The 57,671-nt window shown below is 58.7% G+C and carries 51 protein-coding genes and 1 pseudogene (1 of these 52 running past the window's edge); 13 read left to right on the forward strand and 39 right to left on the reverse strand.

The window, feature by feature from the left end:
* The 12 genes and pseudogenes from BUA36_RS27715 to BUA36_RS27770 all read right to left on the reverse strand — a co-directional run.
* Positions 1–166, reverse strand: a pseudogene (locus BUA36_RS27715) (IS21 family transposase); the annotation flags it as partial.
* A gap of 654 nt (positions 167–820) precedes the next feature.
* Positions 821–2,224: an ATP-grasp domain-containing protein gene (locus BUA36_RS27725; protein ID WP_229255835.1), complete on the reverse strand. Its 1,404-nt coding sequence runs from the start codon at positions 2,222–2,224 to the stop codon at positions 821–823.
* A gap of 46 nt (positions 2,225–2,270) precedes the next feature.
* A complete protein-coding gene (locus tag BUA36_RS27730; protein WP_139260716.1) occupies positions 2,271–4,640 on the reverse strand; it encodes a heavy metal translocating P-type ATPase in 2,370 nt (789 codons plus the stop codon).
* Positions 4,641–4,791: 151 nt separating this feature from the next.
* A complete protein-coding gene (locus tag BUA36_RS30520; protein ID WP_139260717.1) occupies positions 4,792–5,001 on the reverse strand; it encodes a hypothetical protein in 210 nt (69 codons plus the stop codon).
* Positions 5,002–5,102: 101 nt separating this feature from the next.
* The gene (locus BUA36_RS27735) at positions 5,103–5,693 is read right to left on the reverse strand and encodes a flagellar basal body rod protein FlgB (protein ID WP_229255836.1); all 591 of its coding nucleotides are present in this window, start codon (positions 5,691–5,693) and stop codon (positions 5,103–5,105) included.
* 66 nt (positions 5,694–5,759) lie between these two features.
* Positions 5,760–6,272, reverse strand: coding sequence for a cupredoxin domain-containing protein (locus tag BUA36_RS27740; protein WP_072790208.1), 513 nt, complete (start codon positions 6,270–6,272; stop codon positions 5,760–5,762).
* 32 nt (positions 6,273–6,304) lie between these two features.
* Positions 6,305–7,204, reverse strand: coding sequence for a CopD family protein (locus tag BUA36_RS27745; RefSeq protein WP_072789990.1), 900 nt, complete (start codon positions 7,202–7,204; stop codon positions 6,305–6,307).
* Positions 7,205–7,573, reverse strand: coding sequence for a copper resistance CopC family protein (locus BUA36_RS27750; protein ID WP_072789992.1), 369 nt, complete (start codon positions 7,571–7,573; stop codon positions 7,205–7,207). It abuts the gene before it with no gap.
* A gap of 21 nt (positions 7,574–7,594) precedes the next feature.
* Positions 7,595–7,924, reverse strand: coding sequence for a copper-binding protein (locus tag BUA36_RS27755; RefSeq protein WP_072789995.1), 330 nt, complete (start codon positions 7,922–7,924; stop codon positions 7,595–7,597).
* 28 nt (positions 7,925–7,952) lie between these two features.
* On the reverse strand, positions 7,953–9,344 hold the full coding sequence (locus BUA36_RS27760; protein ID WP_072789999.1) for a multicopper oxidase family protein: 1,392 nt from the start codon (positions 9,342–9,344) through the stop codon (positions 7,953–7,955).
* Positions 9,341–10,714, reverse strand: coding sequence for a TolC family protein (locus tag BUA36_RS27765; RefSeq protein ID WP_072790002.1), 1,374 nt, complete (start codon positions 10,712–10,714; stop codon positions 9,341–9,343). The genes BUA36_RS27760 and BUA36_RS27765 overlap by 4 nt, the downstream gene beginning before the upstream one ends.
* A gap of 1 nt (position 10,715) precedes the next feature.
* Positions 10,716–11,060, reverse strand: a complete 345-nt coding sequence (locus BUA36_RS27770) for a hypothetical protein (protein ID WP_072790006.1) — start codon at positions 11,058–11,060, stop codon at positions 10,716–10,718.
* A gap of 649 nt (positions 11,061–11,709) precedes the next feature.
* On the opposite strand from BUA36_RS27770, the gene BUA36_RS27780 reads away from it, so the two are divergent.
* Positions 11,710–12,138, forward strand: a complete 429-nt coding sequence (locus tag BUA36_RS27780; protein WP_072790012.1) for a YybH family protein — start codon at positions 11,710–11,712, stop codon at positions 12,136–12,138.
* A gap of 38 nt (positions 12,139–12,176) precedes the next feature.
* Here BUA36_RS27780 and BUA36_RS27785 read toward each other — a convergent pair whose 3' ends face one another.
* Entirely contained in the window at positions 12,177–12,521 is a 345-nt protein-coding gene (locus BUA36_RS27785) for a CzcE family metal-binding protein (protein ID WP_072790015.1), read from the reverse strand.
* A gap of 228 nt (positions 12,522–12,749) precedes the next feature.
* On the opposite strand from BUA36_RS27785, the gene BUA36_RS27790 reads away from it, so the two are divergent.
* The gene (locus BUA36_RS27790) at positions 12,750–14,039 is read left to right on the forward strand and encodes a type II restriction enzyme NmeDI-related protein (RefSeq protein WP_072790018.1); all 1,290 of its coding nucleotides are present in this window, start codon (positions 12,750–12,752) and stop codon (positions 14,037–14,039) included.
* A gap of 13 nt (positions 14,040–14,052) precedes the next feature.
* Here BUA36_RS27790 and BUA36_RS27795 read toward each other — a convergent pair whose 3' ends face one another.
* The 3 genes from BUA36_RS27795 to BUA36_RS27805 form a co-directional block, all read right to left on the reverse strand.
* On the reverse strand, positions 14,053–15,468 hold the full coding sequence (locus tag BUA36_RS27795; RefSeq protein ID WP_072790022.1) for a heavy metal sensor histidine kinase: 1,416 nt from the start codon (positions 15,466–15,468) through the stop codon (positions 14,053–14,055).
* On the reverse strand, positions 15,465–16,136 hold the full coding sequence (locus BUA36_RS27800; protein WP_072790025.1) for a heavy metal response regulator transcription factor: 672 nt from the start codon (positions 16,134–16,136) through the stop codon (positions 15,465–15,467). Before BUA36_RS27800 ends, BUA36_RS27795 begins: the two co-directional genes overlap by 4 nt.
* A 134-nt stretch (positions 16,137–16,270) precedes the next feature.
* On the reverse strand, positions 16,271–16,903 hold the full coding sequence (locus BUA36_RS27805) for a DUF305 domain-containing protein (protein ID WP_167544348.1): 633 nt from the start codon (positions 16,901–16,903) through the stop codon (positions 16,271–16,273).
* Between the two features lie 288 nt (positions 16,904–17,191).
* On the opposite strand from BUA36_RS27805, the gene BUA36_RS30530 reads away from it, so the two are divergent.
* The 4 genes from BUA36_RS30530 (at position 17,192) to BUA36_RS27825 (ending at position 23,015) form a co-directional block, all read left to right on the forward strand.
* On the forward strand, positions 17,192–17,596 hold the full coding sequence (locus BUA36_RS30530; RefSeq protein ID WP_139260718.1) for a hypothetical protein: 405 nt from the start codon (positions 17,192–17,194) through the stop codon (positions 17,594–17,596).
* Between the two features lie 150 nt (positions 17,597–17,746).
* Positions 17,747–20,452 carry a TonB-dependent receptor domain-containing protein gene (locus BUA36_RS27815; protein WP_229255837.1) on the forward strand — a complete coding sequence of 902 codons (2,706 nt, stop codon included), beginning with the start codon at positions 17,747–17,749 and terminating at the stop codon, positions 20,450–20,452.
* 59 nt (positions 20,453–20,511) lie between these two features.
* On the forward strand, positions 20,512–21,204 hold the full coding sequence (locus BUA36_RS27820) for a PepSY domain-containing protein (RefSeq protein WP_084560387.1): 693 nt from the start codon (positions 20,512–20,514) through the stop codon (positions 21,202–21,204).
* Positions 21,201–23,015: a 2Fe-2S iron-sulfur cluster binding domain-containing protein gene (locus tag BUA36_RS27825; protein ID WP_072790037.1), complete on the forward strand. Its 1,815-nt coding sequence runs from the start codon at positions 21,201–21,203 to the stop codon at positions 23,013–23,015. Before BUA36_RS27820 ends, BUA36_RS27825 begins: the two co-directional genes overlap by 4 nt.
* A gap of 324 nt (positions 23,016–23,339) precedes the next feature.
* On the opposite strand, the gene BUA36_RS27830 is transcribed toward BUA36_RS27825, so the two are convergent.
* The 4 genes from BUA36_RS27830 to BUA36_RS27845 are packed head-to-tail and all read right to left on the reverse strand — an operon-like array spanning position 23,340 to position 29,444.
* Positions 23,340–23,843, reverse strand: coding sequence for a hypothetical protein (locus BUA36_RS27830; protein WP_072790041.1), 504 nt, complete (start codon positions 23,841–23,843; stop codon positions 23,340–23,342).
* Positions 23,840–25,999, reverse strand: a complete 2,160-nt coding sequence (locus BUA36_RS30535; protein WP_139260719.1) for a site-specific integrase — start codon at positions 25,997–25,999, stop codon at positions 23,840–23,842. Before BUA36_RS30535 ends, BUA36_RS27830 begins: the two co-directional genes overlap by 4 nt.
* Before the next feature lie 8 nt (positions 26,000–26,007).
* Complete coding sequence (locus BUA36_RS27840; protein WP_072790049.1) at positions 26,008–28,080, reverse strand: site-specific integrase; 2,073 nt, start codon at positions 28,078–28,080, stop codon at positions 26,008–26,010.
* Positions 28,077–29,444, reverse strand: coding sequence for a site-specific integrase (locus tag BUA36_RS27845; protein ID WP_072790052.1), 1,368 nt, complete (start codon positions 29,442–29,444; stop codon positions 28,077–28,079). Before BUA36_RS27845 ends, BUA36_RS27840 begins: the two co-directional genes overlap by 4 nt.
* Positions 29,445–29,534: 90 nt before the next feature.
* Between BUA36_RS27845 and BUA36_RS27850 the strand changes: the two genes are divergently transcribed.
* The 4 genes from BUA36_RS27850 to BUA36_RS27865 all read left to right on the forward strand — a co-directional run bounded on the left by BUA36_RS27850 (position 29,535) and on the right by BUA36_RS27865 (position 32,981).
* Positions 29,535–31,010: a DNA internalization-related competence protein ComEC/Rec2 gene (locus BUA36_RS27850; protein ID WP_072790055.1), complete on the forward strand. Its 1,476-nt coding sequence runs from the start codon at positions 29,535–29,537 to the stop codon at positions 31,008–31,010.
* Positions 31,011–31,084: 74 nt separating this feature from the next.
* Positions 31,085–31,921, forward strand: a complete 837-nt coding sequence (locus BUA36_RS27855; protein ID WP_072790058.1) for an alpha/beta fold hydrolase — start codon at positions 31,085–31,087, stop codon at positions 31,919–31,921.
* A gap of 37 nt (positions 31,922–31,958) precedes the next feature.
* Positions 31,959–32,525 (forward strand): dCTP deaminase, encoded by a 567-nt coding sequence (dcd, locus tag BUA36_RS27860; RefSeq protein WP_072790061.1) that lies wholly within the window; start codon positions 31,959–31,961, stop codon positions 32,523–32,525.
* A 96-nt stretch (positions 32,526–32,621) separates the two neighbouring features.
* Positions 32,622–32,981, forward strand: coding sequence for a FlxA-like family protein (locus tag BUA36_RS27865; RefSeq protein ID WP_072790064.1), 360 nt, complete (start codon positions 32,622–32,624; stop codon positions 32,979–32,981).
* On the opposite strand, the gene BUA36_RS27870 is transcribed toward BUA36_RS27865, so the two are convergent.
* The gene (locus BUA36_RS27870; RefSeq protein ID WP_072790067.1) at positions 32,971–34,521 is read right to left on the reverse strand and encodes a sensor histidine kinase; all 1,551 of its coding nucleotides are present in this window, start codon (positions 34,519–34,521) and stop codon (positions 32,971–32,973) included. The genes BUA36_RS27865 and BUA36_RS27870 overlap by 11 nt on opposite strands.
* Before the next feature lie 3 nt (positions 34,522–34,524).
* On the reverse strand, positions 34,525–35,217 hold the full coding sequence (locus tag BUA36_RS27875) for a response regulator transcription factor (RefSeq protein WP_072790070.1): 693 nt from the start codon (positions 35,215–35,217) through the stop codon (positions 34,525–34,527).
* A 200-nt stretch (positions 35,218–35,417) separates the two neighbouring features.
* Here BUA36_RS27875 and BUA36_RS27880 point away from each other — a divergent pair, with 200 nt between their 5' ends.
* The 3 genes from BUA36_RS27880 (at position 35,418) to BUA36_RS27890 (ending at position 37,595) form a co-directional block, all read left to right on the forward strand.
* On the forward strand, positions 35,418–35,915 hold the full coding sequence (locus BUA36_RS27880; RefSeq protein ID WP_072790073.1) for a Spy/CpxP family protein refolding chaperone: 498 nt from the start codon (positions 35,418–35,420) through the stop codon (positions 35,913–35,915).
* A gap of 43 nt (positions 35,916–35,958) precedes the next feature.
* A complete protein-coding gene (locus BUA36_RS27885) occupies positions 35,959–36,639 on the forward strand; it encodes a hypothetical protein (RefSeq protein WP_072790076.1) in 681 nt (226 codons plus the stop codon).
* Positions 36,640–36,704: 65 nt separating this feature from the next.
* Entirely contained in the window at positions 36,705–37,595 is an 891-nt protein-coding gene (locus BUA36_RS27890) for an intradiol ring-cleavage dioxygenase (protein ID WP_072790080.1), read from the forward strand.
* On the opposite strand, the gene BUA36_RS27895 is transcribed toward BUA36_RS27890, so the two are convergent.
* The 17 genes from BUA36_RS27895 to wrbA all read right to left on the reverse strand — a co-directional run.
* On the reverse strand, positions 37,592–39,028 hold the full coding sequence (locus tag BUA36_RS27895) for a DUF1501 domain-containing protein (RefSeq protein WP_072790084.1): 1,437 nt from the start codon (positions 39,026–39,028) through the stop codon (positions 37,592–37,594). The genes BUA36_RS27890 and BUA36_RS27895 overlap by 4 nt on opposite strands.
* Before the next feature lie 11 nt (positions 39,029–39,039).
* Positions 39,040–40,788, reverse strand: coding sequence for a DUF1800 domain-containing protein (locus BUA36_RS27900; protein ID WP_072790087.1), 1,749 nt, complete (start codon positions 40,786–40,788; stop codon positions 39,040–39,042).
* A gap of 344 nt (positions 40,789–41,132) precedes the next feature.
* Complete coding sequence (locus BUA36_RS27905; RefSeq protein ID WP_072790091.1) at positions 41,133–43,385, reverse strand: arginine/lysine/ornithine decarboxylase; 2,253 nt, start codon at positions 43,383–43,385, stop codon at positions 41,133–41,135.
* A 197-nt stretch (positions 43,386–43,582) separates the two neighbouring features.
* The gene (locus BUA36_RS27910) at positions 43,583–44,155 is read right to left on the reverse strand and encodes a DUF4337 domain-containing protein (RefSeq protein WP_072790094.1); all 573 of its coding nucleotides are present in this window, start codon (positions 44,153–44,155) and stop codon (positions 43,583–43,585) included.
* Between the two features lie 14 nt (positions 44,156–44,169).
* Positions 44,170–44,655: a dihydrofolate reductase gene (locus BUA36_RS27915; protein ID WP_072790097.1), complete on the reverse strand. Its 486-nt coding sequence runs from the start codon at positions 44,653–44,655 to the stop codon at positions 44,170–44,172.
* 39 nt (positions 44,656–44,694) lie between these two features.
* Complete coding sequence (yidD, locus tag BUA36_RS27920; RefSeq protein WP_072790099.1) at positions 44,695–45,126, reverse strand: membrane protein insertion efficiency factor YidD; 432 nt, start codon at positions 45,124–45,126, stop codon at positions 44,695–44,697.
* Positions 45,123–45,821 (reverse strand): alpha/beta fold hydrolase, encoded by a 699-nt coding sequence (locus BUA36_RS27925; protein WP_072790102.1) that lies wholly within the window; start codon positions 45,819–45,821, stop codon positions 45,123–45,125. Before BUA36_RS27925 ends, yidD begins: the two co-directional genes overlap by 4 nt.
* Positions 45,818–46,789 carry a thymidylate synthase gene (locus BUA36_RS27930; RefSeq protein WP_072790105.1) on the reverse strand — a complete coding sequence of 324 codons (972 nt, stop codon included), beginning with the start codon at positions 46,787–46,789 and terminating at the stop codon, positions 45,818–45,820. Before BUA36_RS27930 ends, BUA36_RS27925 begins: the two co-directional genes overlap by 4 nt.
* 62 nt (positions 46,790–46,851) lie before the next feature.
* Positions 46,852–48,438 carry a DEAD/DEAH box helicase gene (locus BUA36_RS27935; RefSeq protein WP_072790108.1) on the reverse strand — a complete coding sequence of 529 codons (1,587 nt, stop codon included), beginning with the start codon at positions 48,436–48,438 and terminating at the stop codon, positions 46,852–46,854.
* 61 nt (positions 48,439–48,499) lie between these two features.
* On the reverse strand, positions 48,500–49,585 hold the full coding sequence (locus BUA36_RS27940) for a threonine aldolase family protein (RefSeq protein ID WP_072790111.1): 1,086 nt from the start codon (positions 49,583–49,585) through the stop codon (positions 48,500–48,502).
* A gap of 22 nt (positions 49,586–49,607) precedes the next feature.
* Positions 49,608–51,443 carry an ABC transporter transmembrane domain-containing protein gene (locus BUA36_RS27945; RefSeq protein WP_072790114.1) on the reverse strand — a complete coding sequence of 612 codons (1,836 nt, stop codon included), beginning with the start codon at positions 51,441–51,443 and terminating at the stop codon, positions 49,608–49,610.
* Between the two features lie 61 nt (positions 51,444–51,504).
* Complete coding sequence (locus BUA36_RS27950) at positions 51,505–52,599, reverse strand: lipocalin-like domain-containing protein (RefSeq protein ID WP_072790118.1); 1,095 nt, start codon at positions 52,597–52,599, stop codon at positions 51,505–51,507.
* Complete coding sequence (locus tag BUA36_RS27955; protein WP_229255838.1) at positions 52,599–55,196, reverse strand: FtsX-like permease family protein; 2,598 nt, start codon at positions 55,194–55,196, stop codon at positions 52,599–52,601. The genes BUA36_RS27950 and BUA36_RS27955 overlap by 1 nt, the downstream gene beginning before the upstream one ends.
* Positions 55,196–55,627 carry a DUF4124 domain-containing protein gene (locus tag BUA36_RS27960; RefSeq protein WP_072790121.1) on the reverse strand — a complete coding sequence of 144 codons (432 nt, stop codon included), beginning with the start codon at positions 55,625–55,627 and terminating at the stop codon, positions 55,196–55,198. Before BUA36_RS27960 ends, BUA36_RS27955 begins: the two co-directional genes overlap by 1 nt.
* Positions 55,628–55,638: 11 nt before the next feature.
* The gene (locus BUA36_RS27965) at positions 55,639–57,045 is read right to left on the reverse strand and encodes an FAD-binding oxidoreductase (RefSeq protein ID WP_072790124.1); all 1,407 of its coding nucleotides are present in this window, start codon (positions 57,043–57,045) and stop codon (positions 55,639–55,641) included.
* Positions 57,042–57,449 (reverse strand): DUF2069 domain-containing protein, encoded by a 408-nt coding sequence (locus tag BUA36_RS27970; RefSeq protein WP_072790127.1) that lies wholly within the window; start codon positions 57,447–57,449, stop codon positions 57,042–57,044. The genes BUA36_RS27965 and BUA36_RS27970 overlap by 4 nt, the downstream gene beginning before the upstream one ends.
* Positions 57,450–57,454: 5 nt before the next feature.
* Positions 57,455–57,671 carry the 3' portion of an NAD(P)H:quinone oxidoreductase gene (wrbA, locus tag BUA36_RS27975; RefSeq protein ID WP_072790130.1) on the reverse strand. It continues 389 nt past the right edge of the window, so 217 of the gene's 606 nt are visible here — the last part of the coding sequence; its start codon lies off the right edge, out of view; the stop codon is at positions 57,455–57,457.

Genomic DNA, 57,671 nt, shown 5'->3' on the forward strand with positions numbered 1-57,671 from the left:
CGGTGGCCACCCCGGGGGAATTTGAAACTCCCCTAATCGTGCGCTGGGCAAGGCTGCGGATGGTCTTGCGGTCGACGCTGGTGATGCGGGCGATCTCGCGCTGGCTCTTGCCCGCTGCCAGCAGGGTCAGGATGGTGGTTTGCAGATGCGGTTTCAAGACGTTCACTCCGAACTCCCTCGACGATCGAAGGAGAAAGATAACGTCCTGCCAACGGGATGCTCCCGGTGGTCGCTGCTGGCGCTTCTACAGCGCCGCTATACGGTCAGAGGGTGGGGGAATTTGGGGTGGCCAGAGGTGGGGGAATTTGACCGGCCAACGGGGGTGTTGGCGTTGGTATCGCTAGCATGTTACGCAAGCGCGGTTGGTACCCGAAAATTAGCGGTCAAAACTGTCTACTGAATCCAAGCGGATCACGAAGGCAATTTGAACGGCTCGCGGGTGTCTAGCAGACTCGTGGCGATTCAATGGGACAGCTAATCCACGCGCATGCCTAGCCAAAATTATGAAACGGCGCATCGAATATTAGGTTCTTCGCCCCCTGGCCTTGTTATACGTTATCGCCCACGTTCAAGTGCCGGTCTATCGCGAGCCGGCGCAAGTAGGGGTTGAGGAGCAGCCTGTATATGTGCCACATGCAGAATACTATTACGTCCGACAAGCAGAACGAGAGTATCGGGAACACTGGGACCACGGCTGGCACGGGCGAAGCCACGACCATTATGAGGAGTATCATCACCATCATGACGACTAATCGCTAATTCAGCCTACGCGAATAGTCGCGCCTCAAACAGTTTCCGATAAATGCTTACTGAAAAAGGCCTACATCGAACAGGTCCCAGAACAGCAATCTGCCTGCGCGCCCGACTGTGAGGTCAGAGCATCAATTTCCACAGAGGCTCTCGCATCGTCGAGGTTATAAACCGGAGCAAAGCCACCGCCCGGTGTGCGGAAATTGGTCGTTTGCCCTTGATACACCCGAGCGGCGGTCCATTGCACGCGACCGTCATAGACATAGCATCGCAGGTCGAACTTAAGCACCTCGGGGTTCTCCTGATTACCATTGACGCGCTCTCCAGCCGGAACAAGTGCTTGAGCGATGTAATCTCCAGCCAGGATATCCTCCCACACGCGTTTCGTGACCTTCTCGCCTCGATACGCTGCCTTGCCACCATAGCCGGCTAATGGCTTGAAAAACAGCTTCCGACGACTAGCCCAAAGGCGGTCCGCATTCGCAATGTCGACCAACTCCGTATGCGGAATGTTCTCCAACAGGACTTTCCGCACTTCGCTCGACACGCCCAACTCCTCTAACTGTCGGTCATCCGAGAGCAATGCCAAATTGCGCTTGTTTGCATACAGGGCGTGAGCCTGGGGGTGAGGCGTGAGCACAACCGCACGCTCAAGGTAAGCCGAACGAAGCGATTGGCAAGCCGGCGATGCCAGCATAAAGTCAGTGAGCCGGTTGTATACCAGGTCGATTGCTAGATTATCGTAACGAAGAACTCCTGCGCTGAAAGTCAGCTCCGACGGTGATGCTATGACAGCGCGCACGCCGAATTTCCCAAATAGGCGCTGAAACAAGATGAACTCGGGATACAGATATTGCTGTTCTGGAGCATCGTCCACGATGGCGACTGTTCGAAGGGGACGTTGATGCATCGAAGACGCCCACTCCGCCTCAAACATTTTGAAGATGCTGTCCTCAAGCGCCGCGCCCGAAGCAATTGCAGCAGCTAATGCTGGAGCGCTCAAACAGCAAGAACGATGGGCCTTTGCCACAGCGGCGTTCAGCATAGCCCCACCAGCATTGGTGTTGATTTCAATGAGCGCTAGAGTTTCCCCTCGAAGGTGAAAGTCGTATCCATAGAAAACACCTCTCGCACCGCCGGCATCGTACTGCGCTATTTCGGGTGCCTCAGCTAGTACTTTCGCGCGGTAGGCAGGGAGAGCAATCACGGACTCAATCGCCTCAATGACACTCGCTATGCGTTCACTTTGACTGTCCGAAACAAAGATAGGTCGAGACGAAAATAAAAACGGGCATCGTGACTCGACCAAGTCATAAAGCGCGGGTGAATTGAAGTCGTCAGAAAGCGCTTGTCTGAGCGCGTCCTTGTCCAGGCTACTGCAAAAACAGCTGCTGTTAATCATCTCAGCAGGCAGCAACGGCCCAGTGTTGATAGCCAGATCGCCCGCTAACTCAGAATTTTTTATGTCGACCATTTTCACCTTCTGTTCTGCTGCTTCTAGCTTGCAATCAGCTTCCGTGCTATTTGACGTGTCCACGTAACCGCAGCGCGTTCGTAATGACCGACACAGAGCTCAAGCTCATGGCCAGCGCAGCTATCATCGGCGACAGGAGCTGGCCGGTGAACGGATACAGCACACCGGCGGCCAGGGGAATCCCAAGCGCGTTATAAACAAACGCAAAGCCCAGGTTTTGCCACATATTGCGCACCGTATCAACCGAAATCAAACGCGCTTGTGCTATCCCACGAAGGTCACCCTTGACCAAGGTCAGATGCGCACTATTGATTGCAACGTCCGTTCCAGTGCCCATGGCTATGCCCACGTTGGCCTTTGCCAGAGCAGGGGCGTCGTTGATACCGTCTCCGGCCATTGCGACAACCTTCCCCTGCTTCTGCAGCTTCTCGACCAAGGCAAGCTTATCCTGAGGCTTGACCTCTCCATAGTACTCCTCGATACCCAACCTGGCGGCAATGGCCTTCGCGGTCGTCACGCCATCGCCAGTAGCCATGATGACGGTCAGGCCTTCCGCCCGCAGTTCTTGTAAAGCTTCCTGGGTGCTTGTCTTGATGGGGTCAGACACCGCTATCAGTCCTATCAGCCGGCTCTGAGATGCAAGATACATGACGCTCGCCCCCTCGACCCGCAGGCGCTCGGCCGCATCCGCAAGCGGCTTCCAATCAACGCCCTCAGCGTCCATAAGAGCGGTATTTCCAAGAGCGATTTTATCCCCACCCAAAACTCCTCGAACACCAATCCCGCTGGCTGACTCAAAGGCATCGGGTTTGGTCAATACCAACTTCCGCTTGTTCGCTTCGCTGACAATGGCATGTGCCAACGGGTGCTCACTGCCTTGGTCAATGCTGGCGGCAATCTGCAAGACGTCTTCTTCCTTGAACCCGGCGGAGGCCACCACGCTGTTAAAGGATGGCTTGCCTTCGGTGAGCGTTCCCGTCTTATCGACTATAAGCGTATCGACCTTCCTCAGGTCCTCAATCGCAGCAGCATCCCGGAACAGGACACCCGTGGTTGCTGCGCGTCCGGTCGCAGCCATGATGGACATGGGCGTTGCCAATCCTAAGGCGCAGGGGCAGGCAATGATGAGAACAGCAACAGCGTTCACGAAGCCAAACACCCAGCTCGGCTCGGGACCATACATTCCCCAAACAACAAACGTAAGCATCGCTATAGCCACTACCACAACCACAAAGTAGCCGGCGACGCTGTCAGCCAGGCGCTGCATCGGAGCACGCGAGCGCTGTGCCTGGGCGACCATTTGCACGATTTGGGACAGCATCGTGTCACTACCGATTTTCTCGGCACGCATAATAAGACTGCCACTCGTGTTGATGGTCGCGCCAATCAAGCGGTCGCCGGCGCGCTTGGTAACAGGTAGAGGCTCACCCGTCAGCATCGATTCGTCCAGCGAACTCTCTCCCTCGGCAACAACACCGTCGACCGGAACCTTTTCACCAGGACGGACACGAAGAGCATCGCCAACATGCACGTGCGTGAGCGGAATATCTTCCTCAGTGCCATCCTCGCGAATCCGGCGAGCGGTCTTGGCTGCTAAACCCAGCAGCGACTTGATGGCGGCCGATGTTTGGGAACGTGCCCGCAACTCCAGTATCTGCCCCAAGAGGGTGAGCGATACGATGACCGCTGCGGCCTCAAAGTAGACTGCGATGCTGCCGTGAGCAGCGAACGTCGGTGGGAACAGTTGCGGCGTAAGCGTCGCGAGTACACTGTAGCCATAAGCGGCGATAACGCCGGTGCCAATTAGCGTCCACATGTTGGGGCTCATGCGGGCCAGTGATTGCGCCCAGCGCTCGAAGAAGGGCCATCCCGCCCAAATCACAACGGGCGTACTCAGCGCCAACTCAATCCAATTTTGCCCGGGCAATGCTCCTTGAAAAATCATATGGCCAAACATCGCGAGGGCGAACACTACGGCCGTGAGCGGAAGGGTCCACCAAAACCGATGTCGAAAATCGACCAACTCTGGGTTCTCTTCATCATCTAGAGTCGGCATGACAGGTTCGAGCGCCATACCGCAAATCGGGCAGCTACCTGGTGTGGCCTGCTGAATCTCAGGATGCATTGGACACGTGTATATTGCCCCCTCTTGAGCTGGTGCCCCAGGCAGCATTTCGGCCTTTTCTTTGTTAAGAAACGCCTCAGGAGTGGTGTTGAACCTTGCCATGCACTTCGCACTGCAAAAATGATAGATCACCTGTTTGTACGAAATCTCTCGTTCCCTATCCGGACCTACCTTCATCCCACAGACTGGGTCAATGAAGGGTTTGCCTGAGCCGGGCTCACCTTGGATTGACGAGTGGCGATGCGCATGGTCTGGCGTGTGTTCGTGATTCTCAACTGCGTTTCTGTTCATGAATCTCCCCTTCGTCAATATCTATTGGCAGAGCCCATTCGTCTATTTTGCAAACGCCACGGTATCCCTTTTCACATCTGATTCGAAGTATCCTTGCCGACGTGCCACATCGATTAACCCTTCTCGCAGGTGAATAGTAGACGAGTGAGCATCAATGATGGTGTCCAGTTGGACTGTAAGTAACAACACAGAAGCGCCATGCATCTGTGTCCTTCTTAAAACCCATTTGTTCGCATGCGGGGCCATACACGTCAACACGCCGCCGAACATCCCGCTCGGCGGCGGCAGCTCGTTCCGAATCCGAGGCGCAGCCCATGATAAATATCGTGGAAAACAGCGCCAAAATAGCAATTTTCGACATGATTCAGGCTCCTATAAGATTGACTATTTTCGACATCTCTAATGGCTGATAAGGCGAAATATATAAGCCCATAGCCTGGCTGTTTTCTACGCCAGCGAGCACTAGTACGGCGTATTTTTAAGTAAATCTTCCATATCTTTGTAGTGCCCTCGCACCTGATTCACGTGGAATTCGTACAGTAATGCGTTCTCTGCGAATTTTGCTCGTTCAGTGTCCATCTCCACTGTATTGCCATCAATTGCTCCCTGACTTGGGATGGAATATTTCACCTCCACCGTCTTCACAGTTTTTCCCGTTCGAAGAGCCTCTTGAACGTCAATGTCTCGGGCCCGATATCCTGGGGTATCTGCATTGGCGATATTTGATGCGAGCAGCACCAGACGATACTCGCGCAAGGAGAGTGCGCGTTCGTTAATTTTGTCGTCCGCATCGGGGGCTTGAGCATCCCGTAGCTGAAAATGAGCGCGAGGCGAACCAAGCTGCGCCGATAGGCCATTTGTCGTCGACGAGGCCGTTGTATTTGATGATGATGTTGCGCTCACGCGTAGCGGCAGATGAGTGTTCATCGATTTTTTGAATTGCACCTGGGATAGCATCTCGGAAAAGTTTGAGGTGTTGAGAGTGCTTAGCGGTTTTTGTACAGAATCGCCTTCCTTGTTCAACGGCCCAACAGGAAGTGTTGAAAGTTCCATGATATTTCCCTTTGTGAGTGCCACCAAGGAGCGGCAGGACTTGCACAACCTGCCGGATACCACCACTTACTTCGCGGACACCACAACTTGTCCTTTCATACCTGCCTCAAAGTGTCCGGGCTGCAGGCAGGCGAAATCTACTTTCCCCGCCTTTCCGAATTGCCAGACGATATTTCCGGTTTTCCCTGGCAATAACGTTACTTGGTTGGGTTCCGCATGCTCCATATCAGGGAACTTAGCCATCAGCTGCGCATGCTCTTTAAGTTCACTGGCTGAACCAATTACCATCTCGTGCTTGAGCTTGCCTGAATTTTTGACCGCGAAACGAATAACTTCGCCTTCCTTCACCGATATTGAAGCGGGGGTAAAACGCATGGTGTCGTTCATATCTACAGTCACCGTGCGGGTCACTTTGGCTGGGTCGCTGGCTTTGCCAATCAGCGAACTTTCTGCCTCATGGCCGCCGTGTTGATGCTCACCGTGAACAGGCGTCTTGCCGTCCTGCATAGCGGCTCCTGCCAGAGAGGAGACTGCAACAAGCAAAAATGCGGTGATGGTGGTTGTCTTAAAATTTTTCATTTGAGTCTCCGATATTTGAAACTGCAGCATCTCTACATTGCAGTTGGTGGTTGTTGTGAGGTGAGAATTGCCGCAGAAAAAAGGGCGCCGAGCAAAAGGAAACTTTCAATCTGAAGTGTCGCGCGGACCAACCTGACACCACTGTGTGAACGACTCGCAGCGGGTAATCCAATGAACTTGTTATAACCTCCCAGCGCAATAGCAGCCAATACCAGAGCTATCTTTGCCAACAGCGTCATGCCATAGAAGGTATGCAATAGATGGTCAGAAGTTCCGACTCTGTGCCATGCACTGAAAATGCCCGTGATAGCAATTCCAATTACGGCAACCATTGCAGCCTGCGACATCAGGTCCAGGTATCGGTCAGTGGCGCCAATTTCAAAAGCGACAATTCGCGTTTCACTGAGTGCGAACCAGGCAGAGACCAGAACTGCGCCGGTCCACAATCCGATCGAGGAAAAGTGTATGGCCTCCGCTGCTAGAGCCGCTGTCCAAAAACCTTCTTCACCGGCATGCCCCATCGATGCACGAGTCACCGCGAATATAGCTAAGGTCAGTGCCATGACAATGTCGCTGGCCCGACTAGCAATGCCTGCCCACCGAATACCAAACAGGACAATCATGGCCAAAGTCGAGATGGAGCCCGCATGCCCATAGTCGGTGCTGGAGACCATCATCCAAAACATGGGGCAGGCCTCTCGTAGGCCAACACCGCCCATCACCGCAGTTGCGGCCAGCAGCGCAACCGCGCTGCCGACAGCACTTAGTCCCGAAGCTAGTAAGTCAAGCTTGCGAAGCGCCGCCTCAGAATCGTCACGGCTAGTGCCGTTGGACTGTATCCAATAGCGCGCAAACCACGACCCAACAAGCCAGGCAAATCCAACGTTAAGCGCAAATGCCGAACCTATCTGTAGCAACGAGACTGCATCCATTTATTTCACCGTAAATTTAAAATCACCCTTACGGCGGTGACCGTCGTGACCGGCAACGGCCCAGGTCACGGTATAGGATCCGGCGGCGAGCGCAGGGACGTCCAAGCGCAGGATTGCAGGATTGGTCGTGTCAACCTTAGCTTTTCCAGCAGTGACTTCTTTACCTTGGCCATCGGCTATGGTTATGGTGCTAAAGGCCTCTTCAATTTTCTCATTGAAGGTCAGCGTGATGTCCTTTGGCGCTGCCGCCAGCGTGGCGCCAGCCTCCGGATTGGAGCCCTTTAGGGTGGCGTGTGCCGAGGCAAACGGACTAACCAAAGTTGCCGCTGCCATGGCTGCGGCAACTATCAATGTGCGCAATGCTTTCATCTTCAGTTCTCCTTGTTGAAATTACTTTGCTGCTTCGATTGCAGTGACCGTGAGGGCGCCACCAACTTTGTCCGCGACGAAACGGACTTTATCCCCCTGCTTTACCTTATCGAGCATTGCCGGGTCTTGTACCTTGAACACCATCGTCATTCCTGGCATACCCAGGTTTTTCAGTTCACCGTGCTTGATGGTGAGTTTTCCGGCTTCCTTGTCTACTTTCTTGATTTCGCCATCGCTCATTACCGCCTGGGCTGCCGAGGCGGATGCCTGCTGTGCATAGGCGACCGAACCTACCGATGCAAACGAGAAGCCAATAACGGCTGCGAGGACTACTTTATTCAGATGATTCATGATGTTTCCTTTCAGGTTTAATAAAAAATTAGTGTCCGCCATGTCCCGACGGTTTTCGAACCGTCAGCTCGACATTTGGCTTATTCATTACCGGCATAGACTGGCCACCTGCGCTCGTGCTCCGCGACGGCTCGGGCAATGCGCCGGTCCATTCGTACGCCACTGTCCCAGCCGGATGTTTGTACCAGCCAGGGTCAGTGTAGTCACCGCGCTTTTGCTCCTTGCGAACCTTCAACACGGTAAACATGCCGCCCATCTCAACGCCCCCGAATGGCCCTTCGCCCATCATCATCGGCAGGGTATTTTCCGGAATTGGCATCTCCATTCCACCCATCGAGCCCCCTTTGTCGCCCATGACCATGTAGTCGGGCACAATCTTGTTAATCTTCTCGGCCACACCGCGATGGTCCACACCAATCATCGTTGGGACGCTGTGCCCCATTGCGTTCATGGTGTGATGGGACTTGTGGCAGTGGAAGGCCCAGTCGCCCAAATCAGTGGCGACAAATTCAACCGCGCGCATCTGCCCCACCGCGACGTCGGTAGTGACCTCCGGCCAGCGCGATGCTGGCGGTGTCCACCCGCCATCGGTGCCGGTGACGAAGAACTCGTGTCCATGCAAATGGATTGGGTGATTCGTCATCGTTAGGTTGCCAACACGGATGCGCACCTTATCGCCTTGACGCACGGGCATCGAGTCGATACCTGGGAAGACCCGACTGTTGAAGGTCCACAGATTGAAGTCCAGCATCGTGTTGATTTTCGGCGTATAGCTTCCAGGCTCTACGTCATAGGCGTTCAGCAGGAAGACGAAGTCGCGGTCCACTGCGTGCAGCGACGGGTCTTTCGGGTGAGTGACCCAAAAGCCCATCATCCCCATCGCCATCTGCGCCATTTCGTCGGCATGCGGGTGATACATAAACGTACCCGGACGCTTCGCAACGAACTCGTAGACAAAGGTTTTACCTGGCGCGATACCGGGCTGAGTAAGCCCCGTGACCCCATCCATGCCGTTGGGCAGTCGCTGACCATGCCAATGCACGCTTGTGTGCTCTGGCAGTTTGTTAGTCACGAATATCCGCACACGGTCACCTTCCACCACCTCGATGGTCGGCCCTGGAGATTGGCCGTTGTAGCCCCACAGGTTGGCCTTCATGCCAGGCGCAAGCTCGCGAACCACAGGTTCAGCTACCAGGTGGAACTCTTTTACCCCACTATTCATACGCCATGGAAGCGACCAGCCATTGAGTGTCACGACCGGATTGAACGGACGGCCATTCGGCGGCGGCGGCGGAACTTGCGTATTCGCATTGTTCATTGACATCGCTTCGGGAAGTGATGCCGCGCCAACTTTGCTTACTGCTGCGGCACTCACTGCTACCGCCCCAGCGCCCCTGAAGAAGTCTCTACGTGAAATCATGGAATATTCCTTGTGTCGGTATTGCTCCCGCCGTTGATGGCGGATTGCAGCTTGGTCTCAGCTATCCAAAAATCGCGCTGGGTTTCGATAGCCGTGTTCACACTGTTCAATTGCTCGCGCGAGTCGGCCAGCAGTTCAAATACACTGGCCAGCATCCCGTTGTATCGCAGCAGAACTTCGTCCGAAATTTTCTTGCGAAGAGGCACGACGTCGTCTCTGTAGTGACGCGCGATGTCGTAGGTGGTGCGGTACGCCGAATAGGTCTCCCGTACTTCCGACCGGGCTCGAACTGCCGTGTCAGTGGTTCGGTGTACGGACTGCATATAGAGAGCTTCAGCGCGGGCTACTTTGGCACCGCCCCAATCGAAAATTGGAAGTTCCAACGAGACCTCGTAACCGTTCTCGCGTGGTAGACCAGTCGAGCTCTTGTTTGTATAGCCGGCGTCGAAGACATTGACAAAGGCGGTCGCTTTGGTCAGCCCAAGCGCCGATGCCGTAGCCTCAGTTTCCCGTCGAGCCGCGAGAACGTCCAAACGCTGTGACAATGCCTGAGCTTCAGCATTGTTCATCTCCTGCGGTTGAGCTGGCAGTTCAGGCAAGCGGTCGGGCAAAACGAATTCTTGTTGTTTCCCCCAAAGGCCCAACAGGCGAATGAGCTGCTCCCTGCTGGCAATGGCTTCATGGCGAGTTCTTGCGAGCTGAGTCACGGCATCCTGATAGAAAGCACGCTCACGCGCCTGATCAAGCTTGCTCCAGTTGCCTACCTTGCTCATGCTTTCAGCCAAGTCTGACGAGGCCTCCGCAGCGCCACGAACTTGCTCCGCAAACGCTGCAGATTGTGCGGCGGCCACTGCTGTGAAGTATGCCCGACGCGTATCTGCTGCCAGTTGCACAGCCTGCGCAGCGGCGAGCAATTTCGCTTGCTCAAAGCGGCCTTTTTCAATTCTTGTCCGCATTGGCAGCGTCAACAATCCCGCGATGTCAAACGTGACACCACGGTTGATTTCCGCGTCGCCGCCGCCGCGCACCCGGCTAAAGCTGAAGCCCGGATTACGCATGCGGCCAGCCTGAACGAAGTCGGCTTCCGCCACCCCCAGCTCTGCAAAAGAAGCCTTCAAAGCCGAGCTATTAAGCAATGCAATCTGAACAGCTGATTCAACAGTCAATGGCTGACTTAAAAGCTCTTGCACCTTCGGATCATTGCTGCTGGCGTCCTTTGTAAATTGCACGGCCTGGCCAACCCTGTTTTTGGTAAGCGAGGAAACGTCGTTTAGTCCGCCGTCGGACGACAGGCTTGCGCACCCTGCAAGGAAAACCGCGCCCAGTCCTACAGCGGTGCGGCTGAGCAGCGGCGTATGTAGTCGCAACATGTCATTGCCCCTTCTTATTCATGTGATGGCCCCTGTGCGGGTCCGCAGCGGGAGCCTCGGCAGGCTTGGCGGAATCCATTGGTGTTGGCGCCATCTGCATTGACGAGCCCTCGTGCGAGCCATGTTCAGCCTGGCCGGAAACGTCCGTATTGGCCTTAACCCACAACTTGTCCGGTGACGCCGTAGGTTCCACAGCTGGTTTGTAATTGCTGAAGGCTGATTGATATTGCGGCGGTGGCACTGCGGCGTTGGCATCTGTCACAGCCGTCGATACTCGAACGGGCTCCGCATAGATAGCCATAGGCGCGCTGACCACTGCAAGAAGCAGTAGACGAAAGCGTTTCATGATTGTCCTCAAAAATGTACTGGCACCTGGAGACGTTGCCCCCTGGTGAGGCGGACGTTAGTCCGCGCAACTTCAGCGATTTTTAAGTGTGACGACGAGGCGGGCGCTCGAGAGTGGCGGGGATGTAAGCAGTCATCGCAGGCTCGACTGCGACAGTGGCGAAAGTGGAGAACGTGGCTGGCAATACCTCAGACGGGATGGCCGGGGGAGCTGCTGCACCCACGCAGCAGCTTGCGCAATGGCTACATTTGCCATGTTGCGCTCCTGCGTGGTCTGATCCACCCTCGTCACAATGCTCGTGATGCGAGTCGGCATGGGCCTCAATGGCGCTTTCATCTCCGTGATGCGACGAGGAGTGAGTTTGTTCGGAACCTGGATTGCACGACATGAAAGCAACGGCTCCCCCTTGCAACGGGAGGGCTGCTATCAGAAGCCAGAGCAGGTAACGGACGAATATGCGCATAAGACTTGAAATGGTACCTCAGACGTTCGTAGAATGCCAAGTTTGATTAGGCTACACCTTCCCAGGGGAGGAAGGTCAAGCGAATTCCACTAGGCCACAACATTTTGTGCATCAGCCTTGCAACAATAGGTTGCTACTGATTAAATTGCACTGCTTCAACATTTAAAAACCACTTCTGGAGACATCATGCGCCTGCCTATTTCCCTGCTCGTTTTATCCGCCATCAGCGCACCCCTTTTCGCTGCAACTCCTACGGAGACCGTAGCACAATTCCATGAGGCGCTTTCGACTGGAAAATCTGAGCAAGTGGGGGCACTACTCAGCCCTGAGATTCAAATTTACGAATCCGGCTACGTCGAACGCTCCCGCGAAGAATATACCGGCCACCATCTCAAGGCCGATATCGAGTTCGCGAAGGCGACTAAAAATAAAGTGCTCAAGCAAAGCGAACGCATCGATGGCAAACTCGCGGTAGTCATGCAAGAGACCGAAACGAGCGGGAAATACAAGGGCAACAGTGTTCATCTATTCGGCACAGAGACAGCACTTCTTGAAAAGCAGGGCGAAAAATGGGTCATCGTTCACATCCATTGGTCGTCCCGCAAGTCGAAGTGATTTGTAACGCTGGCGGCATACCGCCAGCGGAGCGAAACTTAGTTACGATAGAGAGGATTCGGTGCTACGTACACGCGTACACCGTGGGTGTTCACACCTTCAGGTGCAATGGCGGAGAGCTCGAAGCGGTCGCTGTCACGCAGCGTGTCGAACTGCCAAGTGAAGGTCTTGCCCTCCAGCTCGAAGGTCACGACATCACCCTTGTCGACATTGACGGATTTGGTCGCCGCCGAAATCACCACGGTGCGCGTAGCAGCTGGGGCTGAGGCTGCGCTACCGAATGCCGGGTTGGTGTGCATCTCGCCTTGGTGAGCCATTGCAGCGAACGGGGCCAGCGAAGCTACGACGAAAATTGCTGCGATTTTGTTTTTGATGGATTGCATGATTCGGTCCTTTTCTTGGGTTCGGGTTGCTGCGTTTGTGGAAGCGATGAAGCTATTCTACGGAGCCAACCCGCACACCCGAATGACCCGAACATTACATTTACATTACAGCCTTTCTTGCCAAATGTTTGCTGATCGCCAGCGGTAAAGCACTACGCCAGTGATGCCGTGTACTGGGCTAGAATGCCAGGCAAGCACCTCTTCTTTTTTAGATTTTTTGGAGTCCATTTGAACCTCGACGTCTCAGCGCCTACGCTAAAAGAACAGCAGCTTCTCATCGAACAATGGAAAGCTGATTCCGCAGCCACCTACCGCAGCTGGTTCCTTTGGGAGGAGCGTCTGAAAAATTTCCGCTCAATTCGACGAGGACTCCACGCCGTCGTGAAAGAGATTCGCGACGACACGTTTGGCAGTGCCTATCGGGGTTCCTCATTAGAGACTGTCGTACACTCCATCGCAGAGCAACGCCAAATTTTCAAGGGTGCCGATCACGCTTTTCTATGGAAGCCGAAACTTCGTATTCCCGACATATACGAGGACCGCAGCAATCAGATGGCGTTCGCTCAGTTTCTCGATACCTGCTTGTACTGCAGTACCGACGTCGAGGTTGTGGAGGCGGTTCGAAAACTCGACTCGCATCAAATAAAGGGCCTGGGCCCCGCTTGCGCCAACCTGCTTTATTTCCTGCACCCCACCGTGGTCCCGCCCAACAATACGGCCATCGTGAAAGGCTTCAACGCCTTTTTCGGAGCCAACGTAAAACTGGGACGATGGAACGAATACCTGGCAATGCGAGAGCGCGTCATTGAATTTAATACGATGCACAGAAAATGGTTGTCGAACGACTTGGGCGCTATAGCAGGATTCCTCTTCGATATCGGCTCTGGGCGGTACTCGATTGGTGCCACCAATGCAGTTTCAGTTGATTGGGAGGCCGACCTCGCCAAAGTTCATGAAGAGAGTGCGGCTGCCCATAAAGCCCGCGTGGCCGCTTCCGAGAATGACCAAAGCCATACACAGATTCAAGGGTGGCTGAGAGACTTGGGAACGTCCTTGGGCTTTCAGGTTTGGATTGCAAGCAACGATAAGGGTCGATCGTATGGAGAAGGGCGCCTTGGCCACGGGTGTTTGACCGAGCTGCCGGCGGCTATACGTGCCAGCAGCGCTCACGACACCATCGCTCTCATTGACGTGCTTTGGCTAGACCCGGCCACTGGGAAAATAACTATGGCCTTCGAAGTCGAGCACAGCACCAGTATCTACTCTGGAATCGTGCGCATGCTCGACTTGGCGCTCGGTGTTCCGGAACATGAAGGCTCAACGTTCTTCCTGGTGGCACCTGATGCGCGTGAAACTGACGTTCGAGCGCAGTTTGCGCGACCCGCGTTCTCACGCGTCAAAGAGCTGAATGTGCGGTATATCGGATATGGTGAGCTATCGAAGAATCGGGACGCCATTGCGCGATTTGGAAATGGAGAAAAAGCAATCCTCGCCATCTCAAAATCCCTGAACAGCTGAACGGATCTCGCCGCTAGTGAAGCCCGCCTCCCGGCCCAGGGAACAACAACGAGAACTGTGTCAGTCCGCCGCGCTCGCTCGCAACATTTGCGCGCCCTCCATGCAGGCTCATAATGGACTTCACGATAGCAAGCCCTAATCCGGCAGACGATGACTGCGAAGACCTGGACCTGTCAGAGCGGTAGAACCTGTCAAACAAGCGTGGCAAATGCTCCGCCTCAATACCAGGCCCGGGATTACTCACCGATATCATGACTCCGTCTGCCATTTGATTGGCCACCATCGCGATAACGCCGCCGCGAGGTGTGTATCGAACTGCGTTCGCCACCAAATTGCTCACGGCCCGTCTCAAAAGGTGAGCATCGGCGAGCACCGCCCCCGTCGCGACGATATCGAAGGAAATACCGGCCTCCGATGCTGGTCCTTCAAAGTACTCCGCAATCCGGGCCAACTCAGTCGCTGCATCCAGCCGTTCAGTCGTCAGCGCAATCTGGTCATGGTCAGCACGAGCCAAGAACAGCATACTCTCCACCATCCTCGCCAACCTCCCAAACTCCTCGTAATTGGACGACAGAAGGTTTTGGTATTCCTCTGACTCGCGAGGCTGCGAGAAGGCCACTTCCGTTTGCACCATCAAATTGTTCAACGGCGTGCGCAAATCATGTGCAAGGTCATCGGCAAATTGAGAAAGGTTATTGAAGCTGCTCTGCAGCCGGTCGAGTACCTCGTTAAACGAATCAGCCAGTACTCTGAGCTCCTGTGGTGCCGAATCTACATTCAAGCGCATTTCCAAATTGTGAGCCGTCACTTGTTGAGCTTGCGCAGCCAAAGCCCTCACTTTTTGCAGGCCCTGACGGACTAGCAAGAATCCTAGTAATGCGGTCAAGGCGGCCCCCGCAAAAACTGCGGTCATTACTTTTTTACGATAGGCAGAAAGTAGGGCAGCGCGGTCGTCTGCGGTCCGAGCGATCGCGATACTAACTATCTTACCGGTGGAACCCACCATACCTTGCGCGGCAATGACGCGAAGCCGGATACCATTGGCTAGTTTTACAGGCTTCGTATCAGCCGGTGACGGCTCTACGTCAGCGGGCAATTGACTACCGTTTGGGACAAAAGACCGCTCTTCGGTGTTTTGCATCAGCAGACGCCCATCTTGGGTTTGCATCACGATGAGCAGCCCTCGGCGACTGTCCACAGCATCGAGAAAACGGTGAGGCTCGTTGCGAATGGACTCCAGGCTGGAAGTCTCCTCCAATAGGTGCCTGATTTGTAGGACCCTGCCAACCAAGTCTGTGTCGTCGCGTTCCTGCAGCTGCGTGGCAAGTGCTTGGTACAAGTAGAATCCGACTGCCGAAAATACCATGACAGCCACACATGCGAACAGAGCGCCAAGCTGCATGGTAAGAGAACGGCCGAACCTACTCATCCTCTGTCTTCCAGAACATAGCCCATGCTCCGGATTGTGTGAATCAGCTTTGCCGGAAATGGGTCATCAATCTTTGCCCGCAGTCTTCGAACTGCGACGTCGACGACATTGGTGTCGCTATCGAAGTTCATGTCCCAGACTTGAGATGCAATGAGCGGTCGGGACAGAACCTGTCCAACTCGTTTCGACATGAGGTGAAGAAGTGCAAACTCCTTAGCCGTCAAATCAATTCGATTGCCGGCACGCGTCACTCTACGTTTGGGGACATCAATTTCCAAGTCGCCGATTTGAAATACTTCAGCTTCCTTGATAGGGCCCCGGCGTAAGAGCGTTCGAATGCGTATAAGGAGTTCTGCGAACGCGAAAGGCTTGACCAGGTAGTCATCGGCACCCAGTTCGAGTCCCTTGATTCGGTCGTCGAGCGCATCCCGCGCGGTCAGGAAAAGAACCGGCGTTTCTACCGTCTTGCGCAGCTCGGTCACGATTTGCCAACCGTCCAAGCCTGGGAGCATTACATCAAGCACTATGAGGTCGTAGTGAGCTGTGGTGGCCGCATGAAGTCCTTCAGGGCCAGTCTTTGCCCAGTCAACGACGAAGCCCGATTCCGTGAGCCCCTTTTGAATGTACTCACCGGCCTTCTGCTCGTCTTCCACTACCAATAATCTCATATCACTTTCCCGCTGCAATAGACCGGACCCATTCCATCCAGATGGCAAAATGCCACGAGCGCCCCAGGTCAGTCTACATTGGAAAAGTGACGCCAGCCTAACGCCAAGATTACATTCGTGTCAGAAATGGCCGGTCAGCTGCCAGCAAGCTTCCACTGCACCTTCCATTTTTTCATCTGCGTGATTTCATCCAGCTGGGCCGAAACCATTTTTTTGGATAAGTCCTTTATTTCTGGGTGCTGTGCTTTAGCTTCCGCTGATTTCGCCATTTTGACCGCGCCGGCATGGTGCTTAATCATCATATCTAAGAACATCGAGTCAAATTCTTTGCCCTTGCTGGCGGCTAGCTTGGGCATCGACATTCCCTTCATGGAATCCATCATGCCGGGCATTTCCATGTTCATTGCCTGGCTCTTACCCGGGTACCACTGTTCCCGCCACGACTTCATTTGCGATATCTCACCCTGCTGGTCAGAAATCATCTTCTTCGCCATGGCCTTCAGTTCAGCGTGTTCAGAACGGTCTTCGGCTAGCTTAGCCATCTCCACCGCACTCTGGTGATGCATCCCCATGGTGTCCAAAAACTGCAGGTCGTACGGTGCCTTTGATGCGTCTTTTGAACTCATCATACTCGAGTCGTCCATGTGCGTAGTGGCCGAACTCATAGCCATAGGCGCGTTGGGCTTCATCTCCGCTTTGTCCTGCGCCAAAACGGCTGTCGAACAAACTAAACATCCCAATGAGATTGCCAGTATGTGATTTTTCACGATATCTCCTTTTTTTTTCGCATGCGATGCAACGAAATGGTTGCTGACGTAAGTTACCCTAACGCTCATATTTGTGGCGCGCATTGCGTTTTGGTGTAACACCTGAGTATTTTTGCCGAGACAGTCAGCACCCCGTCCACCTGATCCTCTAGCTGGTCTGCGAGGCTCGGCACGCATGGACCGAGATGTGGGAAATAAACGACAGTTAGTGCATTTCAACCGCTTTCTCAGACTGCCATTCCCGCTTGCGGGCCCTATTCGCCGGATTGCTCATGCTAGACTTGGTCCATGGTTCGATTACTAAAGCTACTGTTGCTGTATCTGATGATCGCCGCCTTGCCTGTGCAAGCGATGGCGTCCGTCGTGCAACAGACATGTCCACCCAGCCATGCGCGACAGGCTGCAGGGGAAACGCGCCATGGCAAGTCATCTCAGCACCGCGCGAAGGTGCGCGTGGCGAAGAAGCATGCCGGCATCGGCAATGCCGTGGCGGTCGAAAAGGCTGCGCAGCACGGGGACTCTGCTTGCGGCACCTGCGTGGACTGCTGCCTCGGTGGTGCCATCGTACCGCCGGTTCTTGTGTCGCGCACTCCGCACGATCGCACTGAAGTTCACCTGTCCTCGAATCTCTCCCTTGTCTCTGGTTTCATACCGGACGGCATAGAACGCCCCCCTCGCAATATCGTCGGTTAAGTCCGCACGTCCGTCAGCGCAGCGCCAAGTTGTTGGCGACGCTGTCGTGCCTGCGACGTCCGCTTCACATTGGTCCACCAATTTGAGCGGCGTATTTCGCTACGGTCCCAGCACCTGAAAGGATTTCCGATGTATTTGAAACGCAAGCCTATGGCACTGGCAATCAGTGCTATTTTGTCCGCCACCACCAGCCTGCATGCCTTGGCGCAGAATGTTGACGGTACCCCTGCCAACCCGGATAGCAAGGAGACGACCACCGTGGTCGTGACCGGTAGCCACATCAGCACCAACCGGTCAATGATGACCGGTATCGGTGCGGTCACAGTGATTGATAAGGACGCAATCGAGCGCTCCGGCGCCACCTCAGTGGAGACACTGTTGCAGCGCATGTCGTCGTCGGCCGGCTTCGCCGGCAACCAGACCAATGCCTATTGGGCCGAGAACGGTTATGGTACGACGCAAGTGAACCTGCGGGGGCTTGGAGCGAACCGTACTCTTGTGCTGATCAATGGCCGTCGCGTCGTCAGCGGCGGCACGGGCGCAAACAGCTCTGTGGACCTGAACATGATCCCGGTCGCCATGATCCAGCGCATGGAAGTGCTCAAGGACGGCGCGTCGGCCATCTACGGCGCCGACGCCGTGGCTGGTGTCGTCAACCTGATTACACGCAAGGACTTCAACGGGCTCGAATTGCAGACACGTTATGGCCAAACCAGCCGGAGCGACAGCCGCGAGAAGGCGGCCAATGTCGCCTGGGGCATCAGCGGCGAGCGCGGCTATTTGATGACGGCGCTGGACTACTCGCAAAGCGGTACCGTCAACATGGCCAGCCGCGCCCCGTGCGGGTTGGGCGAAGCCAACGGCAAGCTCGAATGCGTCGGGAGCTCCTCGACCATCGGCGGCCGTGCTGTACTGGCCGACGGGACCCGCGTGAACTTCAATCAGACACCCGGCGGCAATGGCAATTTCTACGAACGCTACAACGGCGCCAAACACAACTTCAACAGCAACCCTTACCTGAACGCGGTCAACCCGATCAAGCGCATCAGCTTCAGCAATTTCGGCAATCTGGCGATCAATGACGAATTGCGTTTGTTCACCGAAGTCCTGTACACCAACCGCCAGTCGGAGCAGTTGGCCACGCCCGGCGCGCTGGGTGTGTACCGTCCAATAAACATTGCGGCGAACCATCCCACCAACCCGACCGGACAAAGCCTGCTGCTGCAGCGCCGCCGGTTGCTGGAGGCTGGACCGCGCATTTTCAGCCAAGAAGTCAACACGGCACGCCTGGTACTCGGGTTGGAGGGGCGCCTGGGCGAACATTGGGACTGGAATGCCGCCGTTAACTATGGCCGCAATACAGGCGTGGGGGCGACCTCCAACGTCGCCAACCTAGACCGTGTCGACCAGACCCTGAACACCTCCGTTTGCAGCAAGGCGGCCGGTGCCGCCATTCCCTGCGGTGACTACCTCGGCTACGGCGATCTCACGCCGCAGGTGCTGAGCTATATCATGGGGCCGATCCGCGACCATGGCGGCAACGAACAAAAGAGCGCGAGTGCCAACCTGCACGGCAAGCTGTGGCAAATGCCGGCCGGAACGGTCGGCTTCGCCACCGGCGTCGAGATCCGCAAGGACAAGGGCTGGCTGGACCCCGACCAGTTGACCGTGCTGGGCATCAGCAACACCAACCAGCAAACGCCGATTGCCGGCGAGTACGACGCCAAGGAAGTTTTCGCGGAGGCGGGCATTCCCCTGCTGGCAAACCACTGGCTGGCACAGTCACTGGACTTCAACACGGCGGTGCGCTACTCCAAGTACCAAATGTTCGGTTCGAACACCAGCTACAAAGTCGGTCTGGACTGGCAGGTAGCGCCCTCGTTCAAGCTGCGCACCAACTACTCCACGGCGTTCCGCATTCCGAACATCCCGGAACTGTATGGCGGCAACGCTGAGGGCAACTTGACCACGACAGATCCTTGCAGCGGCTGGAGCGCCTTGCCCGCGTCGTCGGTACTGAGCCAGAACTGCCGTGCCGCTGGCGTGCCGGCCGGCTACACTCAGCTGGGCAACACCATCCTGACCACCACCGGCGGCAACAGCCGCTTGCAGCCCGAGAAAGCGAAAACGCTCACGGCGGGGGTGGTCTGGACGCCGCAGTTTGCGCGCGACCTGGTGCTCACGCTGGACTACTTCCGCTACCGCATCGAGAACTCCATCTCCACGGTGGATGGTTCGACCAAACTGCGCGCCTGCTACGAGTCCGTTGGCCTTAGCCACCCGTTTTGCAGCAGTGCCCATCAAACCCGAAATCGGCAGACCGGCGAGGTAGACTTCCTGTCGGCACAGCCTTCCAACGCAGCCAATGAAAGCATGTCGGGCATTGATCTGGGAGCGCTATACACGATGCGGGTGGGCTCCACGCGCGTCACGTTCAATGGCGAAGCAACATACTTGCGCAACTTCGACGTCACGCCATTCCCCGGCGGTGAAGTGCTCTCGTACGCTGGCAAAATCACTGGCGGGCGCGGCAGCTTTACGAAGTGGCGCTCGTTCGACACGCTGACAGTCGTCAATGGAGTCTGGTCGGGTTCGTACAGCTTGCAGTACACCGGCAAGGCGCGTGACATCAACGCTTCGCCAGGCGACATCGGAGACCACGCACCTGCGGTCACGTATCACAACGCGCAGCTTAAATACGCGCTGAACAAGAACACCAGCGTGTCCTTCGGCATCGACAATCTGTGGGACAAGAAGCCGCCGTTTATCCAGAGCTGGACAGACGCGAACACCGATACGATGACTTACGACCTGCTGGGCAGACGCTGGTACGCCAAGCTGATATATCGCATGTAAGCCAATGCGGGCCGCACGCAGCAGTGCGGTCCGCATATTAACGCAACAAGAGGATAACTATGAAACCTGCAATTTGGTCGCGCCGCCTGCACAAGTGGCTTGGCTTGCTGGTTGGGATACAGGCGCTGTTTTGGATGGCGAGCGGTCTGTATATGACAGCCATCTCGATTGAGATCATCCATGGCGACCATTTGGCGCATCTGGAAGAGGGCGAGCTGCGCCCTGCCAAGTTGGTCGCTCCGCCGGCCCAAGTCACAAGCCAGTATGCCGGGGTAACCGGCTTTCGTCTAAAGCAGTCGCAAGGCAGCGAGCTTTACCAAGTTCGCCATGCGGACGGCGTGGCACTGGTGAACGCCAGGACCGGCCAGCGTTTGGCGCCTTTGGACGAGAAAGCTGTACGCGCGCTCGCCTTGTCGTATTACCAGGGGGAAGGTGAGCTGGAGCGGCTCCAGTTGCTGACCGAACTACCGGGGGAGGTCGCCAAGCGCAAAGGGCCGCTGTGGCGCGCGGAGTTCAGCGATGGCAACGGAACCACGCTGTATATCTCCCCCTCGACCGGAGAACTGGTCGCCAAGCGGCACACGCTGTGGCGCATTTTTGATTTTCTGTGGATGCTGCATATCATGGATTACGACACCCGAGACAATATCAACAACAACTTGCTGCGGGTAGCCGCCACTGCAGGCACGCTGTTCGCCTTCAGCGGCATCTGGCTTTTGTGGTTCAGCTTCCGCCGGAGGGCCACCGCATGACGCCGATGCTTCGCAAGTTACACAAATGGGTAGGCTTGGTGGTCGGAGTCCAGTTTCTGCTGTGGCTGGCCAGCGGCCTTGTGATGAGCCTGTTTGACCATCACGCCGTGACGGGCGCGGCGCGGCGAGCACCGGTGCCTACGGAACGCCTTTGGCCGTTAAATGGCCTGCAGGCACCTTCTGACGTGCTCGCCGCTGCGGGCCGTCCTGCTGACTTGCTTGAAACCGGCTGGCTGGGTGTGCGGCCGGTTTACAAGTTAAGCCATGAAGGCAATGGTTGGCTGGTGGACGCGGCGACCGGTAAGCCAGTGCAAGTAGCCGTCGGCGACGTGCTTGCCGCCGCCAAGGCAGACTACCGAGGAACAGCCCCTCCAGGCACTCCAAAATTGCTCGACTCACCCGGCCTGGAAGCTCGTCGGCATGCAGGCCCAGTCTGGCGCGTTGATTTCGCCGATGCCGAAGGCACCACCTTGTATCTGTCCAGCGTGGACGCCAAAGTGCTTGAACGGCGCAACAATCTGTGGCGTTGGTTCGACCTGGCGTGGATGCTGCATATCATGGATTACAGCGGGCGCGAGGACTTCAACAATTCGCTGGTGGTAATGGCCGCAGTTGGAGGTGTCTGGATGGCACTGTCCGGCATCTGGCTGCTTGCAACGAGTTTCCGCCTGCGCGAATTCATTCCGCGCCGATGGCTGCCGGTGCGGGAGGTGGAAGTCGTCGACGGCGCGGGCAGAGCCCTGGCCACCGCGCCTTCTTTCGAAGGTGACACGGTCTACCTCGCCCTGGCTCGCGCCGGGATGAATTTGCCATCGAACTGCGGTGGTGGTCAGAGCTGTGGGCTGTGCGAGGTAAGGGTCGGCCGCAATTCGCCAGCACCGACCAGCGCAGATCGCGAGCACATTGCTCCGGCGCGCTTACGAGATGGCTACCGCCTTGCCTGCAGCCTCGAAGTTAACGGCAATCTACGGGTGGCGGTTGCTAATGGTGCGGCGATTGTCGGGGCTTCCAGCGCCACGGTGGAGAGCGTGACCGCTGTGACGCCGTATCTGCGCGAAATCGTCCTTGTGCCTGAGTCTAGGGCAGGCGCAGAGTTCCGGCCAGGATCGTACATCCAGCTGCGCATTCCGCGCTATAAGCTTGCGCGCGAGCACTTGCACCTTCCAGAGCATCACCGCGCTGAATGGCATGGCCTGCGCCTGCCTTCCGTTTTGCGTTCCTCGCAGCCGGTTCGCCGTTCTTATTCGCTATCAATGCCTGTGGTACGCGCAGATGGGAGACTTCATTTGTTGGTACGCTTTTCACCAGGTAGCACAGATGCCGGCCATGCGCCCGGGCGAGGCTCTTCGTACATCTACTCGCTGAAGTCCGGCGACACCGTTTCGTTCAATGGCCCGTTCGGCGAGTTTGCTCTGCGCCCCGGCAAGACCGAAAAAATCTTTATCGGTGGAGGGGCAGGCATGGCGCCGCTGCGTGCCATGATCCTTTCCTTGCTTGATGGCGCGGCATCGGAGACGATTCATTTCTGGTATGGGGCTCGTAGCGGCCGTGACGTTCCTTATGAAGAGGAGATGCGGACGCTGGCGGCGCAATACTCGAATTTCGATTGGCGTGTGGTGCTGTCAGAAAGCGGCGAAGCGGGACACGGCATGGTGCATGAGGTGGTGCAGCGCGAGCTGCTTGCAAAGCATCCGCATCTGCGGGATTGCGACTTTTACGTCTGCGGGCCGCCGCAGATGCTTGCCGCCACACGCAAAATGTTGGCAGACTTCGGCGTGCGCAAGGTCGCGTTTGACGATTTCAAGATTTAAAACCAGCATGAGACCGGCCTACGGGCCGGACGTGTGGTGAACCAGCCAAACCGTATGCCGGACTCTGCTCTGCAGTTTTTTCAAAAGGCAATACTGCAAGAAACCAAAGGTGTAACGATCTTAGTGATTATTCAGGACTCCAATGTCTAGGCAGTTGGCGCGACGGGCAAGCTTGTCTGGTTCGTTGCCCCATAGCGTGCCGGGTTTATCACTACGGTGACCAGCATCACTGCATCGTTATGCCCGCAGCGCGCTCACCGCCGCGGTCGGCACCGGCAAACAAGTAGTTGCGACCGCCGATGTCCGTGCGGGACATGCAATAGGCTAGTGCTTCTCTGGAATGCGGGTTATCATCGACGTGCCTAAGAGCCGACATTGTTCTAAGAGAAGCTGATTCTTTGTTCGAAGATCGTCGGCGTCTCTTTTACACTTCTCCAATTCTGCCAATGAGTCCTGGAGTTCTAGCTCCGTAGCTCGGTGCACGTCCTGCAAATCGAGAAATTTCTTGCGCCAATCATCGGCACGCTCCTGAAATGCGCGCCGCACTCTGGTCCGCCCAGTGATTTTATTTTCTTTGAGCTGATCAATCCAGGTCTTCACTTGCCGGCCAAGTGCCTGCTGCTTCGGTGAGAATAGAGTGGTTAAGCTGATCTTTGCGCGTCGAGCCACTTCGTTCATAGAAATTGCCCCACCATTTTGGGGATATATACTACCGTTTTCCCCCATTTCCTTTTCTATTTCCCTCATCGCCTCACGCACCCTGATTTCTACTTGAGCTGTGCGCGCCTCTCCACGACGCTTTGCCGCATCTTTTTTTCGGTCGCTCATGCTCCAGCCTTCATAATTGCAATGACTTCTGGATTGTCACGCCAGCTCTCTTTTATGTCATCAAAGCGATTCAGCTCGATGGATAATTGCCGCGCATAACTTGCTACAGTTAGGAGATCGTTGTCCTTAATTGCCTGTTGCGCATTCATCAGAATGATTGGGATAATTCTCTGTGTATCGCGGCGCCCAGTCCTCTCCTCAATGCGATTGATACATTCGCTTTGACAGTTTGCGATATTCGGAATACCTTTCTTTGTACTGCACAACCCAATCTCGCCATCTGTCTTCGTACATACGACGTGTGCATTCACAAGACGCATGCATTGTCCATTATTGGTGAGCAGTACTGCGAGTTCATGTGAAGTTTCTACTTCCCAAATTTTACCCGTTCGGTGGAGTTCGCTTTTATAGCTGCTTACAGTCGAACTAAGAACAGGAGCGCCCAGACCGCCATGCCCTGCGTATGGCAGGATAGTTGGCTTGTGCACAGCTTCATACATGTCTTCAATTAGATGCTGCGCCCGCATGACCCGAAGTTCGCGGGTGATGTCATCAATCTCCTTAGCAAAGGAGCTATCGGTGAGCATATAACCCAGGGTCATCGTGATATCCTTGTGACCTAGGAGCCGCATCAGCACTTTTGGACTACCATCAATAGCCAAGCCTGCCAGGCGTGAAAGAGTCTTGCGGAAACGGTGCGTATGTAGATTTCTCCCTCCCGGGGTAGCTGTCATACCTATTCGCATTGCCAATCGCGTTAAGGATGCATTGGCAACGGCTAATCGTTCTTCCGCATCTGCCCTCGGTGAGGAGCCCAACGATGCCCAAAGGTGCTCTGGCACGCCGACAGGGTATTCTTCATCTTTTATTCCCTTTCTTATTTTGGCAAGCTTCTCACAGGCTTCTATGAGCTTTACCTGTTGTGCAAGAACGTCGACTAGAATTTCCGGCGCTGGCCATTGGCGTTCTTCACCATTGATCGCGAAGGCCAGTTTGTAAGTTTTTCCGTTTGCATACGGTTGACCGTCCCGGGCCCATTCAATGGATTCTCGTGGCAGTGTCATGATCTCACCGATTCGTCCAGCCATTACCAGTAGGGTGATCCACAGGTGGGCGCTTTGTAGGGTCAATGCCAGGGTTGCGACACTCGCCCATTTACGGATCGGCCACTCGAAAGGGTCGATCTCTTCAATTGCTCGGCGAGCGCCTCGATAAGAGCCATGGCAAATTGGAAACGGCGGCGCTAGTATTGTATCTCCAGCGCTATCTCGCCAAGGGTTTGCATCAAAGTAGCTCGCGATAGATCGCGTCATCTTCATCGAATTGCTTTCAGTCTTCGAAGCAAAATTTATGTTGGCAATTAGCTCAGGGAGGGAATCTAATAGATGAATGAGATTGGGGCCCAAAACCTGCACTATCCATAGTACCCGTGGCCCCATTTGGGCTAAGAATTCGTCAGGGATTGGTTGATATGGTGTGGATTCTTTCTCAGGACTCCGCGCGGCGACTTCGCCCCGGGGTGAGGTGGTATTTCCAGCGAACTCGATGGCCGGTGGCGCATCGCCCCAAAGCCCGCGATTCCGGAGCTCTGTAAGTCGCCTTAAGTGGTCCCGGGTATGACGAGAGGAGCGCAGTTCGCGCAAATCTTCAGCCGTTAGAGTGATAGCGAACTCAAAGCTCGTGTAAGTCGGTGTAGATAATCTGTTTAGTATGCCTCGTGCAACAATCGTATTAAACTTCGTATATAAAGCCGAAGCGATCGTGCTAGCATCAAGTGATTTGTGACGGTTTTTGCCAAGGCTCGACGGCCCCATCCGCATTAACAAACCTAGCCGGGTGAGCCAAATCACTCCCTCGTCCAACAAAGCATCGAGTTGCGACGACGCGGTAAGCTTGGCAGGGAGCGCGCTTAAGAGCCTCTGGCGAAGATTGATGCAGCGTAATTGTGAGCCAAAATGTTCAATCATAGATTGAGGCGTTTCCCAAAAACCAAGAGTTTCGCCATGTCCGAGGATAGCCTGGCACTGTCTTGCGCCTTCGGAGGGCAGTTGTTGAAGACCCTCCAAAGGAAATGTTCCAATCAAGTTGACGTGGCTGTTGCATTGATCAACGGGATTTTCTAACGAGCGAGGGGGCGTCGGGGCTGATGTACTCATAAGGCGGCCTATTTATCGAAGGATAGTGGCACTCCAGGAACATAATGTTTTCCATTTTTAATCGCATCCGCCCATTTCCTTCGTGAATCTATCACCAAATTGAGCTCAAAGAGTCGCAGTGCCGCGAGGTTGTTTGTGAGTTCCATTGAATAACTCGCAGAAATCCATGCTTCAATCGGCAGGTTCACTTGCAGCGCAAGTAACTCCTCGACACGCATAGAAATGCCATCGTAACTCTCGGGTAAAAGCACCGCGTTTTGTGGGCACAGCAGGCAACGATTATCATTGCATGGACCTTGGCCGGAGCTTCGGATTTGGAGCGAAGGATTGTATGGATCTTTACAACCTATGTTGAGGCGACTGCGCGAAAGTGCTCGATGTTCTGTCAGGCGCTGTTCCATCTCCTGCGTCACTACTCCATGGCGGTGTAGATGCGCAAGGATCGTAAGATCCACACGGCCCTTTCCTAGCTCGCTCATCAGGATTTCGAGGAAGCGACGAACTGAGTCATCGGCTTCTTTGTTCAAAACATTATTATTAATGTAATCGGAGCTGGTGCGAAGATGAGCATGCCCCAAAGCCCGTTTCACCGCGAGAATGTTACCGCCGCTGCTTCTGAAGACAAATGTGGCAAAGAAGTCACGAAAATCGCTTGGAGTAACATGCGGAATCCTAGACTCATTCCGTTCTGTTCGTTGGGCGTTTATTCGTTCCAATATTATTTCGAGATACGAAATTTTTCTACCCTCTTTGCTTGTCTTTCCTTCCAGGTATCTCGTACCAAGCCAGCCAATGTTTCCGCGTTTGTCCACATAAAGCCAAACGCTACGGCAACCTTGCTCAAGCCGTTGCAAAAGACCATACTGCCTAGACTGCTCTTTATATTCCGCGCCGTCGCGAATAAAATCAATATAGCGGCGCTTTTCATCTTCAAGACGAACCTGAAGAACGGTGCGAAGCGATGAAACGCGTTCCATATACGTTTTTATCAAATGGCCAGGGCCAGATACCGTTTTCCAAAGCCCAATTATCGTTTGCTCCTTATTCTTGGCTCTCGCCTTATTCCCATTCAATAGGTAAGTTTCAGGAGTGAGTACAAATCGCTTATGGAGGCCACTAAAATTATCTTTCGGGTGTGAAAATAAAAAATTCTGAGTTACGTCAAGGGCTTGAAGCGTCGAAGGATTCCAGCCACTGTTGCAAAGGCATAGATGGAAAATAGCATCGGCGTCCCATTTGGTAGGGAATATGGTTTCATGTAAGCGACTTATACTGAAGCCAGACTTTTTTTTAAAATGTGATTGATCGATGCCGTCCCTCAGTTCGGCAGATGTCGGGACTTCTTTATCATATTTTTTCTGCACTGCGCGCATGTGTTGAATATGATGATATAAGTCGGCATCCTGCTGTCCTTCAGGTGCGGTGTCGGATTCGTTGAGCCGATCTGCTAGCTCCCACTTCTCTAGAACAGTCCGACATTCTCGCTTAAGCGCCAAACGTAGCACCTTGATCTGTTCCTCTGGCGGTTGGTGACGTGTTGGGTCTCCGCTCTTTGGCGTTTGCCAGTATAGCGGGCGTGCGCCGAGAGCCATACGGGTAGCATCTGCAATGGACCTGAAGATAGTAAAGGATGATCGGTCCATTTGGATTTTGTACGCGAAGTAACAATGAATCATCTCAAGCATTCGTACGTCCTCGATCCGGGCAGTACTTTCTCCTGTCTGTTCTGATGCAGCCTCTACTGCGTCAAAGAGGCGCCACCAGGCGCGCAGCGACTGAATGTAAGCGTCTACCGTCCCAGGACGAGCGGGGAGCAGGCTGTCTTTAATTGAGGGAGCCAGTTGATGGATTAATTTATGACGACCAGTAAAAGGAACAAACTTTGCGCTATTTCTTCCTCCTTCCACTTCTGTCTGCCCAGTAGCAAGTGTGTGAAGGTTAACCTCCTTAGGCTCCAATTCGTGGCGCGTCCAGAAGATCAACGGGTCATTCGATTCTGGCGCACCGGGCAATTGCACTGGGGCTGGCGTAAGCCCTGTGTGTTGCTTAAGGTGGTCCTTCTTGTAGTGACGAATACTCATATTCCATCTTCCAAATCGTCTTGACTCAGCTGCTCAACCCAGTTCTGGTGGAAATTCATGTTAATCCCGAGGCGGTCAGAAAGCCATTGTAGGTAAGCTATCGTCGTTTCCTGGCTCACGTGCCTTAGTTGAGGCTGAATTGTCAATTGGATGCAAGTCTCTGCCTGTAGTTGTAAGATCTTAAACACTGACTCATCGACCTTCATGTTCAACGCGCGATCGACGATACTCCAGTATTGTTGGATATGCTTCCACAAAACGGAACAAGCCCAGAAGTCTCGAGCGAGATGCGGCGACCATCCTCTTGGCCGGTCCACGCTTCGCCAAAAATCATAAATATTATCCCCGGTGTACCGATTCCCGTTCCTTGGATTGAGAAATAAGTGCACAGCATCGTGTCTTATCCTCTCGGCTTCGCTGCGTGACTTTGCTTTGCGTGTAGCGAGCACTAGCGCCTTCGGGCGTACTCGCTCTCGGTATACATGGAGTTTCTGGGCTAGAGGCATTGGAATGCGAATGATTCCGTGAGGCCCGATCTTGTCTCCGTGATCTCGGCCATATTCAGGACCTTTTGTATTAAATCGTAGGTCAATAAGCACTGCCTGATGCTCAATAGGCTTTTCAGGATTCACGATTCGCCATTCCCTCGGATCTATTGGCAACGTATCAACGCGCCAGGCAGCCGCCTCGGCTCGTCGAATTGCTGTCTCGAGAATAGTCTCAGCTATAAGAGCTTCAGTTGTACATCGTAAATTTAGTCGTTGAAGCCAATCAAAAATCTCTACTTCCTGAGGGAAGCCTAACCGTCGTTTCTCTTCTCGAACTTTCCCCTTTCGAGTTTCGACTGATTTTGTTTCACGCCCACTAAAACTCGAGGGACTGTAAGAGGAGTAGGTCTTAATTATTTTAGGAATGTGGAATGGCTCTCGCAGTCCTTTATCTGCAGCCCAAGTCAGAAATTCGGCAGCTATTGACACGCGGACGTTAATGGTTCTAGGTTTCAGTCCAACGTTGTCGCGCGACCAGATGCCGGTTTGCATTTCGACCTGATAGTGCTGAATCAGGTCAATCTTATAATTCGCTTTTAGAGGATCCTTCGCGCGCACATGGCACCACTCAAGAAAGTTCGCCAGCCAATGGGCGTAATCTTTCATCGTTACCGAGCTGGGAGGGAGAGCAGATTCCTCTTTGCCACGTTGCTTCGGTTCCCATATGCCAAGCCCGCGATCAATCAGGAACTGGTTTGCGAGACGATGATATCCGGGGCGGTCGTCCATGATGAAAGGAAGGTGGGCGACTCTGCCGAATCCCTTTGATTCCAGGACGCCAGGGGTTGAATAGACGACTCGAAAACCATAGTTCATGGTGGCTCCATATCGAATGGCTCCATAGTAGTCCAACATTTACAGATCTAGTGATAATTTTGCTTCCGTATAACGCAGCGGACCTTATACATGCTGACCGTGGTCGCTGCGGCGTTGTGGTTCAACCGCCTGACCAGCATCTCGCACGTGCTGTGCGCTGCGCTGGGCGTGGTGGTGGTGATCGATCCCTGGGCCGTGCTATGGCCGGGCTTCTGGCTGTCGTTTGGTGCAGTGGCGATTATTTTGTACGCGACGATCGGCCGCACGGCGCCGCGGCCACAACGCGCGGACACGCAAGCTGGCGTTGCCGCTGCGCCGCGTCTGCCGCTGGCGCCATCGCGCTGGCAGCGCATGGCGCATTCGCTGCGTGTCGGCACGCATACGCAGTACGTGGTGACGTTTGGGCTGGTGCCGTTGACCATGTTGCTGTTCGGTCAGGTCTCTGTGGTCAGCCCGCTGGCCAATGCAGTGGCGATTCCGCTGGTCAGCCTGGTCGTCACGCCGCTTGCACTGATCGGCAGCATGCTGCCCGGTGTGCTGGCCGTTCCGGTACTGGGCTGCGCGCATTGGCTGGTGGAGATGCTGGCCCTGTGCCTGCAATGGTTCAGCGCCATGCGTTATGCTGTGTGGAGCGCACCGGTGCCGCCGTTCTGGATGTTTTGCTGGGCGATGCTGGGCACCATCTGGCTGCTCGCGCCGCGCGGCTGGCCAGTGCGCTGGCTGGGCCTGGCCAGCTGGATTCCGCTGCTGGCCGCGCAGCCATCCCACCCGGCGTCCGGCCAGATGACCATTACCGCATTCGATGTAGGGCAGGGCATGGCGCTGCTGATCGAAACCCGTGGCCATCGGCTCCTGTACGACACCGGCCCCGCCTACTCGCCCGAATCCGACGCTGGCAGCCGTGTCATCCTGCCGTACCTGCGGGCGCGCGGCATCAATGCGCTGGATGGCGTGATTATTTCGCACAGCGACGCCGACCACTCCGGCGGCGCCCTCGCCGTACTCGATGGGATACGCACCGCCTGGGTGCTGTCGTCGCTGCCCGTCAACCATGCCATTGTCCGGGCCGCGCGTCAGCACGTGTCCTGCGCGGCTGGCCAGAGCTGGACCTGGGACGGCGTGCGCTTTGAGATGCTGCACCCGCTGCCGGCCAGCTATGCCGACGCCAGCCTCAAGCCCAACGCGCGCGGCTGCACGCTCAGAATCACGGCCGGTGGCAAATCCATGCTGCTGGCCGGGGATATCGAGGCCGCGCAGGAAGCGCAGCTGGTCGCCCGCGCGCCGGCGCAACTGCCAGCCGATATCCTGCTGGCGCCGCACCATGGCAGCGGCACCAGTTCGACGCCGGTCTTCCTGCGCGCGGTCCACCCGCAGGCGGCCATTTTCCAGGTCGGGCACCGCAACCGTTACCACCATCCCAAGCCGGAAGTCTACGAGCGCTACGGCGCCATGCACATCCAGCGCTACCGTACCGACCAGCAGGGCGCTATCACCCTGGAGTTTGATGAAACTATACGAATAAGCACCTACCGCAGCACCCACGGCCGCTATTGGCAAGCACGCTAATTAGAGCGTTTCCACCAACAGCCCGCGCTTACTCACATTACAATGGGGCAAAAACTATCATACGGAGACCGCTTGTGAGCAAGCCCAAGCTGCATTTCGCGCACGCCAACAGCTACCCGGCAGGCGTCTATCGCCAGTTCTTTGCGCTGCTGTCTGAAGACTTCGACATCCAGTCGCTCGACATGCATGCCCATAATCCGCACTATCCCGTCACGGACGGCTGGCCGCATCTGGTCGATGAATACATCAACGAACTCACCACCCGCTACACCGAACCGGTGATCCTGGTCGGCCACTCGCTGGGCGGCATGCTGAGCATGATGGTGGCGCACAAACGTCCTGACCTGGTGCGTTGCGTGGTGATGCTGGATGCGCCCGTGGTCGGCGGCTGGCGCGCGTTCGCCTGGCGTATGATTAAGCTGCTGGGGCGCGCTTACGCCGTGCCGCCGGCCAAATTCTCTATTCGTCGCCGCAATGTGTGGCCCGACGTGAAAGCCGCCTACGACCACTTCGCCGCCAAGGACCTGTTTGCCGCCTGGGCGCCCGGCGTGCTGGGTGACTACATGGACAGCGGCCTGAAGCCGCATCCGGACGGCGTCCAGCTGCGGTTTACGCGTGAAAACGAAACCGCCGTCTATGCGACGCTGCCGCATCACCTGCCGAAGCTGCTGAGCAAAGGCTCTCCGGTGCCGATCGGTTTTATCGGCGGCGACAATTCCTGGGAAACCAGCCAGTCCGGCCATCAGCATACGCAGGCGCTGGTTGGCCGCCATTTCCGCATCCTGCCGGGCGGCCACCTGTTCCCGATGGAGACGCCAGCCGCTGCCGCGCAAGCCACCAAAGAGATGATTGCCGACCTGCTCGGCGGGCAGCCTGGTAAAAAAGTTCTTAAAAAAGAAGCTTTAGCGTAAAATCCCGGGCATTGTAAAACTTTAGGAATGCCTTGCGATGACGATTAAAAGCGACAAATGGATACGCCGTATGGCGGAAGAACACGGAATGATCGAACCGTTCTTCCCGGACCAGATACGCCAGGAAGACGGCCGCAAGGTGATTTCATACGGCACCTCCTCGTACGGCTATGACATCCGTTGCGCCGACGAATTCAAGGTGTTCACCAACATCAACAGCACCATCGTCGATCCGAAGAACTTCGATTCGAACTCCTTCGTGGACGTGAAAAGCGATGTCTGCATCATCCCGCCGAACTCGTTCGCCCTGGCGCGCACCATGGAATACTTCCGTATTCCGCGCAGCGTGCTGACGGTTTGCCTGGGCAAATCGACCTATGCCCGTTGCGGCATCATCGTCAACGTCACCCCGTTCGAACCGGAATGGGAAGGTTATGTGACGCTGGAGTTCTCCAACACCACGCCGCTGCCGGCAAAAATCTACGCGGGCGAAGGCTGCGCCCAGGTGCTGTTCTTTGAAAGCGACGAGATCTGCGACGTCTCCTACAAGGACCGTAACGGTAAATACCAGGGCCAGCATGGTGTAACCTTGCCAAAAGCCTAAGCAGGGCCTTTACCGATCTTTACATCACGCGGGCTGCGGCCCGCGTTTGTTTTTGCCGATAAGCTCATTAATGAAATAAATTGATGAGGAGCAATCATGGTGAGCGCATTGGGATCGAGTACAGCCGCAGCCAGCACCAGCGGCAGCGGCAGCGGCAGTTCGGACAGCAGCAGCGCAATCGCTGCCTTGCAGAAACAGTTGCAAAGTGTGCAAAAGGATTTGACCGAGGCGGCCAGGGATACCTCGGAAGCGGGTCAGCAAAAGACCAAGCTGCTGCAAACCCAGGTGCAGGCGCTGGAAGCCCAGATCGCCCAGTTGCAGGCGCAGGCAGCGCAGAAGGCGGCTCAGCAGGCCCAGCAGCAAGCCGAGGCCAAACAGACCGCGCAGCAGCCCGGCACGGACAGCGACAAATCGCGCTACGCGACCGTCGGCAGCGTGATCGACACTAGCGCTTGACCGGCAGCGTCATTTCCACGCACAGGCCGCCGCCGGCGCGGTTGCTGGCGCGGATGCTGCCGCCGTGCGCTTCAATCACGTGCCGGGCAATCGCCAGGCCCAGGCCATGGCCTTCGGCGCTGGCGCTGCTGGAGCGGAAGAACGGCTGGAAGATGGTATCCAGATCGGCGGGCGCGACGCCAGGGCCACGGTCCAGCACACGGATCACTAGCTGGCTGGCGTCGGGCAGCGCGCGCGCCTGCAGTTGCACTTCGCCGCCTTCCGGGCTGTGCTTGATGGCGTTGCGCACCACGTTTTCGATGGCCCGGCCCAGCAGGTCGGACTGGCCGATCACTTGCACGTCGGCGTCGCCTTCCTGTATCACCGTGCGGTGCTGGCTGGTGGCTTCGTAACGCGCGTCATCGGCGATCTGGTCGAGCAGGTCGGCCATGCTGATTTCTTCCTGCGAGGCCTTGATGGCGCCAGCTTCCAGGCGCGCCAGCGTCAGCAGTTCGCCCACCAGCTTGTCCATCCGCACGCTTTCACGCTCGATGCGCTCCATTGACGCGCTCCATTTCTCCGGCTGCTGATGCGCCAGGCCGATGGCGGCCTGCAGGCGGGCCAGCGGTGAGCGTAGTTCGTGCGAGACGTCGTGCAGCAGGCGCGTCTGGCCATCGATGAGGCTGCGCAGGCGCGCGCTCATGCGGTCGAAGTCGCGGCCCAGGTCGTTGAGTTCATTGCCGGCCTTGCCGCTATCGCTGGCGAAGCGTGGCGAGAGATCGCCATTGGCGGCCGCATCAAACGCCTGACGCAAGGCACGGATCGGGCGCGAAAAGTACCAGGCCAGCAGCACCGCAAACAGCAGGCTGGCCAGCGTGGCGGCGGCAATCGGCACCCACGGGCCGAGCGGCTGGAAGCGCGGCCCCCATGGACGGTCGCCCATGTCGCGGCGCTCGCCATCCATGCCGGGCGGCGGTGCCTGCATGCCTGGTGCGGGCTGCATGCCGGCTGGCGGTGGTTCGTTCTGGCCGGGATTGGGACCGCCACGGCGGTCATCGGTGGCGCTTTGCAGTACCGAGGCGGCTTTCATTGCCATCTGGGCGCCGCCGCCCAGGCCGGAGAGCAGCGGGCGGCCATCGCCTTCCAGGCCGCGCTGATGTTCGCCTGACGGCAGGAACAGCAGGTAGTGCTTGCCGTCGTCGGCAGTCACCTGGCGCACGGCGCGGCGCCGGCCCGTTTCCTTCACGCGTACGCGCGACTCCTGCAAGATCCGCGGATTGACCACGCGCCCCAGCAGTTCATGCCCCTGGTCGTCCACCGCATACACGCGGTGGCGCTCCATGCTCTCCAGCATGCGCTGCAGCGCCTTGACGCCGCCAAACTCCAGCGTCGACGCAGCGGCGTTGATGGCCATTTCCGCCGGCGGACTGGTATCCAGGCTGACCTGCGCGCCATTCAGCTGATTGCGGTTCTTGAGCCAGATCGCGCCGCCGATACCGACGGTCGCAGCCAGCTGCGCCAGCAAAATGGACAGGAAAAACTTCCAGAACAAACGACCCAAAACTTACTCCTTGATCAGCTGGTAGCCGAGCCGATACACGGTCTGCAGGCACGAGCGGCCATCGGCAATCGTGCCCAGCTTGTGGCGCAGGCTGCTCAGGTGGACATCGATATTGCGGTCGAAGCGCGCCAGCGGACGGCCCAGGCCCTGTTCCGACAGGGTGTTCTTGCTGACCGGGCGGCCGGCGTTGCGGGCCAGGACTTCCAGCAGGTTGAATTCGGTGCTGGTCAGTTCCAGCTTGTCGCCGGCCCAGGTGGCGCGGCGCTGTTCCGGCCACATGATCAGCTGGCCCACGGTGAGCGCGGTCTGCTGGCTGGTGTCGACGGGAACGGCCTGGGCGCGGCGCAGGATGGCGCGGATGCGGGCGGTCAGCTCGCGCGGGGTGCATGGCTTGGCCACATAGTCGTCGGCGCCCAGTTCGAGGCCGACGATGCGGTCGGTGTCGTCGCCGCGGCCGGTCAGCATCAGAATCGGCAACTGGCTGGTGGTGCGGATGCGGCGCAGGGTTTCCAGGCCGTTCATGCGCGGCATCATCACATCCAGGATGGCGATGGCGTACAGGCCGGTAAATGCTTCGGCGGTGCCGGCTTCGCCGTCGTGCACGGTTTTGACGTCAAAGCCTTCCTGCTCCAGGTATTCCTTGAACATGCCGACCAGTTCAATGTCGTCGTCTATCAGCAGTACTTTGCTTTTCATTGCGATTTCTTCAGGTATAGATTGCCCATCATAACAGTCCGAACCCGCATGACGGCTCGCTTTTACCCCGTTTTACAACGTCTTTCCAGTAGGGAATTGAATATCAGTTAGACATCTTTACCCTGATTTACTTTGCCCTAACGCCGCTTTACACCGGGCGCCCAGAGAATGACGGTTCCAACAATCAAGGATTATGTGCAATGAAAACATCCACCTCAGGTGTACGCAATATGGTGCTGGCGGCCGCGCTGGCGTTGCCGTTGCTGGTTACCGGCGGCGCGGCGCGCGCTGATGGCAATGTGCCACCAGACCAGCCGCCGATGATGCCAGGCGAACCTGGACCAGGGCCGCATGGCCCGCATGGCTCGATGCATGGCGGCCGTCCACCGTTCCTGCGCGGCCTGGAACTGAGCGAGGCGCAGGAAGACAAGGTATTCGCCATTTTGCATGCGGAGGCGCCGTATCTGCGCGAACAGTCCAGGGCCGCCGCCAAGGCGCGTGAAGCCTTGCACGCGCTGGGTGACAGCGACAAGTTTGACGACGCCAAGGCCACAGCCCTGGCCAGGGATGCCGCCACCGCTGAAGCCAACATCATGCTGCAGCACGTGCGCACGCAGCAGAAGTTGCTGGCGGTGCTGACGCCGGAACAACGCAAAAAGCAGGCGGACGAACCGCCGCGCCATCCGCCGCGCCCATGACTGTCTTTGCAGTGCCCCTCAAACCCCAACAGCGGAGAACCGTATGTCTATCAGCGCCCTGAGTTCCAGCAGCGCGGCCAGCTCGCTCAGTTTCCTGAGCCGTCTGAGCAGCACCAACAAAAACAGCAGCAACAGCACCGACGGTGTGCGTCCGCCACGCCCACCGGATGGCGGCGGTTTTGCCAACGCGATTGCCGATGCGCTCAAGTCGATCGGTATTTCTGACACCAGCACAAGTACCAGCAGCACCGATGCCTCGGCGGCGGCATCCAGCAGTGACAGTACCAGCACGACGGACGGTACGGATATCGCTGCTGCGTTGGGCAGCTTCCTGCAAAGCCTGATGGGCGCGCTGCATGCGCAGAACAGCGGCAACGATGCGCCGCAGCCATATAGCGAGCAGCAGGGCAGTGGTGGCCCCGGCGGCCCGGGCAAGCTGGAATCGGATCTGCAAAGCCTGATCGCCAAACTGGGATTGGGTAGCGACAGTACCACTACCAGTACCGATGGCGCGGATAGCGGCGATGCGGTCGATCAACTGGAAAGCGCGTTTGGCAATCTGCTGGACAAGCTGGGCACGAGCAGCACGGCCAGCAGTGACAGCACTGACAGCACCAGCACCGGCAATGACGCGGCGACCAAGCTGGCCGCCTTCCTGCAAGCGCTGTCCACCAAGGTCGGCGGCAACGGCACCAGCGGCAATATGGTGAACACCACGGTGTAACCCCTGTTTTACCGGCCGCAGCGCATGCGTGCTGCGGCAGTTTTTTAACCCAGGCAGGAGCAGGTATGGAATTTCACGACGATAAGCACGAACACAGCCTGGCAAACGATCTGGTCGCCATGCTCAACTTGAATAGCGACCGTCGTCAGACAATGCGCTGGCTGCTGGCCGGCGCTTCGGCACTACCCGTGCTTGGCTGTGGCGGTGGCACCAGCGGCAGCGAGAGCACAACCACCTCGGCGGCGGCCACGGCGACCACGCCCACCACAACAACCACGACAACGACCACCACCACAACCACCAACGGTTCGTGTTCGGTGATACCGGAAGAAACCGGCGGCCCCTATCCGGCTGATGGCACCAACAGCAATGGCAGCGGCGTCGTCAACGTGCTGACCCAATCAGGTGTGGTGCGCAGCGACATCCGCAGCAGCTTCGGCAACGCCAGCGGCACGGCGGCCGGTGTACCGCTGACCATCAAGCTACAGATCGTCAATGCCAACAATAATTGCGCACCGCTGGCCAATGCCGCCATCTACCTGTGGCATTGCGACCGCGACGGCAATTATTCACTGTATTCGACTGGTGTGACAAACCAGAATTACCTGCGCGGCGTGCAGGAAACCGACAGTAGCGGCAACCTCACCTTTACCACGATTTATCCGGGCTGCTACTCGGGACGCGTGCCGCACGTGCACTTTGAAGTGTATCCATCACTGGCCAAGGCCACCACAGCGGCCAGCCGCATCAAGACCTCGCAGTTCACCTTCCCGGTGACCACCAGCAATGAGGTGTATGCCACCAGCGGTTACAGCGCTAGCATAAAAAATCTGGCCGCCATCAGCTTTGCCACCGACAATGTGTTTAGTGACGGCTACGCGCTGCAAATGGCCACCATCAGCGGCAATGCCATCGATGGCTATGCGGCGACGCTGACGGTGGCCGTAACTGCCTAAGCGTTCATAAAGCCCAGATCACGGCTGCTGAAATTGCCGATATTGGGGAATACATCGGCAATCTGCGCGGCCGACAGGCCAAACCAGCCAGCCAGGGTGGCGCCGTACTGATCGACCGAGACGGTCGGCAGCAACGAGCCCGATCCCACATCCAGGGCATGGCCCTCGCCACTTGGCGGGAAGGCACCGTAGATATCCTTGCCCTTTACTGCGCCGCCGACCACGAAGTGGTGCGAGCCCCAGCCGTGGTCGGTGCCATCGCCATTGCTGGCAAAGGTGCGGCCGAAATCGGAGGCGGTAAACAAGGTGACCTGGCGGCGCACATCCGTGCCTTGCAGGTTGCCCATGAGCGTATCGAAATAGGCGATGGCATGGGCTACCCGGGCCAGCAGATCGGCTTGGGCCGCCAACTGGCCGTTGTGAGTGTCAAACCCGGCCATGCTGACATAAAACACTTGACGCTTGGCTCCCAGGCCATTGCGGCCGGCGATAATGCGGGCCACCATTTGCAACTGCTTGGCCAGCGGGTTGACTGCCGCCTGCTGGGTGTTGGGGTTGATGTAAGGTGTCGGGTCCGGCACGCCGCCTGCGCCAGCGGCCGGAATCGCACTGGCCAGTACCCCCTGGCTGGCAATGGCGCGCTGCATGATAGCGGCATATTCCTTTTCCATCGGGTCGGTGCTGGAGGCGGTGATAATCGACTGCAGCGTATTGCCGGCTGGCGAGGAATGGAACAGCTGGCCGCTGAGCAGCTCCACCGGTGGGTTGCCGGCGGGGTTCACCTGGAATTGGCGGACATTGCGTCCCGACAGGAATACCGTGTTGCCACCCGCAGAAATGCTGGTGAACATCGCATTGCCGTTGCCGGCGGCGACCAAATCGGCCATGCGGCCGCCCCAACCGCTGGTGGCGCCTTCCGCTCCGCCCGACTGCCAGACTGACTGCTGGTCATTGTGCGAGAACAGCTTGGGCGGCAGCGCCACCGAGGCAGCTTTATACTGCGCCAGCGTGGTGGGCTGTACCAGCGTGCCGACGTTGGCGACGATGGCGGCGCGGCCGCTGTCAAACAGCGTCTTGAGCGGCGCCAGCGATGGGTGTAGTGCGAAGCTGCGGCCAGACTGTTCGGTGTTGGGCGTAATCGCCAGCAGGCCGTTGCTGGCCCCCGGCGCGGGTAACGCCAATTGGCCGTTGTCATTGCCGCCGCGCAGACGCTGGTATTCGCTCCACGAGGCCGGGTCGGTGGCCACCACAGTGTTGAACGGATCGTTACCACCAGTCATGAACAGGCATACGGTGGCTTTGTAGTCCGACGCATTCTGTGCGGCAGCGGCGCTCATGGCGGCCAGATTCATGGCAAACGGAGCGGCGCTGGCGCCCGCTGCGGCCAGCATCGAACCCAGAAAATGGCGACGAGAGAATTGATTGTTTTTCATCAGGCGCTTCCTTACTTTTGTACGATGTATTCTGGCGAGACCATTGCCAGGAAAATAGCCAGAGAGACACGCGAGTCGCGGAACACCGCCACGTCGGCGGCATTGTTCGGATTCGGTTCGCTGATTGACTTCAAGGCCGACAGGATCTGGTTGCGCAGCGTTGTCGACATATTGCCGTTCAATACCAGCAGCTTGATACGGTCCACCAGCGCTTCCGGCTGATAGGCCAAGGCACGTTCAGCGCTGTAGTCCGGCACAATGTCCGGCATGCCGCTGGCGCCACCCGTGCCCCAGGTGACCACGTAGCGCATGAAGTTGACATAACCGATCACCGATGGCTCGCTGGCGATCTGCAGTTCCGGTGCGGTCAAATTCTTGAGCGCCAGATCGGAGTTGGGCGGTACGTAACCAGGGCGGTAGAAGTTGAACACGGAAGGCGAGTTCATCGGCGTTTGCGCCAGATAAACCACCGGGTTATCCGTGTTGAACATCAGGAAGCGGCCCGTCTTGGAGGTCACGTTGAATGCACGCATCCAGTTGGCCAGACGGATCACCGGCTCGCGTACTTTGGGCGACGCGGTCAGGCCCGGCACGTTACCCCAGCGCGCCTCAGGCGCCATCAGGATGGCACGTATCACCGCCTGCATATCGCCGCGCACACCTTGGCCATTATTGTTGAAGGCCATGGCAACGCGCGACACATAAGACGGCGAGGGATTACTGGTCACCAGACGCTCAATGAGGCGGCGGGCAATAAACGGCCCTACGTTGCGGTGATTGAATAGCGTGTCCAGCGCAATTTTCATGTCATCGGCCGCATTCGAGCCGGCGCCGATGGTCCGGCCCAGGAAACGTTTTTCCGAGGTCGAATGGAATTGCGCATACACCTGCATCGGCATGGTTTCGCGGAACGGATCGCGCAGGGTGCCGTAGTAGCGTGCTTCCGACTTGTCGGCACCATTCCAGCACCAGCCCGTAAATACCTTGGCCAGGCCCATGACATCGTCGTGGGTGTAGGTTTCGATGGGCTTACCGTTGGCCAGCTTCATTACGCCGTCCTGCTGCAGCTCATACAGGCCAATGGTCATCAGTTGCATGATTTCGCGCGCAAAATTCTCATCCGGCATGCGCGTCGCGCTTTCCTTCTCATTGCGCAGATGCGACAGGTACAAGCCCATCATGGGGTTTGTGGCGACATCTTGCAGCAAGTCACGGAAGTTACCGAACGCGTTTTTAGCCAACAGATCGTAGTAGTTAGCGACGCCACGCGGGAAGGTGTAGATCGCATCCTGCTGGGTAGAAATCACGAAGATTTGCGACAGGGCATATGTCACCCGTTGGCGCAGCTGGTCATCACCGGAGATCGCCTGTTTCCAGAAACTCTCGAGGAAGTTATTCGGCGTCAGGTTGGCGGCGCCGCCAATGGTGCCGGCCAGACCGTTCAACGTGGTCAGGTGACTGACGCGCGGCTTTGCGAACTGGGCGGTAATCCACGCATCCTGGCCCATGGCAGCCACTTCGGCAATCGACTTTTCAGTCGGACCAAAGCTGGCCTGGGCCAGAAACCGGGATGCCTGCGCAGGCGTAATCGACACATCGGCCGTCGCTGCGGTAGTAGCGCCTCCCATTATCATGCGGGAGGCAGTCGTGCCGCTGCTGGCGGCATCAGGTGCAACCGCATCCGGATTGCTGCCGCCGCAAGCGGCGAGCGTGATCAGGGAGGCGGTAGCAAGCGCAAGTTTTACATTTCCCAACTTCATTTGTTTCCCTTAGGAATTATTCAGGATGGGGTCGATTGTAAAATAATTGCTTTGAGCAAGAAAAGCGCTAATTTAATACTGCGCTGCAACATTGATGTGTGGGAAAATTTTTAAGCGAAGATGAACGACAATGCGGAAAAGTTACAGGAAGTTATTAAACAAAAAATGAATATTTTTTTCTGGAAACATGTGTGATTCTTGCCGAAAATTGCTGAATTGTAAATTTGCAAAATCTAAGTTTGCAAATTTAATAAATATCATGATGCAACTTATGCTGCCCTATGTAACAAAAAAAACGGCCCGGTCGTTGCCGACCGGACCGCTCTTAGCGAGTAAAGTGCACCCTATTGTTTTACGCAATCCACGAAGTAACCGCGTTTACCGTCTACTTCACGCTTGACCAGGCCGTGGACGTCGGTCTCGAAGCCCGGGAAGCGTTCATTGAAGTCGCGTGCGAAGCGCAGATAGTCCACAATGGTCTTGTTGAAGCGCTCGCCTGGGATTAGCAGCGGGATGCCCGGTGGGTAAGGCGTCAGCAGGATGGAGGTGATGCGGCCTTCCAGCTCATCAATGGCGACGCGCTCGATCTCGCGGTGCGCCATCTTGGCAAACGCTTCCGACGGTTTCATCGCCGGTACCATGTCCGACAGATACATCTCGGTGGTCAGGCGGGCCACGTCGTAGGCCTTGTAGAAGTCGTGGATCTGCTGGCACAGGTCGCGCAGGCCCATTTTTTCGTAGGTCGGGTTGGCTGCCGCGAATTCCGGCAGGATGCGCCACATCGGCTGATTCTTGTCGTAGTCGTCCTTGAATTGTTGCAGTGCGGTCAGCAACGTGTTCCAGCGGCCTTTGGTAATGCCGATGGTGAACATGATGAAGAACGAGTACAGGCCGCATTTCTCGATGATCACGCCGTGCTCGGCCAGGTACTTGGTCACGATCGACGCCGGGATGCCGGTCTCGTCGAACTTGCCGTCCAGCGACAGGCCAGGGTTGACGATGGTGGCCTTGATCGGGTCCAGCATATTGAAGCCCGGCGCCAGCTTGCCGAAACCGTGCCAGTCGTCCTCGGCCTTGATGATCCAGTCTTCGCGCGAACCGATGCCTTCTTCGGCGAATTCGTTCGGACCCCAGACCTTGAACCACCAGTCCTTGCCCCACTCGGCGTCGATCTTTTTCATGGCGCGGCGGAAGTCCAGCGCTTCCAGGATGGACTCTTCCACCAGTGCGGTGCCGCCTGGCGCTTCCATCATGGCCGCTGCAACGTCGCACGAGGCGATGATCGAGTACTGCGGCGAGGTCGAGGTGTGCATCAGGTAAGCCTCGTTGAAGGCGTCCTGGTCCAGCTTGACGGTTTCCGATTCGCGCACCAGCACCTGCGAGGCCTGCGACAGGCCGGCCAGCAGCTTGTGGGTCGATTGAGTCGAGAAGATCATCGACTCCTTGGCGCGCGGACGGTCCTTGCCGATCGCGTGCATATTCTTGTAGAAGTCGTGGAAGGTGGCGTGCGGCAGCCAGGCTTCGTCGAAGTGCAGCGTGTCGATCTGGCCGTCCAGCAGTTCGCGCAGGGTTTCCACGTTGTAGACCACGCCGTCGTAGGTCGACTGGGTGATGGTCAGGATGCGCGGTTTCTTGTTCACGGCTTCGCGCGCGAACGGGTTGGCTTCGATCTTTCGCTGGATGCTCTCCATCGAGAACTCTTCCAGCGGGATCGGGCCGATGATGCCCAGGTGGTTACGGGTAGGCATCAGGAATACCGGAATCGCGCCGCACATGATGATTGAGTGCAGGATCGACTTGTGGCAGTTACGGTCAACCACCACGATGTCGCCAGGCGCCACGGTCGAGTGCCACACCATCTTGTTCGAGGTCGAGGTGCCGTTGGTGACGAAGTAGCAATGGTCGGCATTGAAGATGCGCGCGGCGTTGCGTTCGGACTTGGCGACCGGGCCGGTGTGGTCCAGCAGTTGGCCCAGCTCCTCCACGGCGTTGCAGACGTCGGCGCGCAGCATGTTCTCGCCAAAGAACTGGTGGAACATCTGGCCGATCGGCGATTTCAGGAAGGCCACGCCGCCCGAGTGGCCAGGGCAGTGCCACGAGTACGAACCGTCGTTGGCGTATTCCACCAGCGCGCGGAAGAACGGCGGCGCCAGGCCGTCCAGGTAGGACTTGGCTTCGCGGATGATGTGGCGCGCGACGAATTCCGGCGTGTCTTCAAACATGTGGATGAAGCCGTGCAGTTCGCGCAGGATGTCGTTGGGGATATGGCGCGAGGTGCGGGTTTCGCCGTACAGGTAGATCGGGATGTCGGCGTTCTTGTAGCGGATCTCTTCAACAAAGGCGCGCAGCGACTTCAGCGCGGTGTCGGTATCTTCCACCGAGCCGGAGCCGAATTCTTCATCGTCGATCGACAGCACGAAGGCCGAGGCGCGCGACTGCTGCTGGGCGAACTGGGACAGGTCGCCGTAGCTGGTCACGCCCACCACTTCCATGCCTTCTTTTTCCATCGCATCGGCGAGGGCGCGGATGCCTAAGCCGGACGTGTTCTCAGAACGGAAATCCTCGTCAATGATGACGATGGGGAAACGAAATTTCATGCATGTCTCCAAAAAAGCAAGCCGCCCCTGACAGGATGTTGAGGGGCGGACAGGGCGCGACCACGATGGCCGCAAAAAAATAAGAACGGGATTCTCGCAGAAAACAGCGCTGCTGCGGGAAAAAATTATCGTACCAGAATGCCGTATCGGCATGACGCCCTTGTTACACAGCTGTCATGCCGATCAACTAATGTTGCTTAGTGACCAGCGAACCAGGCGAGGGCGCCCATCGCCACGCCGATCCCGGCCACGCCATAGGCCAGGCCCATCATCCACTTCTTGCGGGTCAGCAGGGTGATGGCGGCCAGCGAAATGGCGATCTGCTCGGCCGTGGTGGCCAGCGCCCACTGGTGGTGCTTGTGCATGGCTTCATCCGACTTGTGGTTCCACTCTTTCGAGGATTCTTCCCACTTTTCGGCTTCCTTCTTGATGTCTTCCTTTTCGTGCTTGTAGCGGGCCACTTCGGCCTCGTAGCGCTTGGGATCGACACCGGGCAGTGTCATGGCCAGTTCCGCCAGGTTCTGCTTGGCAGACTTGGCCTGGTAATAGTTCCAGCTATTGGCAGCCTGGGTCTTGTCGATGGCGGCATTGTTCTTGAACAGGGCGGCATCGTTCTGGGTGGCGCCGCCAAGGTAGCCGAATGCGGCGCCCACGGTAGCGAGGATTGCGGTCATGACGGCAATATTGTTGGAAAAGCCATCGCTGCCATGGGCGGCGTGTTCCACCGCGTGGTCGTGCGGGCCGTGGACGTGGAAGCCTTCAGAAGACATAGGGGTATCCTTAATCAAGCCTTGCGGCGCAGGGTAACAAAAGCGTAGTGCAGAGCGGATTTCTCCGAGGTGTGTTCTTCGCGCGCGGTTTCCTGCCACGCGTCGGCGTCGATCTCCGGGAAGAAGGCGTCGCAGTCGAAGGTCTGGGCGATCCGGGTCACGATCAACTGGTCGGCCAGCTGCATCGACTGCTTGTAGATCTCGGCGCCGCCAATGACGAAGCCTTCGGCGCCGTCCAGCAGTGCGATGGCCGCTTCGATGGAGCCGGCGGTTTCCACGCCCTCATGCGACCATTGCTGGTTGCGCGTGACGACGATGTTGCGGCGGTTGGGCAGCGGACGGCCGATGGAGTCGAACGTCTTGCGGCCCATGATGATCGGGTGGCCGGTGGTGATGCGCTTGAAGTGGGCCAGGTCCTCCGGCAGTTTCCACGGCAGGGTGTTGTTGATGCCGATGCCGCGCTGGGCGTCGGTGGCGACGATGATAGTAAGTTTGCTCATGATTCCAGGTGCGATAAAGAGGCGTGATTATCGTTGAAATTACGGTTTCGGAGGCGCTGGCGTGCGTGCCTTCTTGCTGCGCCGGTTTTCACGCTTGCGCTGCAAACGGCGCTCCTCCAGCCAGTCGCGGCAACTCGGGATGCTGAAGCACGTGCAGTTGTTGGAGCAGCCAAGGACATCGGCAACATCGCTGGCGTCGCAGGACAGGTCGCAATTGCCGGCCTGTGCGCGGTGGCGCTTGCTCATGGCCGGCATTGCCGGATGATAGTGCTGGTGTATCTCGTGGCAGTCGTCCAGCCGGCGCCGCAGCAGTTCCAGGCCGACCGGCAGGCCGTGGCGCGCGATCACGCGCTTGCCGTAGGCGGAGCAGCTGTCGCGGCCCGTGTGGCGGCGGAAGGCGCAGTTAAAGCCCTTCAATGGCGACAGGTAGCGCTGGTAAAAGCTGATGGCTGCCAGGGCCAGAATTTTCATGGGGCGCGGTAGAAGTTCAACAGGTGGCTGGCCAGCGCCTGCGGCGCCTCCAGCGGGATCATGTGGCCGGTGCCTTCCTGCAGCACATGCAGCTCGATGGCCGGATTGTAGCGGCTGAATTCGCGGACATCGTCGGCCGCCACCAGTTTATCCTGTTCCGAGGCGATCGCGAGCACGCGACAACGCAGCTCGCCGGTACGGCTCATCAAATCCGGGCGCTCGATGGTGGTACGGAACTGCGTCAGCAGCACGTCCTTGCCCAGTTCCACCGCCATGGCCTGGATGACGTCCACAATCGCGGGATCATCCATGTGCTCGGGCGCCAGGATTTCACGCAGGCGCATCTGCGTCATGCCGGTGTAGTGGTTCTTTTCCAGCAGCGGGATGATGCGCAGGCGGGTGGCTTTTTCCTTCTCCTGCAGGCCGCGCGCGGAACTGGCGATGATGACCAGCGAGTTGACGCGTTCCGGATTCGCCAGCGCGTATTCGACTGCCAGGTAGGCGCCCAGCGAGAACGCCACCAGATTGGCTTTCGGCGCCGTATGCGCGCCGATCAGCTCCTGCATCTGCGCGCGCGAGCGGGCCTTGTGCAGCGGGACGTGATGGAATTCAAAGCCGTCGCCCAATAGCGGCAGCAGGCGGCCCCACATGCGCTCATCGCACAGGGTGCCAGGGACCAAATCCAGACGCGTCATACGGCCATCGGGGCGGTGATGGGCGCGTGGTGCTGGTAGCCTTCCAGTGCGAAGTCCGATGGTTCGATTTTTTCCAGCCACTCCGGCTCGTATTTGCCGGTTTTGCTGAAGTCGGGCACGCGGTCGGAGATGATGAGTTCCGGCAGCGGCAGCGGTTCGCGCTTCAGCTGTTCCTGCACCATGTCCATGTGGTTCTCGTAGATGTGGGCGTCGCCAATGAAGTAGGTGAACCAGCGCGGCGTGTAGCCGGTCAGGCGGCCCACCAGGTGCATCAGTGCCGCGCCTTCCGCCAGGTTGAACGGCGTGCCCAGACCCAGGTCGTTCGAACGCACGTAGAGGCACATCGACAGCTCTTTGGTGCTCGGGTTGGGAATGAACTGGTACAGCAGGTGGCAGGCGGGCAGGGCGACCGCGTCCAGCACGGCCGGATTCCAGCCGTGGAACAGGATGCGGCGGCTGCCAGGATTGTTGACGATGGTATCCAGGCATTCGCGCAACTGATCGATGGCCTTGTACAGCAGGACTTTCTGTACACCGTCTTCTTCCAGCGGCGCGACGATGGTGAAGCCGTTCTTCTGCGCGTTGGCGATTTGCGCCTGGTTGGCGGCGTCCAGTACTTTGTAGCCTGGCCACTGGCGCCACTGCACGCCGTAGACCGGCCCCAGGTCGTCAGTGCCGAGGCGATAGGGATTGTCCAGCCATTGCTGGTTTTCGTTGGCGTTCTGGTCCCAGACCTTGCAGCCCAGCGCACGGAAATCGGCGGCGCTGCGCGAGGCGCGCAGGAAGGCGCACAACTCGCCGACGACGGATTTAAAGGCGAGCTTCTTGGTCGTCACTGCAGGAAAACCTTTTTTCAAGTCGAAGCGCATCATCGCGCCCGGCACGCTCAGCGTGCGGATGCCGGTGCGGTTGTCTTGCCAGCTGCCGGTGTCGATGACGGTTTGGATGAGTTCCAGGTATTGCTGCATTCAGTTCTCCAACGTGTTCGGTGGTGCAAAGACGGCTATTTTAACAGGCGGCCGGTAGGTGTTCAGCGGCTGCCCGGTTTGGATTTGCGGCCACCCGGCTGCGAGGCCGCACGGCCTTCAACGCGCGCCTGCGACTTGGCGCCACGGCCACCCGCCACCACCACAGCGCCCTTGGGCGGTGCTGAGCCGCTGTCGCCACGCCGGCTGCCGCTATAGCCGCCGCGCGGCCCGCCACCGTATGCGCCGTCGCTGCGCGCGTCACCGGACGATTTGCCGCCTGCAGCACGGTCACCACCCGACGATTTCGACGGTTTCGGCGGCGCGATGTAGGTGCCCAGCGATTCGCTGCCGCCCGCTGGCCGCGCCTCCGCTTTGGCGGGCGTTTTGCTGCCTGCGGTTGTCGTAGCGGGGCGCTTGGCTGTACCAGCCGGCTTGCTGCCCGCTTTGCCCGCACGGGGCGCGGCGAGTTTTTGCGCCGGCGTGGCGCTGCCTTTTGGCGCTGTCTCCGGCACGCGGTGATCTGCCTCGAAGCCAGCTTCCTCAAAACGCTGAATGACCTGGCGCGTCAGCGTCTCGATGGCCTTGAGCATATCCACTTCGTCTGCACACACCAGTGACATCGCTTCACCCGTCATGCCCGCACGGCCAGTACGGCCGATACGGTGGATGTAGTCTTCCGCCACCGTCGGCAAATCGAAATTGACCACCAGCGGCAGCGCTTCAATATCCAGGCCACGTGCCGCAACGTCGGTCGCGATCAACAGCTGCACCTCTTTGCGCTTGAAGCGGTCCAGCGCGCGCAAACGCGCTGGCTGCGTCTTGTCGCCGTGAATGGCGTCGGCTGCAAGGCCATGCTGTTGCAACTCCTTGACCAGCGCCTCCGCACCTTTGCGCGTCTTGACGAACACCAGCGCCTGCGACCAGCCCAGCTTATTCAGCAGATGCAGGAACAGCTCCGGCTTGCGGCGCTTGTCGGTTGTCACCAGCCACTGCTTGACGGTGCGCGTGGCGGTGTTGGGCGCCGCCACCTGAATCGACACCGGATCGATCAGCATGCCCTTGGTCAGCTTGCGTACCTCATCGGAGAACGTGGCCGAGAACAGCAAGGTCTGACGCTGCTTGGGCAGGGCTTCCAGCAGAATATCCAGATCGCGCTCAAACCCCAGATCCAGCATGCGGTCCGCTTCGTCCAGCACCAGCGTTTGCAGCAGCGCGAAACTGATCACGCCCTGATCATGCAGGTCGATCAGGCGGCCCGGCGTTGCCACCAGCACGTCCAGACCTTTGCGCAGCTTGGCGATCTGCGGCGCGATATCGACACCACCATAAGCGACGGCGCTGCGCAAGGGCAGGTTGCCACCGTAGCTGCGGAAGCTCTCGAACACCTGTTCGGCCAGCTCACGCGTCGGCACCAGCACCAATGCGCGCACGGCTTGTGGCGCCGTCACGCCGTCCAGCGTCAGGCGTTGCAGGATGGGCAGCGCGAAGCCGGCGGTCTTGCCGGTGCCGGTTTGCGCAGCAGCCATGACATCGCGGCCTGCCAGCACTGCGGGAATGGCTTGCTTCTGGACCGGCGTAGGCTGCTTGTAGCCCAGCGTGTCCAGCGTGCGCAGTAAAGGATCGATCAGGCCAAGTGCGTGGAAGGTCATGGTGTATGTAGTAAAACGAAAAGAGGGCGCAGTGTAGCCGGTTTGCCCGGCTTGCGCGGAATTAGTTGGCCAGGGCGTCCGACCACAAGGTCAGAATCTCGCGTACGCGCTGGTCCGGCAGGTTAAGCAGGTTGTCGCCGATGTAGAGTTCAACGGCGCAGCGCTGCGGCAGCGGCGCATGACTGGCGCCGTTGAACAGCCAGACACTGTGCTGTCCGGCGATACGGTTGCGCACCTCCAGCGCCCGCTCGCGGCTCACCGGCAAGTGGATGTGCAGCATATTCGCATGCGGCCTGGCCGGATTCGGCGCCAGCAGCGGATAGTCCCGCAGCACGTCATACAACCACTGCGTGCGTTTGAAGTAGTCCGGCATCGCCGCCAGACGTGCATCGAACTGCATCGCGGCCGCGACAACATAGGGCGTGCGCTGATACACATTGCCGCCCTGGCGGCGGAACCATTCCTGCGCCTTTGCGACAAAGTCCGCGCTGCCGGCCAGCATGGCGCCGGCCATGCCGCCGATGCCTTTGTACAGCGACACGTAGACGCTGTCGAAACCCGCTGCAATCTCGTTGACAGGGCGCGCATACGCCGCCGCCGTCTCCCAAAGGCGCGCGCCATCCATGTGCAGATGGACGCCCTGTTCGCGGCAGTAGTCCTTGATGGCGGACAGTTCGTCCCAGTCGGGACACTGGCCGCCGATTTCACGCGCAGGCAGTTCCAGCGAGACGGCGCCCAGCTTGTCGGGTATGCCCTGCAATTCCCCTAGAGTCCACGGACGATGCGGGTCGCCGATTTGCAGCGCGTGGAAGTGATCGAACAACTGATGATTGCCACGCTCGTGCTTGAGGATATGGGAAGTCGGATGCAGCGCGACCAGCTTGCTGCCGCGCTCCATGCAGGCGATACGCAGCGCCGTGGCTTGCGTCATGGTGCCCGTGATGCAGAACACCGCCGCATCAAAGCCCAGCAGGCGCGCGACTTTCTGTTCGAAATCCTGTATCAGCGCGCCGCTGCCATAGACGTCATGCGTGACGTCGCGCGCCTGGCACCAGTCGCCCATCGCCGCAAACAATTCGGCAGGCAGCGGCTGGCGATGGCCGGGCAGATGGTTGCGGCAGCTTTGTTTCAGTTCAGCATCAGTCATGGCGTGCTCCAGGAAGATACGCTCAATGCTCCACGTGCACGTGATGGAACTGCAGCGCCGCCAGATTGGCGTAGATGCCGCCCAGTGCCACCAGCGATGCATGGGTGCCGGTTTCGACGATTTTACCGTCTTCCATGACGATGATGCGGTCCGCGCGTTGTACCGTGGCCAGGCGGTGGGCGATGATGACGGTGGTGCGGCCAACCATGGCCGCTTCCAGCGCTGATTGCACCAGGCGTTCGGATTCGGCATCCAGCGCGCTGGTGGCTTCGTCCAGCAATAGCAGCGGTGGATTTTTCAGCAGGGCGCGTGCAATCGCAATGCGCTGACGCTGGCCGCCCGACAGACGCACGCCGCGCTCGCCGAGGAAGGAGTGGTAGCCTTGCGGCAGGCGTTCGATAAATTCGTGTGCTGCGGCCAGCCGGGCGACGGCGATCACTTCTTCATCGCTGGCATCGGCGCGGCCGTAGCGGATGTTTTCCATGGCGTTGGCCGAGAAGATCACCGTATCCTGCGGCACGATGCCGATGGCGTCGCGCAGCGTGTGCAGCTCCAGCTGGCGGATATCGACGCCATCCAGCTTGATGCTGCCGCTTTGCGGATCGTAGAAGCGCAGGAACAGCTGGAACAGGGTGGTCTTGCCGGCACCCGATGGTCCCACCACGGCCACTGTCTCACCGGGCTTGATGTCCAGCGTGACGTGGTCCAGCGAATTGGTTTCGGGACGCGATGGGTACGAGAACATCACATCGTTCAGCGACAGCGCCGCGCCATTGGCGGCGCGCGGCGGCAGCGGCAATGGCTGCGCCGGCGACTGGATCTTCGATTTCACCGACATCAGCTCCAGCAGGCGCTCGGTGGCGCCGGCGGCGCGCTGCGCCTCGCCCATCACTTCGGACAGCGCACCGATGGCGCCCGCCGTGATGGAGGCGTACAGGATAAACTGGCCCAGATCGCCGCCCGTCATTTCGCCCGACAGCACGGCGTGCGCGCCCAGCCACAACACGAACACGATGGCGCCGAACACCAGCACAATCGCCAGCATGGTCAGGAAGGCGCGGGCCTTGATGCGGCGCATCGCGGTCTGGAACGCGCCTTCGACCGAACCGCCAAAGCGCGACGACTCGATCTTCTCGTGCGTGAACGCCTGCACGGTCGGCATGGCGTTGAGGATTTCGCCCGCCATGGCGGAGGCATCGGCCACGCGGTCCTGCGAATCGCGCGACAGCGTGCGTACGCGGCGGCCAAATATCACAATCGGCAGCACGGTCAGGATCAGCAGGCCGACGATGATGGCCGACAGTTTGGGGCTGGTCACAAACAGCATCACCAGACCGCCGATAAACAGTAAGGCGTTACGCAACGCCATGGAGATGCTGGTGCCGACCACCGACTGGATCAGCGTGGTATCGGTGGTGATGCGCGACAGGACCTCGCCGGTCTGCGTGGTCTCGAAGAATTCCGGGCTTTGCGTGACGACGTGGTTGTAGACGGCGGCGCGGATGTCCGCCGTGACGCGCTCACCGAGCCACGAAACGCTGTAAAAGCGCGCGGCGGTGGCCAGCGCCAGGACGGTGGCGAGGCCAAACAGCGCCAGGAACACCAGGTCCACATGCTGGATGCTGCGCGTGCCCGAGCCGCCGAAACCCATGTCGATCATCTGTTTGAACGCGGCGGGAATCGCCAGTGTGGCGCCGGCGGCGACCAGCAGCGCGATCCCGGCCACGATGAAGCGGCGCGTGTACGGCGCCAGGAAGGGCGTCAGCTGGCGCAGCGTGGCAAGGCTGCCTTTCTTGAGTTCGCGGGTGGCTGTCGGAGCGGCGGCGGACGGCGTGCTGGCGGTGGTGCTGTTGGTCATCGTGTGGCTACAGTGGCGTAAATATGCTGATTGAGACGTTTGGTATGGATTTATATTGTGCTTATAGTTTCATCGGACTGACATAGCCGGTCAGCTCCAGGTAGGCGCGGCCGGCCGGCTTGCCGTCGCGGTTCAGCGTGACCGCACCTTCCCAGTACACGGCACCGGTCGACCGGCGCGAATCCAGCTCCTGATCGTCCTGTAAGGGCACGATGTCCCACACAGTGCTGCCTGTGGTGAGCTGGGTCGCAACGGGATACTCGGCATTGGTGCGGGGCGAACGCCACCGCCTTTGCGGGGTAAAAGTGACCTGTTCCGGCGAGAACTGCGTGATCTTACCGGAAGCATCGCGCCATGTCGCGTGCGACCATAGTTTAGCACCTGTCGTGCTACGGACCTGGAAAGCCATGAGCGCGCCGCCATCGGCCAGGTTGGCGCCGACCCAATCCCAGCCGCTGGCGTCCTCGCCCACGGCCTGGCTGGACCATTCGTGATCGAGCCACGCGGCGCCGGTGACAGTGGCCGGTTTGCCGGCGCGCGTGATGCTGCCGCTGACCCGCAGCTGCGGCGCGCTGTAGTAATAGCTGCTTTGGGCGGGATTGGGGCCTTTGCGTGAATAGCCGCGCTCACCCTGTAGCATTACCGGTTGCGATGGCGTCAGTTGCAGGTCGTAGGCAAACTGCGGCGCATCGACATGCACGCGATAGCTGCCGTCGGCGCTGCGCTGCATATGCCAGTCCTCCAGCTTGATGTGGGTGTCGCCGGTTCTGGCGAAAGACAGGCCAAATCCTTCGCGCGCGCTGCGCTGGTCGTGCAGCAGTCTGCCATTGGCCGGATCGGACAGCGCGGCGTGGCCGATGATGAGCTGCCGCGGCGCAAACTGGCTGGGATTGGCGCGGTCATGCGGGCTGGCGCTGCGGAAGAAGGTGACCTGGAAGCCGAGCGGCTTGCCGTCCGGCGTATTGAGCCAGCCGGTCACGTACCACCATTCGGTTTTGTATTCGGGGTGCGCGCCATAATCCTGGGGGAAGGTCAGCGTGGCGCCGGCCGGCAGCGGAACCACGGCGGGGAATGCCGGCGTGCCCGCATGGGCGGACGCCGCCAGCACAAGCAGGGCAGCGGCGCGCGCCAGCCGATGGTATAAACGGTGCAGCATTACCAGTCCTCCCTGACTGCGCGTATCGGTCCTCCGGACAGCGACTGGCGGCCCGACAGCAGCGCCGTGAGCGCGGAGGCGGCCAGCAGCACGGCGGCCACGGCGCCCAGCAGCGGCCAAGGCAGGTGCAGCTCCATGGTCCAGTGGAAGGATTGCGGATTGACGACGAAAACCAGTATCAGGCTGATGACCCAGCCCAGCACAAAGCCGGTCAGGATGCCGAGCGCGGTCAGTGCGCCGCCCTCAATCGCCAGTATGGACAGCACCTGCCTGCGCGTGACGCCCACGTGGCGCAGCATGCCGAATTCCTTGGCGCGCGCCAGCGTTTGCGCGGAGAAGGTGGCGGCCACGCCAAACAGGCCGATGACGATGGCGATGGCTTCCAGCAGATAGGTGATGGCGAAGCTGCGGTCGAATACCTTCATGCTCATGGTGCGGATCTCCGATGGCTCGGTGGCTTCCAGCGATGCCGCGAATGGCAGGCGTTTCAGGGCGGCCAGCGTCGCCTCGGCCCTGGCGCCCTTTTTCAGCGTCAGCGCGGAGCCGCTGGCATTCAGGTCGCCCGTTATGGCGCGGTAATCGCTCAGGCGGATCTGGACGGTGCCCGTCGGCCGCGCATAATCGCGCCACACGCCCGCCACCTGGAAGGTGTGCAGCTTGCCGTTGAGCGGCAATTCCACGCGCTGGCCCAGCTTCATACCGTACAGATCGACCATGGCTTCAGACACCCATACCGGCAGCGTGTCGCTGGCGGGTACCTGCGTGGGGCCGACGATGGCCAGCGAGTGGCCCGGATTGGCGGCGTCGATGTGGCGCGCCATGAGCGCCACTGCGGGACGGTCCGGCGCCAAGGACAGTGCGTGCAAGCGCAGGAAATCGGCATGCTCCACGCCGGGCAAGGCGGCCAATGCGTCTTGTTCCTGCGGGCGTATGCCGGCAGTGGCGCCGCCGCTGGCGCTGCTGATGTAGATATCGGAAGGCAGCACCTGGCGCAGCCAGTCGTCCAGCGAGACGCGGAAGCTGGCAACCATGATGGCCATGGCCACCATCAGGCTAAAGCTGGACAGCACGCCGCCCAGCGCGATGCCGGCCTGGCCGGAGGCGTTCGCCAGGCGCGACAAGGTCAGCGTCATGACGGCGGAAGCACCGGGTTGGTTGGCGGTGGCGGCGCTCCAGCGCCGATAGGCAGCACGGAAGACGATGGCGGCCAGGCGCGGCATCAGGCCGATGGCGCCGATCAGCAGCAATGCAATCGACAGATAGCCGAACAGTGGCAGCTCAAACACGGGCGGCAGTTGCGACAGCAGCGCGGCGAGCGCCATGCACGCCAGCGATGGCCAGGCGCGTGCCAGCCGCGACATGGCCGCTTCCTCGGTGCCGGATTTCAGTGCGACGGCGGGTTTGGCGCGTGCCGCATCGATGGCTGGCGCGGCGCAGCCGAGCAGCGCGACGGCGACACCCAGCGCAAAATAGATGGTGGCGGCGACCGGGGTGAAGTGGACTTGCGGCCGCACACCGGAAAAGAAGCCGGCGCCAAGGTCCGCGCCCATGAAGTGCAGCGCGGCGGCGGCCATGCCGTAACCCGCAGCGATGCCGATGGCGGAACCGGCAATGCCGAGGCACAGGCCTTCGATGAGGATTTGCCGCAGCAGGCGCCGGCGGTCCATGCCCAGCACGCGCAGCAGCGCGAACTGGCTGCGGCGGCGGATCACGGACAGTGCCTGCGTCGAGAAGACCAGGAAGGCGCCTGTGAACAGCGCCACCAAGGCCAGTACCGTGAGGTTGACGCGGTAGGCGCGGCTCATGCCTTCGTTGCGGCTGTTCTGTTCCTGGTCATTCGGCTGGTTGACGAGGAAGCGGCCCGGATACTGGCGTTGCAGGTCCTGTTCCAGCTGCGCCTTGAAGCTGTCGCGGTTGATGCCATCGCGCAGTTTGAGGTCGATGCGCGAGAGCTGGCCCAGCTTCTCGAAACGCCACTGGGCGGCGCCGATGTCCATGGTGGCGATGCGCTGGCCCGCGCGGGCGCCGGGCAACGGGCCGGCCACACGCAGCTGCAACTGATTGGTGCCGACTTGCAGCGTGACCGTGCCGGCCCTGGGTTGCAGCCACTGCTGGGCGGCGGGCGACAGGAACAGGGCGTCGTCGGCGATGGTGTCCGCTATTTTGTCGGGCGCTGGTATGCCAACCAGGTCCGGGGTGATGAAACCTATACGGAAGGCGTCGATGCCGATGATCTTGAGGGCGGTGCGTTGGCCCGGCACGGACGCTTCAAATTCCAGCACCGGCGATGCGACCACCACGCCGTCTCGCTCCGCCAGCAACGGATAAATGGCCTCGTCGAAGAATGGCTCGGTGCCGCGTACCTGGATGTCCGCCACGCCGGACAGGCCTTTGACGGCAGCGGAGAATTCATTGAATGCCGCAGCGTTAATCAGGTGGATGGCGAAGCCGAGCGAGATGCCGACGGCAATCGCTGCAATCGCCACCAGCGCCCGCACGGGGTGCACGCGCCATTCGCCGAGCAGCAGCCAGCGTGACAGGCGGCGCATCGAGGCCGGCGGTGCGGTGGGGATGGTGGCGGATGGTTGGTCAGACATCAGTGAGGACACTCCAGTGCCGTCGCATCGCCAGCGCGTCTGGCGCGCAGGCGGGCGGCTTCTGCGGCCTGGCCGGTGGCGCGGCGTGCGTCTTCATCGGCCCAGCGTTGGTTGAGTTTCAGCTTGTCGCACTTCTTGCGCTGCACGGCGGCGGCTTGCGCGGCGTGGGCGGTTTCGCGATCGTCATGCTGCTCGCGTTTGATGCGCGCCTGCGCTAGCGCGTCGGCCTGCTTTTGCTGGCGGCGCAGGAGCGCTGCGGCGGCGGGATCTGCGCCCGGCGCCCCCGGAGTGTCCAGCGTTGCGGCGCTGGCATGGGCCGGACAGGGCGTGTCGCCGTAACTGACCTTGCCATCGGCGGTGCATTTGTAGACTGTCTGGGCATACGCGGCCACGGTGGCGGCCCACATCATGGCCATCATCAGCATTTTCATCTCAACCTCGCTCAAAGGACTTTACCGGGATTCATGATACCCAGCGGGTCCAGTGCGGCTTTGATGGCTCGCATCATGTTGAGTTCAACGGCGGATTTGTAGTGCGCCAGCTCTTCGCGCTTCAACGCGCCGATGCCGTGTTCGGCCGAGATCGAGCCGCCAAACGCCATCACGCTGTCGTACACCACGCGGTTCACCTTGTCCTGATTGGCGAGGAAGTCGTCGTTGGATATTCCGGGCGGCGGCGCGACGTTGTAGTGCAGGTTGCCGTCGCCCAGGTGGCCGAAGCACACCAGCTGGCACCCGGGGAAGGCCGCATCCAGCAGCGGGCCGGTGGCGGCAATGAAGTCGGCAATCAGCGATACGGGCAGCGAAATATCGTGCTTGATATTCTTCCCGGCTTTGGCCTGCGCCAGCGGGATGTGCTCGCGCAGCTGCCACAGCCCGGCCGATTGCCCGACCGATGACGCCACCACTGCGTCGTGGATAACGCCGCCATCCAGCGCCGCGCCGATGGCATGCTCCAGCAAGCCAACCGCATGCTGCTCCGATTCGCTGCTCGACAACTCCAGCAGCACATATTGCGGGTGCGCTTCGGCGAAAGGCCGGGGCAGCGCCGGGAACTGCTGCGCCACCAGATCGAGGCAGTAGCGCGACATGAGCTCAAAGCCCGTGAGGCTGGCGCCGCAGTGGTCCTGCATCAGTACCAGCAGGCGCAGGGCATCGACAGGCGAGGGCAGCGCGGCCAGCGCCGTGATGCTGGCTTTGGGCTGGGGATACAACTTGAGCACCGCGCCGGTGATGATGCCCAGCGTGCCTTCGGCGCCGATGAACAGGTCACGCAAGTCGTAGCCGGTATTGTCCTTGCGCAGGCCGCGCAAGCCGCTCCAGATCTCGCCTTGCGGCGTCACCACTTCCAGGCCAAGACACAGCTCCCGCGTATTCCCGTAGCGCAGAACGGCGGTGCCGCCCGCGTTGGTGGCCAGGTTGCCGCCGATGGTACAACTGCCTTCCGCCGCCAGTGACAACGGGAACAGACAGCCCTCGGCGGCGGCGGCCTGCTGGAGGTGCTCAAGGATGCAACCCGCATCCACGGTCATGGTGCGGTTGACTGCATCGACCTTGCGAATCCGGTTCAGCCGCGCCAGCGACAGCAGCACCTGGCGGCCGCTGGCGTCCGGTATGCTGCCCAGTACCAGGCCGGTGTTGCCGCCTTGCGGCACGATGCCGATGCGGTGTTCGGCGCACACGCGCACCAGCGCGGCGACCTGTTCCACCGTGCCAGGGCGTAGCACGGCCAGGGCCTTGCCGGTAAAGCGACCGCGCTGCTCGGTGAGGAAGGCGGCCATATCGGCCGGCGCGTCAACCACATAGGCCTCGCCGGCAATGGCGCGGCATTGCGCGAGAAAGTCCATCATTTAACCGTGTTGACCTTGACCTTGTCGAGCAGTTCCTTGGCCAGCTTTTTCGCCGCGCGCTTGTAGGGGCGCAGGTACAGCACGGCGCAGACAAAGTAGACGCACACCACCAGCGCTTCGCCCCAGCCCAGCCACGCCGACAGATTGCCCTTGTCGCTCCAGCCGCGCACCACGCCTTCGGTGAAGTACAGCAGTATCATCATCGAGGTCCACTGCAGCGTGTAGATATCGCGCTTGAACACGCCGTACAAGGGCAGCAGCAGCGGCAAGGCTTTCAGCACCAGCCATGAGCCGCCCGGTTTCAGTGGCGCCAGCACCATCTCCCACAATACACACCAGATAATCAACACAACCAGGCTGCCGATGGCGCCCCAGTGAAAATATTTCTGCATTGTGGTTTCCATGGTGCTTATCCGTTCAGTTTGACCGCTGTTTCCGCCAGCCGCTTGCCCAACGCGATGGCGAGGCGTTTTTCATCGTCGGTGATCACTTTTTTGCCGTCGAGGCCAGACCAGTGGCTGGCGCCATACGGCGTGCCGCCGCTGGCGGTGGTCATCAGTTCCGGCTGCGTGTAGGGCAGGCCGAGCACCATCAGGCCGTGATGGAACAGCGGTATCATCATCGAC

Origin of the sequence: Duganella sacchari (assembly GCF_900143065.1) — a bacterium.
GTDB classification, from domain to species: domain Bacteria; phylum Pseudomonadota; class Gammaproteobacteria; order Burkholderiales; family Burkholderiaceae_D; genus Rugamonas; species Rugamonas sacchari.

What these genes read in the sequence shown, in the direction of transcription:
- BUA36_RS27730 (WP_139260716.1), bottom strand. Translation starts at nt 4,640, where the DNA reads ATGAACAGAAACGCAGTTGAGAATCACGAACACACGCCAGACCATGCG.
- BUA36_RS27820 (WP_084560387.1), top strand. Translation starts at nt 20,512, where the DNA reads ATGAAACCTGCAATTTGGTCGCGCCGCCTGCACAAGTGGCTTGGCTTG.
- BUA36_RS27840 (WP_072790049.1), bottom strand. Translation starts at nt 28,080, where the DNA reads ATGAGTATTCGTCACTACAAGAAGGACCACCTTAAGCAACACACAGGG.
- BUA36_RS27735 (WP_229255836.1), bottom strand. Translation starts at nt 5,693, where the DNA reads ATGGAACTTTCAACACTTCCTGTTGGGCCGTTGAACAAGGAAGGCGAT.
- BUA36_RS27925 (WP_072790102.1), bottom strand. Translation starts at nt 45,821, where the DNA reads ATGACGCGTCTGGATTTGGTCCCTGGCACCCTGTGCGATGAGCGCATG.
- BUA36_RS27940 (WP_072790111.1), bottom strand. Translation starts at nt 49,585, where the DNA reads ATGACTGATGCTGAACTGAAACAAAGCTGCCGCAACCATCTGCCCGGC.
- BUA36_RS27875 (WP_072790070.1), bottom strand. Translation starts at nt 35,217, where the DNA reads ATGAAAAGCAAAGTACTGCTGATAGACGACGACATTGAACTGGTCGGC.
- BUA36_RS27750 (WP_072789992.1), bottom strand. Translation starts at nt 7,573, where the DNA reads ATGAAAGCATTGCGCACATTGATAGTTGCCGCAGCCATGGCAGCGGCA.
- BUA36_RS27785 (WP_072790015.1), bottom strand. Translation starts at nt 12,521, where the DNA reads ATGCAATCCATCAAAAACAAAATCGCAGCAATTTTCGTCGTAGCTTCG.
- BUA36_RS27800 (WP_072790025.1), bottom strand. Translation starts at nt 16,136, where the DNA reads ATGAGATTATTGGTAGTGGAAGACGAGCAGAAGGCCGGTGAGTACATT.
- BUA36_RS27930 (WP_072790105.1), bottom strand. Translation starts at nt 46,789, where the DNA reads ATGCAGCAATACCTGGAACTCATCCAAACCGTCATCGACACCGGCAGC.
- BUA36_RS30530 (WP_139260718.1), top strand. Translation starts at nt 17,192, where the DNA reads ATGGTTCGATTACTAAAGCTACTGTTGCTGTATCTGATGATCGCCGCC.
- BUA36_RS27740 (WP_072790208.1), bottom strand. Translation starts at nt 6,272, where the DNA reads ATGAAAAATTTTAAGACAACCACCATCACCGCATTTTTGCTTGTTGCA.
- BUA36_RS27910 (WP_072790094.1), bottom strand. Translation starts at nt 44,155, where the DNA reads ATGTCTTCTGAAGGCTTCCACGTCCACGGCCCGCACGACCACGCGGTG.
- BUA36_RS27845 (WP_072790052.1), bottom strand. Translation starts at nt 29,444, where the DNA reads ATGAACTATGGTTTTCGAGTCGTCTATTCAACCCCTGGCGTCCTGGAA.
- BUA36_RS27885 (WP_072790076.1), top strand. Translation starts at nt 35,959, where the DNA reads ATGTCTATCAGCGCCCTGAGTTCCAGCAGCGCGGCCAGCTCGCTCAGT.
- BUA36_RS27880 (WP_072790073.1), top strand. Translation starts at nt 35,418, where the DNA reads ATGAAAACATCCACCTCAGGTGTACGCAATATGGTGCTGGCGGCCGCG.
- dcd (WP_072790061.1), top strand. Translation starts at nt 31,959, where the DNA reads ATGACGATTAAAAGCGACAAATGGATACGCCGTATGGCGGAAGAACAC.
- BUA36_RS27900 (WP_072790087.1), bottom strand. Translation starts at nt 40,788, where the DNA reads ATGAAGTTGGGAAATGTAAAACTTGCGCTTGCTACCGCCTCCCTGATC.
- BUA36_RS27950 (WP_072790118.1), bottom strand. Translation starts at nt 52,599, where the DNA reads ATGCTGCACCGTTTATACCATCGGCTGGCGCGCGCCGCTGCCCTGCTT.
- BUA36_RS27815 (WP_229255837.1), top strand. Translation starts at nt 17,747, where the DNA reads ATGGCACTGGCAATCAGTGCTATTTTGTCCGCCACCACCAGCCTGCAT.
- BUA36_RS27970 (WP_072790127.1), bottom strand. Translation starts at nt 57,449, where the DNA reads ATGGAAACCACAATGCAGAAATATTTTCACTGGGGCGCCATCGGCAGC.
- BUA36_RS27955 (WP_229255838.1), bottom strand. Translation starts at nt 55,196, where the DNA reads ATGTCTGACCAACCATCCGCCACCATCCCCACCGCACCGCCGGCCTCG.
- BUA36_RS27890 (WP_072790080.1), top strand. Translation starts at nt 36,705, where the DNA reads ATGGAATTTCACGACGATAAGCACGAACACAGCCTGGCAAACGATCTG.
- BUA36_RS30520 (WP_139260717.1), bottom strand. Translation starts at nt 5,001, where the DNA reads ATGTCGAAAATTGCTATTTTGGCGCTGTTTTCCACGATATTTATCATG.
- BUA36_RS27770 (WP_072790006.1), bottom strand. Translation starts at nt 11,060, where the DNA reads ATGAAACGCTTTCGTCTACTGCTTCTTGCAGTGGTCAGCGCGCCTATG.
- BUA36_RS27850 (WP_072790055.1), top strand. Translation starts at nt 29,535, where the DNA reads ATGCTGACCGTGGTCGCTGCGGCGTTGTGGTTCAACCGCCTGACCAGC.
- BUA36_RS27960 (WP_072790121.1), bottom strand. Translation starts at nt 55,627, where the DNA reads ATGAAAATGCTGATGATGGCCATGATGTGGGCCGCCACCGTGGCCGCG.
- BUA36_RS27825 (WP_072790037.1), top strand. Translation starts at nt 21,201, where the DNA reads ATGACGCCGATGCTTCGCAAGTTACACAAATGGGTAGGCTTGGTGGTC.
- BUA36_RS27830 (WP_072790041.1), bottom strand. Translation starts at nt 23,843, where the DNA reads ATGAGCGACCGAAAAAAAGATGCGGCAAAGCGTCGTGGAGAGGCGCGC.
- BUA36_RS27795 (WP_072790022.1), bottom strand. Translation starts at nt 15,468, where the DNA reads ATGAGTAGGTTCGGCCGTTCTCTTACCATGCAGCTTGGCGCTCTGTTC.
- BUA36_RS27725 (WP_229255835.1), bottom strand. Translation starts at nt 2,224, where the DNA reads ATGGTCGACATAAAAAATTCTGAGTTAGCGGGCGATCTGGCTATCAAC.
- BUA36_RS30535 (WP_139260719.1), bottom strand. Translation starts at nt 25,999, where the DNA reads ATGAGTACATCAGCCCCGACGCCCCCTCGCTCGTTAGAAAATCCCGTT.
- BUA36_RS27895 (WP_072790084.1), bottom strand. Translation starts at nt 39,028, where the DNA reads ATGAAAAACAATCAATTCTCTCGTCGCCATTTTCTGGGTTCGATGCTG.
- BUA36_RS27755 (WP_072789995.1), bottom strand. Translation starts at nt 7,924, where the DNA reads ATGAATCATCTGAATAAAGTAGTCCTCGCAGCCGTTATTGGCTTCTCG.
- BUA36_RS27935 (WP_072790108.1), bottom strand. Translation starts at nt 48,438, where the DNA reads ATGACCTTCCACGCACTTGGCCTGATCGATCCTTTACTGCGCACGCTG.
- BUA36_RS27905 (WP_072790091.1), bottom strand. Translation starts at nt 43,385, where the DNA reads ATGAAATTTCGTTTCCCCATCGTCATCATTGACGAGGATTTCCGTTCT.
- BUA36_RS27760 (WP_072789999.1), bottom strand. Translation starts at nt 9,344, where the DNA reads ATGATTTCACGTAGAGACTTCTTCAGGGGCGCTGGGGCGGTAGCAGTG.
- BUA36_RS27765 (WP_072790002.1), bottom strand. Translation starts at nt 10,714, where the DNA reads ATGTTGCGACTACATACGCCGCTGCTCAGCCGCACCGCTGTAGGACTG.
- BUA36_RS27965 (WP_072790124.1), bottom strand. Translation starts at nt 57,045, where the DNA reads ATGATGGACTTTCTCGCGCAATGCCGCGCCATTGCCGGCGAGGCCTAT.
- yidD (WP_072790099.1), bottom strand. Translation starts at nt 45,126, where the DNA reads ATGAAAATTCTGGCCCTGGCAGCCATCAGCTTTTACCAGCGCTACCTG.
- BUA36_RS27945 (WP_072790114.1), bottom strand. Translation starts at nt 51,443, where the DNA reads ATGACCAACAGCACCACCGCCAGCACGCCGTCCGCCGCCGCTCCGACA.
- BUA36_RS27780 (WP_072790012.1), top strand. Translation starts at nt 11,710, where the DNA reads ATGCGCCTGCCTATTTCCCTGCTCGTTTTATCCGCCATCAGCGCACCC.
- BUA36_RS27865 (WP_072790064.1), top strand. Translation starts at nt 32,622, where the DNA reads ATGGTGAGCGCATTGGGATCGAGTACAGCCGCAGCCAGCACCAGCGGC.
- BUA36_RS27915 (WP_072790097.1), bottom strand. Translation starts at nt 44,655, where the DNA reads ATGAGCAAACTTACTATCATCGTCGCCACCGACGCCCAGCGCGGCATC.
- BUA36_RS27745 (WP_072789990.1), bottom strand. Translation starts at nt 7,204, where the DNA reads ATGGATGCAGTCTCGTTGCTACAGATAGGTTCGGCATTTGCGCTTAAC.